Consider the following 42293-nt stretch of genomic DNA (forward strand, 5'->3'; position numbering starts at 1 on the left):
TCCGTCGCCGCGCGCTGCCCCGCCACCCGCTTACCGCGGCCCCACCCGCCCGTATCGGCCCCGCCCACCCCCGCTCCTACAAAGGGCAATTCCGCGTGTGGGCGCATAACGCGCCAGCGTTATCTGCCCTACGCAAGGCGCAGCGTCAACCGCGCTCGGCGACCACCGGGGCAGCTTCGGCGGCGCTCTGGCCACGGCGCTGGTTGCGGTCTTCGCGCGGGGTCACGCCGAAGAAGTTGCGGTACGCGCTGGAGAAGTGCGGGCCGCTGGAGAAGCCGCAGGACAGGCCGATCTGGATGATCGACTTGCTGGTCTGCATGAGCATCTGCCGCGCGCGGTTCAGGCGCAGTTCCAGGTAGTACTGGCTGGGCACGCGGGTCAGGTACTGCTTGAAGATACGCTCCAGCTGGCGACGCGAAACGCACACATGCTGGGCGATCTCGTCGGTGGTCAGCGGCTCCTCGATGTTCGCCTCCATCAGCAGCACCGCCTGGGTGAGCTTCGGGTGGCTGGAGCCGAGGCGGTTCTTCAGCGGGATGCGCTGGCGCTCGGAGCCTTCGCGGATGCGCTCCACCACCAGCTCTTCGGACACCGCGCCCGCCAGCTCTGCGCCATGGTCGCGGGACAGCACGGCCAGCAGCAGGTCGAGCACCGCCATGCCGCCGCAGGCGCTCAGGCGATCACGGTCCCACTCGAACAGGTGGTTGGTGGCGATGACCTTGGGATAGCGCTCGGTGAAGTCGTCATGCCAGCGCCAATGCACGGCAGCGCGGTAGCCGTCGAGCAGCCCCAGCTGCGCCAGCGGATAGATACCAGCGGACAACGCACCGATGCTGACGCCGCTGCGCGAGAGCTGCTTGAGCGTGCCGGCCAGCGGCGCGGAGACCGACTGCGGAACCTCGTCGGCCACCAGGAAGATACGCTGGCACTGCTCCAGCACGCCATTCCACGCCTGCCCCGGCAGACGCCAGCCCTCCGCCTCGGCCACTGTCTCGGCGCTCATGAACACCGGTTCGTAAAGCGCTTCGGGATGCAGCCGGCGGGCGACCCGCAGGGCCTCCTCGGCCAGCGCAAGGGTCAGCGCCCGCGTGTGCGGCCAGAGGAGGAATCCGATGCGTTGTGCGGTCATTCGGCTAGATCACCAGGCGACGGTAACAGACAGCTTACTTCAAGCTGCCGGAAAGGAACTGCTTGAGGCGGTCCGATTGCGGATTGGCCAGGACTTCCTTCGGGCAGCCCGCCTCTTCCACCAGCCCCTTGTGCAGGAACACCAACTGATTGGAAACCTCGCGGGCGAAGCCCATCTCGTGGGTCACCACCACCATGGTACGGCCTTCCTGGGCCAGGTCCTGCATCACGCGCAGGACTTCGCCGACCAGCTCGGGGTCGAGCGCCGAAGTCGGTTCATCGAACAGCATCACTTCCGGCTCGACCGCCAGGGCACGGGCGATCGCCACGCGCTGCTGCTCGCCGCCGGACATGTGGGCCGGGTAGGCATCCTTGCGGTGCGCCACGCCGACTTTCGCCAGGTAGTGCTCGGCCTTCTCCAGCGCTTCTTTCTTCGACACACCCAGTACGTGGACCGGCGCTTCGATGACGTTCTCCAGGGCGCTCATGTGCGACCACAGGTTGAAGTGCTGGAACACCATCGACAGACGCGAGCGCATGCGCTGCAGTTGCTTGGCGTCGGCGGCCTTGAGCGCGCCGTCCTTGTTCGGCACGAGCTTGAGCTCCTCGCCGTTGAGCAGGATCCTGCCGGCATGGGGCTGCTCCAGCAGGTTGATGCAGCGCAGGAAGGTGCTCTTGCCCGAGCCGGAGGAGCCGATGATGCTGATCACGTCGCCCGCTTTCGCCGCCAGGGAGACGCCCTTGAGCACCTCGTGGGTGCCGTAGCGCTTGTGCAGGTCCTGGATTTCCAGTTTGTACATGGTGTCGGTTCTCGAATTCAGTCGTTGATCAGCCGGCCCTTGCGGAACGGCTCACGCCCGGCCACCTTGGCCAGCCAAAGCCCCGGCTGGGCGTAGCGCCCACGCTCGATGGCGAACAGCACGCCGGAAGTCCCGGCACGAACGGTGCTGACCTGGTCGTTCAGCGGGTCGACCACTTCGAACAGCGCGTCGCCCTTCTCCACCCACTCCCCCGCCCGGCGCAGGAAACTGACCACGCCGGCATGAGGTGCGTAGAGGTATTCGGTGCCTTCGAAGGGCATGCCTTCGCAGCATTCGGCCGGTGCCGCCGGCCAGTCGCCGGCGATCAGGCCCTGCTCGGCGAGGAAGCCGAGGATGGCTTCGGCGTTGGCCTGCCCCTGGTCGACGCGGGTATCGCCCACACCGCCCAGCTCGACGGTGGTCGCCAGGCACGCCAGCGGAATCGCCGCCTGCGGGAAAGCCTGCGCCAAACGCAGCCAGGGCAGCGAGCAGGACTCGTCGAAGGAGCTGCCGCCGGAATCTTCGGCAAGCAGCGCCACGCCGGCCTTGAGGCGCGCGGCGAGGGATTTCCAGCGCGGCCAGTGCTGCGGGAGCGCATAGACGTGGATGGCGGCGTCGAAGTCGCAGTGCAGGTCGAGCACCACTTCGGCATCACAGGCGTGGCGCAGCAGGATGCGCTGCAGGCCCTGCAGCTCGGACGAGGCCGGCGGCAGTGCGTCCAGGCCATCACGCATGGCCTGGCGGATCAACTCGACGTTGGCGGTTTCATCGGCGCCCAGTCGGTCACCGACACGCTCGGCGACCAGGGCGGAGAGCTCGACGAAATCGCGGTTGAAGTTCTTCCCGCTGCCGAATTCGAAACGCCCCAGGTGACTGGCCTGCAGGGTCTGGCTCAGGCCGATGGGGTTGGCCACCGGCACCAGTTCGACGACGCAGTTCAGTTGCCCGCGCGACTCCAGGTCGGCCAGGCGCTGCTTGAGTTCCCAGGCGGTGCGCATGCCCGGCAGTTCGTCGGCGTGCAGGCTGGACTGGATGTAGACCTTGCGCGAGCCCTTGCCGTAGCGGAACACGCTCAGGCGGCGCTCGCTACCCAGGCTGCTCCACGGCAACAGATGATCGATACGTTCCACGGTCATTTCCTCAGTGCTTGCGCGGCGCGAGATAGGCCAGCCAGCGGCGCTCGGCCAGCTTGAACAGGCGCACCAGGGTGAAGGTCATGATCAGGTAGAAGATGCCGGCGGTGATGAACGCCTCGAACGGCAGGTAGTACTGCGAGTACACGGTGCGCGCGGCGCCGGTGATGTCCACCAGGGTCACGATGGACGCAAGGCTGGTGGTCTGCAGCATCATGATCACTTCGTTGCTGTATTGCGGCAGCGCGCGGCGCAGGGCCGAGGGCAGCAGGATGCGGCGGTACATCTTGATCCGCGACATGCCCATGGCCTTGGCGGCTTCGATCTCGCCGTGCGGGGTCGCGCGGATGCTGCCGGCGAGGATCTCGGCGGTGTAGGCGCTGGTGTTGATGGCGAACGCCGCGCAGGCGCAGAAGGTGGCGTTGGACAGCAACGGCCACATGGCGCTTTCACGCACGAATTCGAACTGCGCCAGGCCGTAGTAGATGAGGAACAGCTGCACCAGCATCGGGGTGCCGCGGATCACGTAGGTGTAGAGCCAGGCCGGCAGGTTCACCGCCGGGTTCTTCGAGCAGCGCATCAGCGCCAGCGGCACCGCCGCCAGCAGGCCGAAGAACAGCGAGATCGCCAGCAGCTTGAGGGTCACCAGCAGGCCGCTGAAGTAGAGCGGCAGGCTGTCCCAGATGACGGAGAAGTCGAAAATCATGATCAGGCTCCCGGTCTCAAAGCTCGGCGACTTTCACGCCGACCGAATAGCGGCGTTCGAGCATGCGCAGCAGTACCAGGGAGACGGTGGTGACCACCAGGTACAGCGCCGCCACGGCGAGGAAGTAGGTGAAGGGTTCGCGGGTGGCGTCCGAGGCCTGCTTGGCCTTGAACATCATGTCCTGCAGGCCGACCACGGAGATCAGCGCGGTGGCCTTGACCAGCACCAGCCAGTTGTTGGTGAAACCGGGGATGGCCAGGCGGATCATCTGCGGCACCTGGATGCGGAAGAACACCTGCAGCGGGCTCATGCCATAGGCGAAGCCGGCCTCGCCCTGCCCTTTCGGAATGGCCATGAAGGCGCCACGGAAGGTCTCGGACAGGTAGGCGCCGAAGATGAAGCCCAGGGTGCCGACACCGGAGGCGAAGGGGTTGAGGTCGATGTAGTCGTCATAGCCGACCATCGGCGCGATCCAGTTCACCGCGGCCTGGCCGCCGTAGAAGATCAGCAGGATCAGTACGAGGTCCGGTACGCCACGGATCACGGTGGAATAGAGGTCGCCGCACCAGGCCAGCCATTTCACCGGCGACAGGCGGATGGCCGCACCGAGCAGGCCCAGCGCGATTGCCAGGGCCATCGACAGCAACGACAGCTGAAGCGTCAGCCAGGCACCATCGACGATGGTGGCTCCGTAGCCATTGAGCATAATTTCGTACCTCGTGAAACCGGACGCCGCCCGCAACGACACGGACGCTCAGGGCGAGCACGACTGCAGGCTCACCCCCAATAAAAAAGTGGCACAAACTTCAGGAACAGGCCTGGGTTTGCGCCACTTCTGGACGTGGATCAGTTCTCGCCGTAGACGTCGAACTTGAAGTACTTATCCTGCACCTGCTTGTACTTGCCGTTGGCACGGATGCCGGCGATGGCCGCGTTGAATTTCTCGGCCAGGGCGGTATCGCCCTTGCGCACGGCGATGCCGGCGCCACCACCGAAGTACTTCGGATCGTTGTATTCCGGGCCTACGAAGGCGTAGCCCTTGCCGGCGTCGGTTTTCAGGAAGCCGTCGTCGAGGTTGACCGAGTCGGCCATGGTCGCGTCGATGCGGCCGGAGACCAGGTCCATGTTGGCTTCGTTCTGCGAGTTGTAGCGCACGACTTCGATGCCGGCCGGGGCCAGGACGTCGGTGGCGTAGCGGTCATGGGTGGAGGCGCGCAGCACACCGACCTTCTTGCCCTTCAGGTCCGCCAGCGGATCGTTCAGGGTCACGCCTTCCTTCATCACGAAGCGCGCGGGGGTGTGGTAGTACTTGTTGGTGAAGTCGACGGATTTCTTGCGCTCATCGGTGATGGTCATGGACGAGAGGATGGCGTCGATCTTGCGGACCTTCAGCGCCGGGATCAGGCCGTCGAATTCCTGCTCGACCCAGGTGCACTTGACCTTCATCTCTTCGCACAGGGCGTTGCCGATATCCACGTCGAAACCGGCGAGCTTGCCGTCGGGAGTCTTGAAGGAGAAAGGCGGATAGCCGGCTTCGATGCCGATGCGGACCGGCTTGTCATCAGCGTGGGCAACCAGGGAAAGCGCGGACAGGGCCAGCGCACCGAGAAGTGCAAACTTCTTCATCAGTAACTCCTTCGAGGGTAGGACTTCGATTGGCAGGAGAAAGGGGTTGGCCCAGGCTGCCCGTGCAGAAGTGAAGGTTATTGTTCGTCTGCGCATTGCCGGCGCGATTCTTTTGAAAAGCGCGCCTACCGGGGTGAGCGGCATTCTAGCGACAGCCCCTGAGCGGTTATTTCTTCAATGCGACAAGTAATTATAGAAGCGCTGGGGACGGAGCCCCGACGGCTTGACGGCGCGGAGTTTACGTGATCCGAAAGCGGGTAGTAAAACCCATTTTACTTGCAGTAATTGGGCCACAAATATCGGACCCCAGTCCCTGCGCGGGGTGCGCGATATTGACTGATTCCGTGCGGAGAGAAAAGACGCACCGAAGCTGTGCGAAATGTTTCCTGGCGCCTCACTTTGTCGCGGGGAAATGTTACCGGTGGGCAGGAAGCACACTGTAGGAACAGACCTTGTCCGTGAAGTCCTCCGCGGCGGAATTCTTCGCTACACCAGCGTGCAGTGCGCGGGGGGGAAACGCTGACGCGCTATCCGCTCTACGGTCGGCTTGCTCGCGAACCGCATTCCAGCGTGGCCGGGACTGATGGGTATCGCTGCGCTCCACGCCATCCTACGTTCGTGCTTCGCGAAGGCTTCGGCGTAAACAAAAGAGCAGAAATGAAAACGCCCCGGCAAGCGGGGCGTTTTTCATCGGGCGGCGGATCAGGCCGCGCGCATGGCCTGGTGCGTGTCGATCAGGTGCTGCACCACCCCCGGATCGGCCAGGGTGGAGATGTCACCCAGGGTGTCGTATTCGGCCGTGGCGATCTTGCGCAGGATGCGGCGCATGATCTTGCCCGAGCGGGTCTTCGGCAGGCCGGGCGCCCACTGGATCACGTCCGGGGTGGCGATCGGGCCGATCTCCTTGCGCACCCAGGCACGCAGTTCCTGGCGCAGCTGCTCGCTGGATTCCTCGCCGGCATTCAGGGTGACGTAGACATAGATGCCCTGCCCCTTGATGTCGTGCGGTACGCCAACCACTGCGGCTTCGGCCACTTTCGGATGAGCGACCAGGGCGCTCTCGATCTCGGCGGTGCCCATGCGGTGGCCGGAGACGTTCAGCACGTCGTCCACGCGGCCGGTGATCCAGTAGTAGCCGTCCTCGTCGCGACGGGCGCCGTCACCGGTGAAGTACATGCCCTTGAAGGTCTTGAAGTAGGTGTCCACGTAGCGGTCGTGGTCGCCGTACAGGGTGCGCGCCTGGCCCGGCCAGGAATCGAGGATCACCAGGTTGCCCTCGGTGGCCCCTTCCAGGATGTTGCCCAGGTTGTCCACCAGCGCCGGCACCACGCCGAAGAACGGCTTGGCGGCGGAACCCGGCTTCAGGCCGTGGGCGCCCGGCAGCGGGGTCATCAGGCAGGCACCGGTTTCGGTCTGCCACCAGGTGTCGACGATCGGGCAGCGCGACTGGCCGACGGTCTCGTAGTACCACTGCCAGGCTTCCGGGTTGATCGGCTCGCCGACCGACCCCAGCAGGCGCAGGCTGGAACCGTCGGCGCCTTCGACCGCGGCCTTGCCCTCGGCCATCATGGCGCGGATGGCGGTCGGTGCGGTGTAGAGGATGTTGACCTTGTGCTTGTCGACGATCTTCGCAACGCGGGAGATGTCCGGGTAGTTCGGCACGCCCTCGAACAGCACGGTGGTCGCGCCATTGGCCAGCGGGCCGTAGACGACGTAGGTGTGGCCGGTGACCCAGCCGATGTCGGCGGTGCACCAGAAGACTTCGCCCGGACGGTAGTCGAACACGCGCTCATGGGTCAGCGAGGCGTAGACCAGGTAGCCACCGGTGGTGTGCAGCACACCCTTGGGTTTACCGGTGGAGCCGGAGGTGTAGAGGATGAACAGCGGGTCCTCGGCGCCCATTTCCTTCGGCGCGCAGGTGGAGCCGGCAACCTTCATCAGGTCCTCGAACCACACGTCGCGGTGCTGGTTCCACTTGATCGGGGAGCCGGTGCGCTTGCAGACGATGATCTTCTGCACGCTGTTGGTTTCCGGGTTGGTCAGGGCGTCATCGACGTTGGCCTTCAGCGGGGTCTTCTTGCCGCCGCGCAGACCTTCGTCGGCGGTGATCACCACCTTGGAGCGGCAGTCGATGATGCGGCCGGCCAGCGCTTCGGGAGAGAAGCCGCCGAACACCACGGAGTGGATCGCGCCGATGCGGGCGCAGGCCAGCATGGCGACCACGGCTTCCGGGATCATCGGCATGTAGATGGTCACCACGTCGCCACGGTGCACGTCCTGGCCGCGCAGGGCGTTGGCGAACTTGCAGACCTGCTCGTGCAGCTCGCGGTAAGTGATTTCCTTGTGCTCGGAAGGATCGTCGCCTTCCCAGATGATGGCGAGCTGGTCGCCGCGCTCGGCCAGGTGGCGGTCGAGGCAGTTGTAGGAGAGGTTCAGGGTGCCGTCGGCGAACCACTTGATGTCGACGTGGTGATCGTCGAAGGAGGTCTGCTTGACCTTGGTGAACGGCTTGATCCAGTCGATGCGCTGGGCCTGTTCGCGCCAGAAGCCGTCGGGGTTGACCACCGACTGCTGGTACAGCTTCTTGTAGGTGGCCTCGTCGGTCAGAGTGGTCGCGGCCACTTCGGGACGCACGGGGTACACGGATGCCGCTGTCATGGCGTTTTACCTCGGTGAAGAGTGTTGTTTTTGTTGCCATCAGTTGTAACGGCGACACCCTCCCCCGAACCATACGACCATGGTCTTACCAATCCTTAGTCGTAGTGATGGGCCCCATAAGCCGTTGTTTTGGCAACGGACTCACGGGGCCGCGACAACCTGTCACATACCAAGGGCGTGGGGCAGCGCCAGCGAGATATAGGGCACGTAGGTCACCAGGATCAGGAACAGCAGCAGGATCATCAGCCACGGCAGCGCCGCGCGGATGGTCGAGCCCAGCGGCAGGCCGGTGACCGCCGAGGTGACGAACAGGTTCAGCCCCACCGGTGGATGCACCAGGCCGATCTCCATGTTCACCACCATGACGATGCCCAGATGGATCGGGTCGATCCCCAGGCGCATGGCGATGGGGAAGAAGATCGGCGCGAGGATCAGCACGATGGCCGAGGGCTCCATGAAGCTGCCGGCCACCAGCAGCACCACGTTGACCATCAGCAGGAAGCCGATCGGCGTCAGCCCTTCCTGCATCACCCATTCGGTGATCTGCTGGGGGATCTGCTCGGTGGTCAGCACGTGGGCGAAGAGCATGGCGTTGGCGATGATGAACATCAGCATGATGCTCAGCCGGCCGGACTCCACCAGCACCTTCGGGCAATCGCGCAGGCGCATGTCCTTGTAGACGAACAGCGCAACGAAGGCCGAGTACACCGCCGCCACCGCCGCCGCCTCGGTGGGAGTGAACAGCCCGGAATAGATACCGCCGAGGATGATCACCAGCAGGAGCAGCCCCCAGATCGCCCGGCGCGCGGCGGACAGCCATTCACGCAGACTGGCGCGCGGTTGCGCCGGCAGCTTCTTCACCCGCGCGACGATGTAGATCACCACCATCAGGATCACGCCCAGCAGCAGGCCCGGCACCACGCCGGCGACGAACAGCTTGCCGACCGAGGTTTCGGTGGCCGCCGAGTAGACCACCATGACGATCGACGGCGGGATCAGGATGCCCAGGGTGCCGGCGTTGCAGATGATCCCGGCGCCGAACTCGCGCGGGTAGCCCGAACGCACCATGCCGGCCACGGCGATGGAACCCACGGCCGCCACGGTCGCAGGCGAGGAGCCGGACAGCGCGGCGAACAGCATGCACGCCAGCACCGCCGCAATCGCCAGGCCGCCACGGATATGGCCGACGCAGGCATTGGCGAAGTCGATCAGCCGCCGCGCCACGCCGCCGGTGGTCATGAAGGCGCCGGAGAGCAGGAAGAACGGGATCGCCAGCAGCGTGTAGGCCTCGGAGGTCTCGAACAGCTTGATCGCCAGCGAGCGCACCGAGTCCGGGCTGAACAGCAGGATCGTCAGCGCACCGGAAAGCCCGAGGGAAATGGCGATGGGCACGCCGATGAACATGAAGACGAACAGCAGGAGGAACAGGATCATCACGGTCATGGACGGCTCTCCGCGGCTTCTTCGCCGGCCAGCTTGGAGGCTTCCGCGGCCTCGTCGGCCAGCCCCAGGCCGAGCTGGCGACCGCGCAACAGGTTGACGAGGATTTCCAGGTAACGCAGGACCACCAGGCCGAAGCCGATGGGCACTATCACCGCGATGTAGGCCTGGAGGATGCCGAAGTGGTCGAGGTCTTCCGCGCCGATGCCGGCGACGAACAGGGTCTTCACCCAATCGAAGCTGGCGACCATGAACAGCCCGGCGTAGCCCAGGCAGCAGAGGCAGGCGAGCACGCCGATGCAGCGCTGTACCGGGCGCGGCGCCAGCCGCACCAGCGCGTCCACGCCCAGGTGGCCGGCGGTGCGCACGCCATAGGCGATACCGAAGAAGATCAACCAGCCGAACAGCGCCTTGGTCAGCGCGTTGCTCCAGGACATGTCCTGGGCGACACCGAGGATCGCATCGCCGATGGCGTAGAACGGCCCCTGCATGGAAGGCAGGCGGTCGCCCAGGTCGTAGAACAGGGTGAAGACGTTGGTCATCACCACGTAGACGAAAGTCACCAGCGTCATGGCCGCCAGCAGGAAGGCAATCGCGCCCTCCTCGAAGTGGTTCCAGACACGCACGAGTCGGTTCATGGGAAAGGCTCCAGAAAGCCCCGCCACCCGGCGGGGCCGGACGGATCAATGGGGACGGTTGGAGGCCTCGGCGGCCTGGAGGAAATCGGCGCCGACGTTGTCGCGGAATTTCTGCCACACCGGCTGCATCGCCTCGCGCCAGTCGGCGCGCTGCTGCGCGGTGAGCGGATGGATCTCGCTGGTGCCGCTGGCGAGGATGCGCTGGCGGGCGTCGCGGTTCAGCCGCTCGGCCTCGGCGTTCACCTTCACCGTAACCTCGGCCATGATCTGTTCCAGCTCGCCGCGCAGGTCCGGCGGCAGGCCGTTCCAGAACTTCGCGTTGGTGATCACCATGTAGTCCACCAGCCCATGGTTGGACTCGGTGAAGTACTTCTGCACCTCGTTGACCTTCTGGCTCTCGTAGTTGGACCAGGTGTTCTCGGTGCCGTTGACCACGCCGGTCTGCAGGCCCTGGTAGACCTCGGCGAAGGACATCTTGCGGGAGATCGCGCGCAGCTGGCGGAACTGCTCGTTGAGCACGTCGGAAGCCTGCACGCGAAACTTCAGCCCACGCGCATCTCCCGGCTCGAGCAGCAGGCGGTTCGCCGACAATTGCTTCATCCCGTTGTGCCAGTAGGCCAGGCCGAGGATGCCCTTGCCCTGCATGCTGGTCAGCAGGCTCTGGCCCTGCGGGCTGCGCTGGAAGTTGTCGACGGCGTCGATGTCGTCGAAGAGGAACGGCAGGTCGAAGATCTGCACCTTCTTCGTGTACTGCTCGAACTTCGCCAGGGACGGCGCAAGCATCTGCACGTCGCCCAGCAGCAGCGCCTCCATCTCCTTGCCATCGCCGAACAGCGAGGAGTTCGGGTAGACCTCCACGCGCACCCGGCCGGGCAGGCGCTCCTCGGCCAGGCGCTTGAACATCAGCGCACCCTGCCCCTTGGGCGTGTTCTCCGCGACCACGTGGGCGAACTTGATCACAATCGGTTCGCTGGAAGCTCGCGGTTCATTGGCAGTCCGCGGTTCATCGGCAGCCTGAATGGCAGTAGCGCAGGCCAACGCCAGGACGGCGAGCAACGCCCGCCCCATCATTCCAAACATCGCGTCACCCTCAATTTGTTCTTGTGCTTGCGAGGTGAGCCCGGTGGCAGGCTCGGGAGGAGACTGACGCAAATGCTGGCGTTCGGAGAATTCGTCTTTTCCCAAAGCAGCGTTAGCAGGAGCGGAACGCCAGCCACCAAAAAATACGCCCGGCAATGGCCGGGCGCTTGGGGTTTCAGCTGAGCGACGCTGCGCTTCGACGCCTCAGGCAGGCGCGCGCGTGCGATGCTCGAGCATCATCCGCTCATGCTCTTCGAGCATGCCGGGCACGCAGTCGCGGAGGAACTCCACCCAGGTGCGGATCTTCGCATCGAGGTACTGGCGCGACGGATACAGCGCATAGACGTTGAGGTGGAACAGGCTGTAGTCGGGCAGCACGCGCACCAGGCTGCCGTCCTTCAGGCCCTGCACGGCGGAGTACACCGGCAGCGCGCCGATGCCCATGCCGGCACGCACCGCCTCGGTCATGGCGTCGGCGGTATTCACCTGGAAATGGCTGTGGTTGATGCCGACCATCTCCTGCCCGTCGGGGCCGTCGAACAGCCACTTGTCCAGGGACATCACCGAGTTCACCAGGCGCAGGCAGCGGTGCTCGGTCAGTTCGCCAAGCTGCCTGGGCATGCCGTGGCGCGCCACGTATTCGGGCGATGCGCAGAGCACGCTGTAGGTCTTGCCGATGCGCTTGGACACGAAGCCCGAGTCCGGCAGTTCCTGGGCGATGACCACGGAGATGTCGTAGCCCTCGTCGAGGATGTCGGTGATGCGGTTGGCCAGGGTCAGGTCGAAGGTGACCTCCGGGTAGATCTCGCAGTACTGCGAGATCGCACGGATCAGGTAGTGCTGGCCGATGCCGGTCATGGCATGCACCTTCACCTTGCCGTGGGGCCGGGCGTGGGCGTCGCCCGCCTCGGCCTCGGCCTCCTCGATGTAGCCGAGGATCTGCTGGCAGCGCTGCAGATAGCGCTGGCCGGCCTCGGTGAGGGCAATGCGGCGGGTGGTACGGTGCAGCAGGCGGGTGCGCAGGTGCGCTTCGAGTTTGGCCACCGTGCGCGAGACGTAGGCGGTGGTGAGGTCCATGCGCTGGGCGGCGGCGGTGAAGCTGCCGGTCTCGGCGACACAGACGAAAGCACGCATGTTGTGCAGCAGGTCCATCATTTCTCCAGAAGAGCCTGTCCACGCCACGGCGGGCGGCCTCTGCAACGGTGCACGGGCGAGCAACGCCTTGTTACAGATTCATGACAGGCGGCGAATTGTCGCACAGGTGCCGCGCCGGGATTATTGTACTTTCAGGTAACAATAATTCGCCCATCCGTCAGCTTATCCTGCCCCCGGCGCACTTCTAGAATCGCCCTCCCCAACGCGGTATCCCGCCACGCCCCAGGACAAGCAGCCGTGCTCCGCCTTTTGTGCAACGTGCTTCCACCCCCTCGCTCCGCCTTCCTGCCACAGGGTCACCAGAACCCGACCCAGCCCGACCAACGCCTGCCGAGATAAGCCCGATGAGCAGTCTGTCCGTGCGCCTGCCCAAGGCCGCCGCGGTGCGTTTCGCCCTGTCCGACTGGGCGCACACCGACGGCGTCACCTGGATGTTCATCCTCAAGACACTGATCACCGCCTTCACCGCCCTTTGGCTGGCCTACCGCCTGGAGCTGCCGCAGCCCAACACCGTGCTGGTGAGTGCCTTCATCGTGCTGCAGCCGCAGAGCGGCCAGGTGCTGGCGAAGAGTTTCTACCGCATCCTCGGCACGCTGGCCGGGCTCACGGTGATGGTCACCTTCATCGCCCTGTTCGCCCAGGAGCGCGTACTGTTCCTGCTCTGCGTGGCGATCTGGGTCGGCCTGTGCACCGCAGGCGCGGCACGCTACCGGGATTTCCGCGCCTATGCCTGCCTGCTCGCCGGCTACACCGCAGTGATGATCGGCATCCCCGCCACCCTGCACCCCGAGGGTGCCTTCATGCAGGCGTTGTGGCGGGTGATCGAGATCACCCTGGGGATTCTCTGCACCGGCGTGGTCAGCGCCGTGGTCCTGCCGCAGACCAGTACCGCAGCGTTGCGCAACGCGCTGAACACCCGCTTCGGCGATTTCGCCGGCCTCGCCAGCGCGGGCCTCAACGGCACGCTGGAGCGCGAGCGCTTCGAGCAGGCCAGTGCACGCATCGCCGCCGAGGTGGTGGGCCTGGAAAGCCTGCGCAACGTCACCGCCTTCGAAGACCCGCACATGCGCCTGCGCAGCGGCCGGCTGGCGCGCCTGAACAGCGAGTTCATGCAGCTGACCACGCGTTTCCATGCCCTGCAGCGCCTGCTCGATCGCCTGCGCGAACGCCAGGCCAGCAACGTGCTGGAAGTGCTGATGCCGTGCCTGATCGACGTCAGCGAGCTGCTCGCCAGCTGGCACGGCCGACCGCTCGGCGAAGCGGACGCCGAGCGCCTGAGCGTGCAGCTGGAACTGTGCAAGCACCACCTCATGCCGCGCATCCGCGAAGCCCGCGCCAACCTCGGCCACACCTGCCCGCGAGAAGCCGACCAGCTGGATTTCGAGACCGCCGCCGAGCTGCTCTACCGCTTCGCCGACGATATGCACAACTACGCCCAGACCCACGCCTCGCTGGCGGCGCACAAGCACGAGCGCGAGCAGTGGAAGGAGCGCTTCACGCCCAAGGCCAATGCCCTCGCCGCTGCCGTCGCCGGCTTTCGTTGTGCGTTGCTGGTGATAGTCGGCGGGGTGTTCTGGATCGAGACTTCCTGGCTCAGCGGCGCCACCTTCGCGCTGACCTCGGTGCTGATCGCCGCGCTCTCCTCCGCCTCGCCCAACCCCAAGCGCCTGTCGTTGCAGCTGACCCTCGGCACGCTGCTCGGCGCCACGCTCGGCTTCATCCTCACCTTCCGCGTACTGCCGCATATCGACGGCTTCCCGCTGCTGTGCTTCGTGCTCGCACCGGTGTTCGCCTTCGGCGCCTTCCTGATCACCCGGCCGCAATGGAGCGGCTACGGCGTCGGCCTGCTGGTGTGGTTCTGCATCGCCTCGCTGCCGGCCAACATGGCGCGCTACGACGCCTACACCTTCATCAACGAATACCTGGCGATGCTGCTGTCGATGGCCATGGCCGTGGTCGCGGCCATCGTCATCCTGCCGCCGAACCGGCCGTGGCTGTGGGAGCGCCTGGAAGCCGAGCTGCGCCTGCGCGTGGTGCGGGTGATCAGCGATCCGCTGAAGGGTCTGTCATCGAACTTCGAAAGCGGCACCCGCGACCTGCTGAACCAGGCCTACGGGTTATCCACAGGCCGCCCGGACGTGCAGCGGCGGCTGCTGCGCTGGACCTTCCAGGTGCAGGAGATCGGCCTGTCGATCATCGAACTGCGCCGCGAGCAGGAGGCCCTGCCGAAGGAGCCCTGGTATGCCGAACGCATGCCCTGGCGCCGGGCGATCCGCGCGCTGGGCCGGGCGCTGATCCGCCTGTTCATCCAGCCCAGCGAGAGCAACCGCCAGCGTGCCCTGGCGGCGGTGGAACACGCCATCCATGCCACGCGCACCACGGATGACCGGCGTCCGCCGCACTTCGATTCCTCTCCCCTGCGGCGGGTGTGCAGCTACCTGCACTTCATCCGCACCTCGCTGCTCGATCCGCAATCGCCGCTGCGCGACTGAGATCGCCGAGGTTCGCGAGCAAGCTCGCTCCTACAGGTAAGCACCGGCTCGCTCTTCGTAGGAGCGAGCTTGCTCGCGAACCGCACGGGCGGCGCCGCTCCTATTTGAAATATCGCGCCGGGACGCCCTCTCCCCCGCCCTCTCCCTTCAGGGAGAGGGTTAGGGAGAGGGAGCCACCGACACGGACTCTCAGAGAAAGACAGTTGCTCCCACGCTAAGCGGCAACTCCGCCGCAAATCCGTGCAATCTGCGACACCCCGCCGCCACACCACCCCAGCAACCCGCGTCACGCCTGGATTGTTGCCTCTGAGTACGAAGTCTTGTTGGCGCCTGGATATATGACTTGAGTCAGGCAAATCCTATTATTTCCGTGCTGTTACAGCGCGCGCCGCAACACACCCAAGAGCCATCATCATTCCCCAACGCTTCCCGATGCAGCCATGAGCTGAACGTCACGGACCCGTCACGTCCGGACACCGGGAACAAGGCAGGTAAATTCATGAAAGCTGTAGTCATCCTGGCCATGCTGGGCTTCTCTTCGCTCGCCCTGGCCGAGCAGGCGAACGCCGCCGACCAGGCACCAAGCGCGGCCGTGGAGCAGTACACCTACGACATGAAACTGGACGTCGCCCAGGTCATCTCGACCACCGACGTATCCAACGAATGCGGCATCGTGCCGGCGCGCATGACCTACGAAGATTCTCAGGGTCAGCGCCACACCGTCGAATACCAGGTGTGGGGCAACGGCTGCTCCGGCGGCTAAGCGAATTGCGCACTCCCGCCGCGGCCCACGCAGCCCCGGCGGGAATGCCAACCCCTCTTTACGGCTGCAGGGCCGCCTTCGCGATGTTGCGACTGTGCGCGCCGAAGTGCCGGATCAACTGCACGATCTGCTCATCCAGCGCCTCATCGTGACGGAACGGCTCCGGTGAGTTCCCCGCGCTGAAATCCCCCGCCGGCGCTTTCTCGTTCTCCAGCCAATGGCCGATCGCCGCATCGAACGCTGCCGCATGGGCATGCGACTCGCTCGCCACCACCTCGCGCAGATATTCCGTCGAATACGGTGGATAACTGCCATCCGTGCTCACATCCGCATAGGCCGCCAGCAACGGCGACTGCCCGCCCTGGCGCAACGTCTCGCGCAGCCAGTCCACCTCGTAGCGCTCCACGCCGGTATGCCGGTCCGCCACGCGCTGGATCGCCGCCTGCTTGTCGGCATCGAAACCGGCCATGGATTTGCCCGCCGTCCACAGCATGCTGGCGGTGGTCTCGCCCGGCAGCGGCGTCGAGTGGTAGGGCTGGGTCATGTCCTGGATGTAGTGCATCGCCCAGCCGAGGAAGCGGTAACCCCAGTAAGGATGCCCCTTCTCGAAGGCGAAACGCGCCAGGCCGTAGAACTGGTAGGCGCGCCACTCCGGCCAGTTGCGCTCAAGGTACGGCGCGCCGGTGAAGATGATCGCGTCCTCGTGGTAGAAGCCCATGTGGAAAGGCGCCTGGGAGCTGAACTCGTAGCGCGGGTCGCCGAACGGCTGGGGGCCGAAGCCGTAGCGCTGGCCGGCTTCGCCGGGGTTGTCGCTGAACAGGTTGATGTCGTGGCCGAAGTCCGGCTCGTCGGCGGCACTGGCCAGCACGTCCAGCGCGGCAATCTTCTCGCCGGCCTGCAACTGCACGAAGCGCCACTGGTTCCAGCCGGACAGGTTGCGGAACACCAGCACGTCCGCCGGCTGCAACGCCACATGCTTCTGCAGTTCATCGCCCGGCAGCTCGCCTCCCGGCGGCGGCTGCACGGCGGTGGCCAGCTTGATCTCGGGGTTCAGGCGCAGCGCCATGAGGAAGGCCTTGCGCAGGTCGTCGCGGCCCTCTTCGGTCAGGCGCAGGTCGTCCGGGCGTGGCGGGTACTGGCGGAAGTGCTCGCGGGCATAGGCCTCCTGCTCGTCCAGCAATTGCACCAGGCCGGCGCGCTGCTGGCTGACAAAGCTTTCCAGCGGCTCGACCTCGACTTCCGGCGCCTGGGCGACCGCCGGCAATTGCTGCAGGGCGATGTAACTGCCCAGGGTGTGGTTGGACCAGGCCCAGAGGCTTTGCGGCAGGGCCAGCAGGCAGGCCAGCAGGCAGGTGGGCAGGCTGAGGGAAAGTCGCTTCATCGGCTCTTCGCTCTTATTGGCAATGCAAGACGGAAAATTCCGACGCAGCCTAACAATCCGAAGCCCCGCCAGCACTGTCGAAGTCTGCCAGCGCGAGTCACCGATAACGCCACGGCTGACCATCATCAATGGCGCATACGGTCCCAGCCACTACACTTGCCCGGCATGGAAAGGCACCGGCTACACGTGCGTGCCGGCCACTCGAAATAAGGGCGTCCCCATGCTGCAGTCCGTTTCACCCAAGCAAGACCTCCCTCTCAACCCCGATCCAGCAGAACCCCGCAGCGGCGTCCTCGCCCCTTTCAGCATCGCCGCGTTCCGCATCATCTGGATCTGCAACCTGTTCGCCAACCTGGGTACCTGGGCGCAGTCGGTCGCCGCAGCCTGGGTAGTCACCGAGGCCCACGCCAGCCCGCTGATGGTGGCGATGATCCAGGTCGCCTCGGCACTGCCGCTGGTGCTGCTGTCGATCATGTCCGGCGTGCTGGCCGACAACCACGACCGGCGCAAGATCATGCTGGTGGGCCTGACGGTGGAGCTCTCCGGCGCCGCGCTGGTGACGGTGCTGGCGTTCCTGGGCTACCTCGACCCGCTGATGCTGATCGTGTCGATCCTCTGGCTGTCGCTGGGCAGTTCGATCACCATTCCCGCCTGGCAGGCCGCGGTGAACGAGCAGGTGCCGCCGCGCATGCTCGGCGATGCGGTGCTGCTCAACAGCGTCAACTACAACGTCGCCCGCGCCGTAGGCCCGGCCATCGGCGGCCTGCTGCTGTCGGCTACCGGGGCTTCCTGGGTCTTCCTGTTCAACTGCCTCTGCTACGCCGCGCTGATCTGGGCGATCTGGCAATGGCGCCGCGACGTGCCCAAGCGCACCCTGCCGCCGGAGCACATCTTCGAAGGGGTGATCGCCGCGCTGCGCTTCACCCAGTACTCCAGCGTCACCCGCCTGGTGATGCTGCGTTCGGCGGTATTCGGCCTTTCCGCCAGCGCCGTGTGGGCGCTGCTGCCGCTGCTGGCGCACCGCAATCCGGACGGCAGCGCCTCGGTGTACGGCTACATGCTCGGTGCGCTGGGCCTGGGCGCCATAGTCGCCAGCACCATGGTGGGCAAGGCGCGGCAGTGGCTGGGCAGCAGCCGGCTGATCAGCTTCGCCGCTGCCACCCTGGCGCTGGTCATGCTGACCCTGGGCTGGGTCGACAACCTCTGGGTGATCTTCCCGGCACTGGTGCTGGGCGGCGCCTGCTGGATCGCGGCGGTGGCCACGTACAACTCCGCCGTGCAGATCCTCGTGCCCGACTGGGTCAAGGCCCGGGCCCTGGCGCTGTACCAGACCGCGATCTACGGCGGCCTGGCCGCGGGCTCATTCCTCTGGGGGCACTTCGCCGAAACCATGGGCGTGCAGGGCGCACTGATCGCCGCCGGATGCCTGCTGCTGGTCTCGGTGGCGCTGCTCTACAACTCGCGCCTGCCGGAGCTGGATTCGACCAGCATCGCCCGCGCACCGGGCGGCGTGCCGGGGCAGCCGACCTTCGTGTTCAACCCCGAGCGCGGCTCGGTGCTGGTATCCATCGAGTACCGGATTCCCGCCGAGCGCACCCGCGACTTCGTCCGCTCGGCCAAGCCGCTGCGCCGCCTGCGCCTGCGCAATGGCGCGGAACGCTGGGCGCTGTACCGCGACGTGAGCAACCCGGAGATCTGGCAGGAACTGTTCCTGGTGGACAACTGGATCGGCCACCTGCGCATGCTCGACCGCCTGACCATCGAGGACAAGACCATCATCGACAACGTCACCAGCCTGCATGCGGGCGACGCCCCGCCGGTGATCCGTCACGGCGTCAGCTACGAATCCGGCAGCTACGAACCGCCACCGGAGACGCTGGGGTAACGGCGCACAAACAAAAACGCCTCCGGTCAGGGAGGCGTTTCAAGTAACGCGAACGCTTATTCAGCCGCCGGCTTCTTGCGCTTGAGCGGCGCCAGGCCATCCTGGCTCACGATCTTCGACGGGCCGGACTTCGGCCTGGCGGCGGGCTTCTTCTTCGCCGGCGACTTGCTGCCGGTCTTCTTCGCATCGTCCTTTTTCTTCTTGGTGCCGGCAGCCTTGCCCGACGCCTTGACCTTCTTCGGCCCCTTGTAGGTGCCTTTGAGCTCCTTGATGGTCCGCAGCTCGAAACGCAGCTTGAGGTAGCGCTCGATGCTCGACATCAGGTTCCAGTCGCCATGGCCCACCAGCGAGATCGCGGTGCCCGCGGCACCTGCACGCCCGGTGCGGCCGATGCGATGCACGTACTCGTCGCCACGGCGCGGGATATCGAAGTTGATGACCAGGTCCAGGCCGTCGACGTCCAGGCCGCGTGCGGCCACGTCGGTGGCGACGAGGATCTTCACCGCGCCCTGCTTCAGCCGCTCGATGGCCAGCTTGCGGTCCTTCTGGTCCTTCTCGCCGTGCAGCACGAAGACCTTGTGGCCGGCGGCGATCAGGCGACCGGTCAGGCGGTCGGCGGCGACACGGGTGTTGGTGAAGACGATGGCCTTCTCGTAGGTCTCGTTGGTCAGCAGCCACTGCAGCAGCTCTTCCTTGTGGCCGACGTGGTCGGTCAGGATCACCTGCTGGCTGACGTCCTCGTTCAGTTCGCTGACGCGGTTGAGCTGCAGGACCTCGGGCTCGCGCAGGACCTTCTCGACCATCTCGTGCAGGCCGCTGCCGCTGGTGGCGGAGAACAGCAGGGTCTGGCGCGCGGCGGGGCACTGCGCGGCGAGCTTGAGCACATCTTCGGAGAAGCCCATGTCGAGCATGCGGTCGGCTTCGTCGAGGATCAGCACCTCTACGTCACCCAATGGCAGGTTGCCGGCGTTGAACTGCTCGTTCAGGCGCCCCGGGGTGCCGATGATGATTTCCGGGTTCTTGCGCAGGCGCGCGCCCTGCACCTTGAAGTCTTCGCCGCCGGTGATCAGGCAGGCCTTGATGTAGGTGAACTGGGCGAAGCGCTCGACTTCCTTGAGGGTCTGCTGGGCCAGCTCGCGGGTCGGCAGCAGGATCAGCGCACGGGCGCCGCTCCTGGGCTTCTCCTCGGCGAGCAGGCGATGCAGCAGCGGCAGCACGAAGGCCGCCGTCTTGCCGCTGCCGGTCTGCGCCGTCACCCGCAGGTCGCGTCCCTCCAGGGCCTTCGGAATGGCCGCGGCCTGGACCGGGGTCGGCTCGGTGAAGGACAACGAATCGAGCGCCTTGAGCAGGCGTTCGTGGAGGGCGAATTGGGAGAACAAGGCAGACCTCGATATCACGTAAAGACCAAATAGCTGCATAGCTTAATGTTTGCCGAGCCGGCGCGCTGGAATTATTGCCGGTGAAGTCGCCTACGATCCTGCGCGTCAATAACCCGACAAACGTACCGGCGCGTCGCGGGAGCCGATGCCATGCTCTGATGGGCCTGACAAAAAGGAGAATCCAGGTGCCATCGACTCTCATTTATTACGTGGCCGCCAGCCTCGACGGCTACATCGCCCGCCCCGACGGCAGCGTGGACTGGCTCGAAGGCTACGGCAGCGAGGCCGACGACCACGGCTACAACGCCTTCTACGCCGGTATCGACGGGCTGCTCATGGGCCGCGCCACCTACCTGTTCTGCCTGAACCAGGGGCGGTGGCCCTATCCGGACAAACCCGCGCTGGTGATGACCCGCTCCAACCACCTGCCCAGGGCCGCGTCCCAGGTGCAGCTCGAGCATTACACCCCGATGGAAGCCCTCGCCTCGCTGGAGGCACGTGGCTGCGAGCGTATCTGGCTGGTGGGCGGCGGCAGCCTGGCAGGTAATTTCCTCGCTGCGGGCTTGCTCGACGAGGTGATCGTCAGCATCATTCCGCACCTGCTCGGCGCCGGCATTCCGCTGTTCAGCATCGGGCTCGAGCAACGCCTGCAGCTGCTGGAGCAGCGCAGCTTCCCCAGCGGCATCGTGCAGATGCGCTATCAGGTTCTGAAGGAAACGCCCTCGCCATGACCGCCACCATTCGTATCGCCGCCGCCTGCCTGCTGGATGAAACCGGCCGCCTGCTGCTGGTACGAAAGCGCGGCACCCGGGCATTCATGCTCCCCGGTGGCAAGCACGAACCCGGCGAGACCTCGGTCCAGGCCCTGCTGCGAGAACTGGGCGAAGAACTCGACCTGCACCTGGCGAGCTCTGCGTTGATCCCACTCGGCCATTTCCAGGCCGAGACCGCCAACGAGTCCGACATGCGGGTGGACGCGCACGTCTACGTGGCCGCCCTGCCCCACACGGTCCAGCCCGCTGCCGAGCTGGAAGAGCTCGCCTGGCTGGATCCCGGCACTGACCTTCTCCCGCCGAATCTCGCCCCGCTGCTGCGCGAGCAGGTTCTTCCCGCTCTGCTTGCCCATCTGGGCTGATTCGTTCAGCTCAAATACCTGCATTTCGTCGGGTTTTTCCTTAAGAACTCTTAAGCGACTGGCTTCTGGCTAGTACTCCGCCAGTTTTCCGCCGGCCGGCCGGAAGCCCCGTTTTATAGGGCTTCCGGATATAAGGTCAGCCCGTGACTGATGCGTCTGAGCACATGTCACCCAACGTCCTGCAAGTCACAGGGGAGAAGTCAGAATCGACAGACGGTACGAACTGTCATGAAAAGTCGTTCAGAATGCGTGGAATTTTTGAGCGGACCAAGGGAAACCACGCCGACAACAATGGCGATCCAGCGGAGCCTGGGCGATATCAACCAGCAAGAAGACATGCCGAATGCGAAGTACCCTTTTGACATGCCTTTCCATAGGCTTGGCGACCCTCTTGGTCGCCACCGAGGCCACCGCCTCTTCCAAGATCACGCGCACCTATCAACCCGCCCCGGTTGATCTCCGCGTCCCGGTCCAGGGCAGCGCCCTGCTGACTTTCAACGCCAAGCCGGTCAAGCAGACCAAGAGCGAGGCGCACCAGGTGACCCTGCGTGCCTACAGCATGATTGGCACGCCCTACCGCTGGGGCGGCACGTCGCCCAAGCGCGGCTTCGATTGCAGCGGCCTGGTGAACTACGTATTCCAGAACGTCGATGAAGTCGACCTGCCGCGCACCGCGCAGCAGATGTACAGCATGCGCGGCAACTCGAAGGTCTCCCGCGGCGACCTGCAGCCCGGCGACCTGGTGTTCTTCCGCATCCACAATCGCCGCAATGTCGACCACGTCGGCATCTATGTTGGCGACAACCAGTTCGTCCACGCCCCGCGTCGCGGTCAGAAAGTCCGCGTGTCGGACCTCGGTGGCGACTACTGGAAGAAGCATTACACCGCGGCCCGCCGCATCCTGCCGGAAACCCTGGCCAAGGCCGACGTCGGTCGTCGCTTCGACTGATGTCCTGCGCTGCGCTCTCCCCTGCGGGAGAGCGCTCGCCCGCCCCTCGCCTACAGCCCGCGACGCGCCTGCCGGCGCAGCAATCGCGCGCTATCCCAACCAGTCAGCAGCACGGCGATCCAGATCGGCCCGTAGGTCCAGATCTGCGCCGGGTTGAACGCCTCGCCCAGGAACAGCACGGCGATGGCGAACAGCAGCACCGGCTCGACGTAGCTCAGAATCCCGAACAGCCCCATGGGCAGCAGCCGGCTGGCCGCCATCATGGCGCCGAACGCCAGCGCGCTGATCAGGCCCAGCAGCGGCAGCAACGCCCACAGGCGCGGCACCTCCTCCAGCACCTTGCCGCTATCGGTTATCCACAGGGTCGCCAGGGCGAACGGCAACAGCACCAGCATCTCGAAGACGAAGCCCGACAGCGAATCCACCGCCATCCTGCGGCGCAGCATGAAGTAAGGCGGATAGCCCAGCGCGGTGATCAAGGTGAACCAGGAGAATGCGCGGGTCAGCCAAAGCTCGTGCAGCACGCCCGCCAGCGCGAAGGCCACCGCGATCGCCTGCAGCGTGGTCAGGCGCTCGCCGTAGAACACCCGGCCGCAGAGCACCATGGTCAGCGGCAGCAGGAAGTAGCCCAGCGATAGCTCCAGCGTGCGCCCGACCATGGGCGCCCAGATGAACACGCCCCACTGGATCAGCATCATCGCGGCCGTCAGCGGGAAGCACGCCAGCAACCACGGCTCGCGCAGCAGGCGCCGCCCCGCGTCGCGCAGCACGCCGCCCTGGCGGGTGAACAGCACCAGCAGCAGGACCATGGGGATCGACCAGACCACCCGGTGCGCGATCACCTGGATGCTGGTGAGCGGCTCCAGCGAGTGGATGTAACCCGGCAGGGTCACGAACAGCACGGAAGACGCCAGGGACAGCGCTACGCCACGTCCGGAGATGTTCATGCGAAGCGCTCCTGGCGGCGGCGCAGGCCGAAGCGATTGACGCCCAGCGACGCGACGATCACCGCCCCGCCCAGCGCCAGGCGCGGCAGGTCGGCGGCCTCGTTCCAGATCAGCAGGTTGATCAGCAGGCCGACCGGCACGTGCAGGTTGTTCATCACCGCCAGGGTGCCGGCATCCACCAGCGTGCCGCCCTTGTTCCACCAGAACTGCCCCAGCGCGGTAGCCAGCAGGCCCATCCACACCAGCACGCCCCATTGAAGGTGGGTCGTCGGCAGCTTCTCGGGATTGCCGAACAGCAGCCAACCCGGCAGCGCGATCAGCAGCGCGCCGACGAAGAAGTAGCCGAAGCGGCGGTATTGCGGGATATCCGAGGGGTAACGCTGGACCAGATGCTTGTAGAACACCTGCCCCGCCGCGAAGGTCGCATTGGCCAGTTGCAGCAGCAGGAAACCCTGGACGTAGTCGCCGCTGACGCCGTCATAACGGATGATCCCCGCCCCCAGCACCGCCACGGCAGCAGCCAGCAGCGCCCAGGTGTTGAAGCGGCGGTTCAGCGCGTCATCGATCAGCGCCACGTGCAGCGGCGTCAGCACAGTGAACAGCAGCACTTCCGGCACCGTCAGCACGCGGAAGCTCTGGTAGAGGCAGACGTAGGTAATGCCGAACTGCAGCGCACCCGCCAGCATCACGCCAGCGATGAAGCGCGGCTCGACGCCGCGCCAGCGGGTCAGCGGCAGGAACACCAGGCCGGCCAGCACCACGCGGGTGAGCACGGCGAAATAGCTGTCGACCTGCCCGGCGAGGTATTCGCCAATCAGGCTGAAGGAAAACGCCCAGAGGACGGTGACGAAAAGCAGATAAGGCATGGAAAGGACGACCGGAACGGGGCAGGCAACATAGCGTCAGTCTCAGCGTAGGAAAAGCACTGCGCGCCCGCGCCCTGCGAAAGGCAGAAACGAAAAAGGGCGACCGAAGTCGCCCTTTTCCTTGGATGGTGAATCAGGGATCAGCCCTGGTTCTCCATCTGGGCACGGATCAGATCACCGATGGTGGTCGGACCAGTGTTTTCTACGTCTTGCTTGGTGCGCAGTTCTTTCATCGCATCTTTCTCGTCATCAACGTCTTTCGACTTGATGGAGAGGGAGATGACGCGGCTCTTACGGTCGATGCTGATGATCTTGGCTTCGACTTCTTCGCCTTCTTTCAGAACGTTGCGAGCATCTTCAACGCGGTCACGGCTGATTTCGGAGGCTTTCAGAACGCCTTCGATTTCGCCGCCCAGGCTGATGACAGCGCCTTTGGCGTCAACTTCCTTCACGGTACCGCGAACGATGGTGCCTTTCTCGTTGAGCGAGGCGTAGTTGGAGAACGGATCGTCTTCCAGCTGCTTGATGCCCAGGGAGATGCGCTCACGCTCCGGATCAACGGAGAGGATGACGGTTTCCAGCTCGTCGCCCTTCTTGAAGCGGCGAACGGCTTCTTCGCCAACTTCGTTCCAAGAGATGTCGGACAGGTGAACCAGACCGTCGATGCCGCCTTCCAGGCCGATGAAGATACCGAAATCGGTGATCGACTTGATGGTGCCGGAGATCTTGTCGCCCTTGTTGAAGCGGCCGGAGAAGTCTTCCCACGGGTTGGACTTGCACTGCTTGATGCCCAGGGAGATACGACGACGCTCTTCGTCGATGTCCAGAACCTGAACTTCCACTTCGTCGCCAACCTGAACGACTTTCGACGGGTGGATGTTCTTGTTGGTCCAGTCCATTTCGGAGACGTGTACCAGGCCTTCCACGCCCTCTTCCAGCTCGGCGAAGCAGCCGTAGTCGGTGAGGTTGGTGACGCGCGCGGTAACGCGGGTGCCTTCCGGGTAACGGGCTTTGATGGCAACCCATGGGTCTTCGCCCAGTTGCTTCAGGCCCAGGGATACGCGGTTGCGCTCGCGGTCGAACTTCAGAACCTTGACATCGATCTCGTCGCCAACGTTGACGATTTCCGACGGATGCTTGATACGCTTCCAGGCCATGTCGGTGATGTGCAGCAGACCATCGACGCCGCCCAGGTCAACGAACGCACCGTAGTCGGTGAGGTTCTTGACGATACCTTTGACCTGCTGGCCTTCCTGCAGCGATTCCAGCAGAGCTTCGCGCTCGGCGCTGTTTTCGGCTTCCAGGACGCTGCGACGGGAAACGACAACGTTGTTGCGCTTCTGGTCCAGCTTGATGACCTTGAACTCGAGCTCTTTGCCTTCCAGGTGAGTGGTGTCACGCACCGGACGCACGTCGACCAGCGAACCCGGCAGGAACGCGCGGATGCCGTTGACGTCGACGGTGAAGCCACCCTTGACCTTGCCGTTGATAACGCCTTTGACCACTTCGTCGGCAGAGAAAGCAGCTTCCAGAACGATCCAGCTCTCGGCACGCTTGGCTTTTTCGCGGGACAGCTTGGTTTCACCAAAGCCATCTTCTACCGCGTCCAGCGCAACGTGGACTTCGTCACCCACATTGATGGTCAGCTCGCCCTGTTCGTTGTAGAACTGCTCGACCGGGATGACGCCCTCGGATTTCAGACCGGCATGGACGGTGACCCAGTCACCATCGATGTCGACCACGATGCCGGTGATGATCGCACCCGGCTGCATGTCGAGGGATTTCAGACTTTCTTCAAAGAGTTCTGCGAAGCTTTCGCTCATGTCTATACCTGTAGTCAAAGGCTTGTAAGCCCGATTCCGCGCCACCAGCGAACACGGTCAAGTGATGAAAAAGAAGCCAGCGGGATCAAGACTGGTATCCCGCCGGCCCCCTGTTGCACCCGCCGAAACGGGCACTCCACATTCAGATTTTAAGGGAACGCTTCGCTCAATATGGGCGAAACCCTCCCGATACAAGGTCTGGAATGGTAGCAATGGATGCGCTTTGCGTCAATCGGCGGCCCCGGCGTCCAATGTCCTGCCCGACTCCAGCCTCTTCCTTTCATTTTCGTCCAGCTTCGGAAGACGGGCGCACCGCCTGTCAGATCCATCTCGCGCAAGCGCACCCCGCCAGAAGAAAAATCCCCGGCATGACCGGGGATTTTCACTGGATCACTGCTGTGTCAGTCAGCCAGGCCCAGGCGCGAAACCTCGGCGAGGATACTGTCCACCACTTCGTCGATGCTCATCGAGGTGGAGTCCACCAGGATGGCGCCCTCGGCGGGTTTGAGCGGAGCGACGGCACGCTGGCTGTCGCGCTCGTCGCGGGCGCTGATTTCCTCGGCCAGCTTTGCCTGGTCACTGTCGATGCCCTTGCCCTTGAGCTGCAGGTAGCGGCGACGGGCGCGCTCCTCGGCCGAAGCGGTGAGGAAGATCTTCAGCGGGGCGCTGGGGAAGACCACGGTGCCCATGTCCCGACCGTCGGCCACCAGGCCAGGCGCTTCGAGGAAGGCGCGCTGGCGTTGCAGCAGCGCATCGCGGACTGCCGGCAGCGCGGCGACTTGCGAGGCGCCGGCGCCGACCTGCTCGGTGCGGATGGTGTCGGTGACGTCTTCGCCTTCGAGGATGATGTGCTGGCCCTGCCCGCCCTTGGCGTGGGTGAACTGCACGTCCAGGTGTGCGGCCAGGACCTTGAGGGCTTCCTCGTTGGTCAGGTCGATGCCGTGGTTACCGGCGGCGAACGCCAGCAGGCGGTACAGCGCACCGGAATCCAGCAGGTTCCAGCCCAGGCGCTTGGCCAGCAGGCCGGCGACGGTGCCCTTGCCCGAGCCGCTGGGGCCGTCGATGGCGAGGACCGGCCATTCGCCGTTCATCAGTTCTTCTCCTCGGCGACACGGATGCCCGCGCCGGATGCCAGCCCGAGGAAGTTCGGGAAGGAAGTCGCGACGTTGGCGCAGTCGTGGATACGGATCGGCGCGCCGGCACGCAGGGAGGCCACGCTGAAGGACATGGCGATACGGTGGTCGCCGTGGCTCCAGACTTCGCCGCCGCCGTAGCTGCCGCCGTCGATGATGATGCCGTCCGGGGTCGGCTCGCACTTCACGCCCAGGGCCAGCAGGCCATCGGCCATGACCTGGATGCGGTCGGACTCCTTCACCCGCAGCTCTTCCGCGCCGCGCAGGACGGTGCGGCCTTGCGCGTTGGCGGCAGCGACGAAGAGGACCGGGAATTCGTCGATGGCCAGCGGCACGAGGTCTTCGGGGATGTCGATGCCTTTCAGCTGGGCCGAGCGAACGCGGATGTCGGCAACCGGCTCGCCGCCTACTTCACGCTGGTTTTCCAGGGTGATGTCGGCGCCCATCAGCTTGAGGATATCGATGACGCCGGTACGCGTCGGGTTGATGCCGACGTGCTCCAGGGTAAGGTCGGAACCTTCGGCGATGCTCGCGGCGACCAGGAAGAATGCCGCCGAGGAGATGTCGGCAGGGACTTCGATGGAGGTGGCGGTGAGCTTGTGGCCGGACTCGACGCGGGCGGTGGCGCCTTCGACGTCTACCGGGTAGCCGAAGCCGCGCAGCATGCGCTCGGTATGGTCACGGGTCGGAGCCGGCTCGGTGGTGGAGGTTTCACCCGCGGCGTACAGGCCGGCGAGCAGCAGGCAGGACTTCACCTGGGCGCTGGCCATGGGCATGTCGTAATGCATGCCGGTCAGCTTCTGGCCACCACGGATGGTCAGCGGCGGGCGACCTTCGGGACCGGTCTCGATCACTGCGCCCATTTCGCGCAGCGGTTTGGCGACGCGGTTCATCGGCCGCTTGGACAGCGAGGCATCGCCGGTCAGGGTGGTGTCGAACGGCTGGGCGGCGAGCAGGCCGCTGAGCAGGCGCATGGAGGTGCCGGAGTTACCCAGGTAGATCGGGCCGGGCGGAGTCTTCAGGCCGTGCAGGCCGACGCCGTGAACGGTCACGCGACCGTGGTGCGGGCCTTCGATGACCACGCCCATGTCGCGGAACGCCTGGATGGTGGCGAGGGCGTCTTCACCTTCGAGGAAGCCCTGCACCTCGGTCGTGCCTTCGGCCAGCGAGCCGAGCATGATCGAGCGGTGGGAAATGGACTTGTCGCCCGGTACGCGAACACGTCCGGAGAGGCGGCCACCCGGCTGGGCCAGGAAAATCAGGTCATTGTTGTGCATGGCGTCCACATAGGCCCGGCGGGCCAGGATTTTGCTGAAATGCTCGCGGGCAACCCGGGCGCGGGTGAAGACGCCCATCAGTTGTTGCCCGTCCCCTTTATCGACGGCCTCGCGCAGATCGTCGAGGTCGTCACGGAATACGTCGAGGATGCGCAGTACCGCCTCGCGGTTGGCGAGGAAGATGTCGTGCCACATCACCGGGTCGCTGCCGGCGATCCGCGTGAAATCACGGAAGCCACCAGCGGCATAGCGGAAGATTTCCAGATTTTCGCTGCGTTTGGCCAGCGAGTCGACCAGCGTGAAGGCCAGCAGGTGCGGCAGATGGCTGGTGGCGGCGAGGACTTCGTCGTGGTGTTCGACGGCCATCTGCTCGACATCCGCGCCCAGCTCGCGCCAGAGGCTCTCGACGCACTGGATGGCGTCCGCGTCGGCATTATTCAGCGGCGTGAGGATGACTTTATGACGGCGGAACAGTTTCGCATTGGCCGCTTCCACCCCGCTCTGCTCGGAGCCGGCGATGGGATGACCGGGCACGAAGCGCGCCGGCATGCCGCCGAATACCGCTTTCGCGGCGCGCACCACGTTGCCCTTGGCGCTGCCCACGTCGGTGAGGATGGCGTTGCCGATGTCGAGGGTGGCGAGTTCGCCGAGGACCTTCTCCATGGCCAGGATCGGCACGGCGAGCTGGATCACGTCGGCGTCACGGCAACCGGCTGCGAGGCTTTCCTCACAGCGGTCGACCACGCCCAGCTCCACTGCGAGGCGGCGGGTCTGCGGGTCGCGGTCGATGCCGACCACTTCCTCGAACAGGCCCTTCTCGCGGATACCCTTGGCGAAGGAGCCGCCGATCAGGCCGAGCCCCACTACCACCAGGCGACGCAGCTTGTGCGGCTGGACATCAGGCACGGGCGAGCACCTTGGCCAGCGCTTCGAGGAAGCGGGCGTTCTCGGCCGGCAGGCCGATGGAGATGCGCAGGTGCTGTGGCATGCCGTAGCCGCTTACCGGGCGGACGATCACGCCTTCGGCGAGCAGGGCCTGGTAGACCGGGCCGGCATCGCGCTTGAGGTCCACGGCGATGAAGTTGCCCTTGGAGGGAATCCATTGCAGGTCCAGAGCGCGCAGGCCGCTCTCCAGCTGGGCCATGCCCTCGTCGTTGATGCGCTTGCCTTCGGCCAGGTACTGCGCGTCATCCAGCGCGGCGCAGGCGGCGGCCAGGGCCAGACTGTTGACGTTGAACGGCTGGCGCACGCGGTTGAGCACATCGGCGACCTGCGCCGAGGAGATCGCGTAGCCGACGCGCAGCGACGCCAGGCCATAAGCCTTGGAGAAGGTGCGCGAGACCAGCAGGTTCGGATAGCGGGCCAGGTACTTCAGGCCGTCCGGCAGTTCTTCGCCCTCGGCGTACTCGATATAGGCCTCGTCGAGCACCACCAGGACGTTCTCCGGAACCTGCGAGAGGAAGCGCTCCAGCGCGTCCGGGCCGAACCAGGTGCCGGTGGGGTTGTTCGGGTTGGCGATGAAGACCACGCGGGTGCTGGCGTCGATAGCTGCCAGCATGGCTTCGAGGTCATGGCCCCAGTCTTTCGCCGGCACGACCTTGCCCTGGGCGCCGACGGCCTGGGTGGAGATCGGGTAGACGGCGAAGGCGAACTGGCTGAACACCGCATTCAGGCCGGGCGCGAGGTAAGCGCGGGCCACCAGGTCGAGGATGTCGTTGGAGCCGTTGCCGAGGGTGACCTGCGCGGTATCGACGCCGCAACGGGCAGCCAGGCGGCTCTTCAGCTCGAAGCCATTGCCATCGGGGTAGCGGGTCAGTTCGGCCAGCTCGGCGCGAATCGCTTCGAGGACCTTCGGACTCGGGCCCAGCGGGTTCTCGTTGCTGGCGAGCTTGACGATGCCGGCGGGATCGAGCTTCAGCTCGCGGGCCAGTTCATCGACCGGCTTGCCCGGCACGTAGGGGGAAAGCTTCTGCACGCCCGGCTGGGCCAGGGCAAGGAAATCACAAGACATATAGCTACAAGCCTCAAGCGGTAAGCCGCAAGCTAAAAGCTCAATGCCGTGCTACTTGCAGCTTGAGGCTTGGCGCTTGCGGCTGCGGTTCAGAGAACCGCTTTCGGATACGAGCCCAGCACCTTCAGGGCAACGGCTTCGCTGTTGATCTTTTCCAGCACGTCCTTGATCAGCGGGTCCTTGTGGTGACCGACGAAGTCGATGAAGAACACGTAGGTCCACTTGCCGCTGCGCGACGGGCGGGTCTCGATGCGGGTCAGGTCGATGCCGTTGTTGTGGAACGGCACCAGCAGCTCGTGCAGCGCGCCCGGCTTGTTGCGCATGGAGACAATGATGGAGGTCTTGTCGTCGCCGGTGGGCGGCACTTCCTGGTTGCCGATCATGAGGAAGCGCGTGGAGTTGTCCGGGCGGTCCTCGATCTTCTCGTGCAGCTTGTCCAGGCCATACAGGCTGGCGGCCATGTCGCCGGCGATGGCGGCGCTGTTCCACTCGCTCTTCACCCGCTTGGCGGCGTCGGCGTTGCTGGAGACCGCCACGCGCTCGACGTTCGGGTAGTGCGCGTCCAGCCACTTGCGGCACTGGGCCAGCGATTGGGCGTGGGAATAGATGCGGGTGATGTTGCTGGTCTTGGTGTTCTCGCCCACCAGCAGGTGGTGGTGGATGCGCAGCTCGACCTCGCCGCAGATCACCATGTCGTGCTCGAGGAAACTGTCGAGGGTGTGGTTCACCGCGCCCTCGGTGGAGTTTTCCACCGGCACCACGCCGAAATTCACCGCACCGGCGGCGACTTCGCGGAAGACTTCGTCGATGGCGGCCATCGGCGTGCTGATCACCGCGTGGCCGAAGTGCTTGAGCGCCGCAGCCTGGGTGAAAGTGCCTTCCGGACCGAGGTAGGCCACTTTCAGCGGCTGCTCCAGGGCGAGGCAGGAGGACATGATCTCGCGGAACAGTCGAGCGACTTCCTCGTTGTCCAGCGGGCCCTTGTTCAGCTCCATGATGTGCTTGAGCACCCACGCCTCGCGCTCGGGCCGGTAGAACACCGGCTTCTCGCCTTCGGGCAGGGCGGCCATCTTCACGCGTGCCACGTCGGTGGCGCAGCGGGCGCGTTCGCTGATCAGCTCGAGGATCTTCTCGTCGAGGCTGTCGATGCGTACGCGCAAAGCCTTGAGCTGGTCAGCGTCGCTCATCAGCCGTGCTCCTTCTCGAACTCGGCCATGTAGCCAACCAGGGCTTCGATGGCGTCCAGGCCCAGGGCGTTATAGATGGAGGCACGCATGCCGCCCACCGAACGGTGGCCCTTCAGGTTGAGCAGGCCGCGCGCGTCGGCGCCTTCGAGGAAGGCCTTGTCGAGCTTCTCGTCGGCCAGGCGGAACGGCACGTTCATCCAGGAACGGGCGCTGGGCTGGATCGGGTTGGTGTAGAAGTCGCTGCTGTCGATGAAGCCGTACAGCATGTCCTTCTTGGCGCGGTTGCGCTGCTCCATGGCGTCGACGCCGCCCTGCTCCTTCAGCCACTCGAAGACCAGGCCGGAGAGGTACCAGGAGTAGGTAGCCGGGGTGTTGTACATGGAGCCGTTATCGGCGGCGACCTTGTAGTTGAGCATGGTCGGGCAGATGCTGCGGGCGCGGCCCAGCAGGTCTTCGCGGACGATGACGACGACCAGGCCGCTTGGCCCGATGTTCTTCTGCGCGCCGGCGTAGATCAGGCCGAACTTCGACACGTCGGTCGGGCGGGAGAGGATGTCCGAGGACATGTCCACCACCAGCGGGACGTCGCCGACCTGCGGAATCCAGTCGAATTCCAGGCCGCCGATGGTCTCGTTGGACGCGTAGTGCAGGTAGGCGGCGTCCTTGGACAGGTTCCACTCGTTCTGGCCGGGGATGGCGAAGTAGTCGTACTTGGATGCGCTGGCAACCACGTTGACGTTGCCGTAACGACGAGCTTCCTCGATGGCCTTCTTCGACCAGATGCCGGTTTCCACGTAGTCCGCCACGCCGTCTTCGGGCAGCAGGTTCAGCGGGATCTCGGCGAACTGCTGGCTGGCGCCGCCCTGCAGGAACAGCACCTTGTAGTTCGACGGCACGCCCATCAGGTCGCGCAGGTCCTGCTCGGCCTTCTCGGCGATGGCCACGTAGTCGTCGCTACGGTGGCTCATCTCCATGACCGACAGGCCCTTGCCCTGCCAATCCAGCAGCTCGGCGCGGGCGCGCTCCAGCACCTCGGTGGGAAGCGCCGCGGGACCGGCGCAGAAGTTAAAGGCTCGCTTGCTCACATCCACTCTCGCTATCAGTCTTCGCTGGCCTGCGGGGCTTCTTCAGCCGCAGCTTCGCCTGCTTCTGGGTTCTCGTCCGACACTTCGCCCTCGACGATCTCGCCGTCGATCACGTCGTCTTCGCCTTCCACCACGGTCGGCTCCTGCACCCGCTCCAGGCCCACGACGGTCTCGTCGGCGGCCAGCTTGATGAGGATCACGCCCTGGGTGTTACGGCCGGCGCCGCGGACTTCGTCGACACGGGTACGCACCAGGGTGCCCTGGTCGGAAATCAGCATGATTTCCTCGCCGTCCAGCACCTGCACGGCGCCCACCAGGTTGCCGTTACGCTCGTTGATCACCATGGCGATCACGCCCTGGCCACCGCGACCGCGGCGCGGGTAGTCTGCCAGCGGGGTGCGCTTGCCGTAACCGCGCTCGGAAGCGGTGAGGATCTGCGCCTCGCGGCACTCGGGGATCAGCATGGAGATGATGCGCTGGTCTTCGGCCAGGCGCATGCCGCGCACACCGCGGGCGTTACGGCCCATGATGCGCACCTTGCTTTCCTTGAAGCGGATCACCTTGCCGGCGTTGGAGAACATCATCACGTCCTTCGAGCCGTCGGTGATGGCGGCGGCGATCAGCGAGTCGCCCTCTTCCAGCTTCAGGGCGATCAGGCCGTTGGAGCGCGGCTTGGTGAACTGGATCAGCGGGGTCTTCTTCACGGTGCCTTTCATGGTAGCCATGAAGATGTACGCGCCGGTCGGCTCGTCCTGGCTGAAGTCGGCGTCGTCGCCTTCCTCGCCCTCTTCGGCTTCCACCACTTCGGCGACCTGCTCGGCGACCACGTCGTCGTCATCGCCGTCGTCACCGGCGAACTGGGCGCGCACGGCTTCCAGGTCGATCTGCAGCATCGCGGTGATGCGCTCGCCTTCGTCCAGCGGCAGCAGGTTCACCAGCGGACGGCCGCGGGCGGTACGCGAGGCTTCCGGGATTTCGAAGGTGCGCAGCCAGTAGACCTTGCCCTTGCTGGAAAACAGCAGCAGGGTGGCGTGGCTGTTGGCGACCAGCAGGTGTTCGATGTAGTCCTCGTCCTTCACGCCGCTGGCGGACTTGCCCTTGCCGCCGCGACGCTGCGCCTCGTAGGCGGCCAGCGGCTGGGACTTGGCGTAGCCGCCGTGGGAGATGGTCACCACGCGCTCTTCTTCGGTGATCAGGTCGGCGATGGTCAGGTCCATCTGCGACGCGACGATCTCGGTGCGGCGGGCATCGCCGAACTCGGCCTTGACCTTCTCCAGCTCTTCGCGGATGACTTCCATCAGGCGCTCGGGGCTGGTCAGGATACGGATCAGCTCGCCGATCAGGGTGAGGATTTCCTGGTACTCGGAGAGGAGCTTCTCGTGCTCCAGGCCGGTCAGGCGGTGCAGGCGCAGTTCCAGGATGGCCTGGGCCTGCTCCGGCGACAGGAAGTACTTGCCGTCACGCAGGCCGTACTGCGGGTCCAGGTCTTCCGGACGGCAGGCATCGGCGCCGGCGCGCTCGACCATGGCTTCCACGGCGCTGGATTCCCAGCCGGTGGCGATCAGGCGTTCCTTGGCTTCGGCCGGGGTCGGCGAAGTCTTGATCAGCTCGATCACCGGGTCGATGTTCGACAGGGCGACGGCCTGGCCTTCGAGGATGTGGCCGCGCTCGCGGGCCTTGCGCAGCTCGTAGACGGTCCGGCGGGTCACCACTTCACGGCGGTGACGGATGAACACCTCGAGCATTTCCTTGAGGTTCATCGTGCGCGGCTGGCCGTCGACCAGGGCCACCACGTTGATGCCGAAGACGCTCTGCAGCTGGGTCTGGGCGTAGAGGTTGTTCAGCACCACCTCGCCCACTTCGCCGCGGCGCAGCTCGATGACCACGCGCATGCCGTCCTTGTCGGACTCGTCGCGCAGCTCGGTGATGCCTTCGATCTTCTTCTCTTTCACCAGCTCGGCGATCTTCTCGATCAGGCGGGCCTTGTTCAGCTGGTAGGGCAGCTCGGTGATGATGATCTGCTGGCGGTTGCCGCCCTTCTCCATGTCCTCGATGGTGGCGCGGGCACGGATATAGACGCGGCCACGACCGGTGCGATAGGCCTCGATGATGCCCGCACGGCCGTTGATGATGCCCGCGGTCGGGAAGTCCGGGCCGGGGATGTACTGCATCAGGTCGTCGATGGACAGCTCGGGGTTGTCCATCAGCGCCAGGCAGCCGTCGATCACCTCGGTGAGGTTGTGCGGCGGGATGTTGGTCGCCATGCCCACGGCAATACCGCTGGAACCGTTGACCAGCAGGTTCGGGATCTTGGTCGGCATGACCGCCGGGATCTGCTCGGTGCCGTCGTAGTTGGGCACCCAGTCGACGGTTTCCTTGTCCAGGTCCGCCAGCAGCTCATGGGCGAGCTTGGCCATGCGCACTTCGGTGTATCGCATGGCCGCGGCGTTGTCGCCGTCCACCGAACCGAAGTTGCCCTGGCCGTCGACCAGCATGTAGCGCAGCGAGAAGGGCTGGGCCATGCGGACGATGGTGTCGTACACCGCGGTGTCGCCGTGCGGGTGGTACTTACCGATCACGTCGCCGACCACACGGGCGGACTTCTTGTAGGGCTTGTTCCAGTCGTTGCCCAGTTCGCTCATGGCGTACAGGACGCGGCGATGCACGGGCTTCAAGCCGTCGCGGGCATCGGGCAGGGCACGACCGACGATCACGCTCATGGCGTAATCGAGGTAGGACTGTCGGAGTTCGTCTTCGATGTTGACCGGGAGGATTTCTTTGGCCAGTTCGCCCATGAGAAGCCTGGTTCCTTTTTCAAATGGGACTCCGCCACGCCCATCCTGAGCCCGGCGGAGCGCGGTGCGCCATCAAAGCGCCACCGACTCTCTACAAATCAACGACTTGGCCGCTGATCCGCGATGCTGTGGGGGGCGGAAAAATGCCCCATCAAGAACCGTCGGAGCTTACCACAAGCCAGGGTCAAACCCTACCCTCGCCCAAGCCCCGCGATGAATTGCTGCAGGCCCCGTCAGTGCAGGCGCTTGCGGCTCATCAGCTGGGCCATCCGCTCGGCGTCCGGACGCTCGACGACACCGCGCTCGGTCACGATGGCGTCGATCAGGTCGGCCGGAGTCACATCGAATACCGGATTGAAGGCATCCACGTCGGCCGCGACACGTTTGCCGCCGATTTCCAGGAGTTCGCGACCGTCACGCTCCTCGATCGGGATGTCCTCGCCGCTTTCCAGGCCCATGTCGATGGTCGAACTGGGCGCCACCACCATGAAGCGCACCCCGTGGTGCATGGCGGTGACCGCCAGCTGATAGGTGCCGATCTTGTTGGCGACATCGCCGTTGGCGGTAATGCGGTCGGCGCCGACTATCACCCAGGTGATGCTTTCGGTCTTCATCAGGTGCGCGGCCGCGGCGTCCACGTTCAGGGTGACCGGCACGCCTTCGTTGGCCAGCTCCCAGGCGGTCAGGCGCGCACCCTGCAGCCAGGGACGGGTCTCGTCGGCGTAGACCCGCTCGACCAGCCCTTCCAGGTGCGCCGCGCGCAGCACGCCCAGCGCGGTGCCGAAGCCGCCGGTGGCCAGGGCGCCGGTGTTGCAGTGGGTGAGGATCTTCTGCGGGCCGCCGTGGTGCTTGCGGATCAGGTCCACGCCCAGCTGGGCCATGGTCAGGTTCGCCTCGCGGTCGCTTTCGTGGATCGCCACGGCCTCGGCCTCCAGCAGCGGCAGCGGATCTTCGCCCGGCTTCAGGCGTTCCAGGCGATCGCGCATGCGGTTCAGCGCCCAGAACAGGTTGACCGCAGTCGGACGCGACTCGGCCAGCACGGTGAAATCTTCCTCCAGCGCCGCGCGCCAGTCGCCACCGGCAGCCACGCGGGCGCGCAGGCCCAGTACCAGGCCATAGGCGGCGGCGATGCCGATGGCCGGCGCGCCGCGCACGACCATCTGGCGGATGGCGTCGGCTACGCCAGCGGCGGTTTCATAGGACAGCCAGGTTTCCTCCAGCGGCAGCAGGCGCTGGTCCAGCAGACGGAGTGTGCCCTTGCGCCAATCAATGGCCGTGACCCGTTCGGCCGCCAACAGTCGCTCACGCATGGAACACCTCTTCATTTCAATGGAATCGCGGGCCGCTCCGGCGCCACGGAAATCGCCCGGAAACTCCGGGAAACGGCGGAGTATACCGAGCCTGAAGCCCTGGCGCTCGGCTATACTCGGCGCCTTTATCCACGCGCCCAGGATGCGCTTCATGCCGACCGAAAAAGTCCCGCTCGACCTGCTGCTCTTCCCCACCTGGATCGTCCCCGTGGAGCCCGCCGGCGTCGTCCTTCGCGATCATGGCCTGGGCATCCGTGACGGGCGCATCGCCCTGCTCGCCCCGCGCGCCGAAGCGCTGCGCCACCCGGCCACGGAAACCCGCGAGCTGCCGGGCATGCTGCTCTCCCCCGGCCTGATCAACGCCCACGGCCACGCCGCGATGAGCCTGTTCCGCGGCATGGCGGACGATCTCGCGCTCATGACCTGGCTGCAGGAGCACATCTGGCCAGCCGAGGCCAAATGGGTGGACGAGGCGTTCGTCCGCGACGGCAGCGAATTGGCCATCGCCGAGCAGATCAAGGGCGGCATCACCTGCTTCGCCGACAAGTACTTTTATCCGCAGATCACCTGCGAAGCTGTGCACAAGGCCGGCGTACGCGCGCAGATCGCCGTACCGGTGCTGGACTTCCCGGTGCCCGGCGCCCGCGATGCCGACGACGCGATCCGCCAGGGCCTGGCGCTGCGCGACGATCTCAAGCACCACCCGCGCATCAAGGTCGCCTTCGGCCCGCACGCGCCCTACACGGTCAGCAACGACAAGCTGGAAAAGATCCTGATGCTCGCCGAGGAACTGGACGCCGGCATCCATATGCACGTCCATGAGACCGCCTTCGAAGTCCAGCAGGCGCTGGAGAAGGATGGCGAACGTCCACTGGCCCGCCTGCATCGTCTCGGCCTGCTCGGCCCGCGCTTCCAGGCCGTGCACATGACCCAGGTGAATGACGAGGACCTGGCCATGCTGGTGGAAACCAACAGTTCGGTGGTGCACTGCCCGGAATCCAACCTCAAGCTGGCCAGCGGCTTCTGCCCGGTGGAGCGGTTGTGGCAGGCGGGCGTCAACGTCGCCATCGGCACCGACGGCGCGGCCAGTAACAATGATCTAGACCTGCTAGGCGAGACCCGCACCGCCGCCCTGCTGGCCAAGGCCGTGGCCGGCCAGGCCACCGCGCTGGACGCCCACCGCGCCCTGCGCATGGCCACCCTGAACGGCGCCCGCGCGCTGGGCATGGAACAGGAAACCGGCAGCCTGGAGCTGGGCAAGTCGGCCGACCTGACCGCCTTCGACCTTTCCGGACTGGCGCAGCAGCCGGTGTACGAGCCGGTTTCCCAACTGATCTACGCCAGCGGCCGCGACTGCGTGCGCCACGTCTGGGTCGGCGGCAAACAGTTGCTGGAGGACGGCAGGCTCACTCGGCTGGATGAGGAGCGACTGATTGCGGTGGCGGGCGAATGGGGCAGAAAGATTGCCGGGGCCTGATAGCCTGCCGAGCCTGAAAGCGCCCTCTCCCTAGCCCTCTCCCTGAAGGGAGAGGGGACTGGATCGGAGCGATAGGAAAGCCCGGAGGGCACTTGATGCCTGGGTGATCGGGAGCACCAGCCCCTCAAGCCGCTCGGGAAACTCCCTCTCCCTTCAGGGAGAGGGCTGGGGAGAGGGAAACGCCCAGCGCCAGTGCCCCAAGCTAAGGACAGTCGCATCAAACTCACGACCGACCAAAGGCCCCGAGCCTCCAATTGACGAACCACCCCTGCGACAATCCGTCATGCCGCGCCCCATCCATTCCCCGAAGCTGGCATCATAGTCAGCCTTCGTTTCCAGCTTTTCGATCAATAGGGACACCATGAGCAACGTCGACCACGCCGAGATCGCCAAATTCGAGGCCCTCGCCCACCGCTGGTGGGACCGCGAAAGCGAGTTCAAGCCCCTGCACGACATCAACCCGCTGCGGGTCAACTGGATCGACGAGCGCGTCAGCCTCGCCGGCAAGAAGGTGCTCGACGTCGGCTGCGGCGGCGGCATCCTCAGCGAAGCCATGGCCCAGCGCGGCGCCACCGTCACCGGTATCGACATGGGCGAAGCGCCCCTGGCGGTCGCCCAGCTGCACCAGCTGGAATCCGGCGTGCCGGTGGAATACCGCCGCATCACCGCCGAAGAGCTGGCCGAAGAGATGCCCGAGCAGTTCGACGTGGTGACCTGCCTGGAGATGCTCGAACACGTGCCGGACCCGGCATCGGTCATCCGCGCCTGCCACAGGATGGTCAAGCCCGGCGGCCAGGTGTTCTTCTCCACCATCAACCGCAACCCGAAGGCCTACCTGTTCGCCATCGTCGGGGCGGAATACGTGATGCGCCTGCTGCCGCGCGGCACCCACGACTTCAAGAAGTTCATCCGCCCCTCCGAGCTGGGCGCCTGGTCGCGCGACGCCGGCCTTGCGGTCAAGGACATCATCGGCCTGACCTACAACCCGCTGACCAAGCACTACAAGCTGGCCGACGACGTCGACGTCAACTACATGATCCAGACCCTGCGCGAGGAGTGAGGCGCATGCTCAGAGCGGTTCTCTTCGACATGGACGGCACGCTGCTGGACACCGCGCCGGACTTCATCGCCGTGTGCCAGGCGATGCTCGAGGCCCATGGCCGTGCGCCGGTCGACGACCAGCGCATCCAGGACGTGGTCTCCGGTGGCGCCCGCGCCATGGTCGCCGCGGCCTTCGACATGGACCCGGAAGCGCCCGGCTTCGAGGCCCTGCGCCAGGAGTTCCTCGACCGCTACCAGGAGCATTGCGCCGTCTTCACCCGCCCGTACGACGGCATGGCCGAACTGCTGGAGAGCATCGAGCAGTCGCGCCTGATCTGGGGCGTGGTGACCAACAAGCCGGTGCGCTTCGCCGCGCCGATCATGGAGCAACTGGGCCTGGCCGAACGTTCCGCCGTGCTGGTCTGCCCGGACCATGTGAAGAACAGCAAGCCGGACCCGGAAATGCTCCTGCTGGCCTGCAGCCAGCTGAAGGTCGACCCGTCCGAAGTGCTGTTCATCGGCGACGACCTGCGCGACATCGAGTCGGGCCGCGCCGCCGGGACCAAGACCGCAGCCGTGCGCTACGGCTACATCCACCCGGACGACAACCCCGCGCACTGGGGCGCCGATGTCATCGTCGACGCTCCCCGCGACCTGCTCGCCGTCCTCGACCGCGCCCTCTGTAGCTGCTGACGCAGCAGCCCCAAGCCATAAGCTGCAAGCCTCAAGCCCAAAGCCGCACTTTGCCGCTTGCAGCTTGCAGCTTGGAGCTTGCCGCTCTCCGAAGGAGCCCCCATGTTCGACTATTCCGCTCGCCCCGACCTGCTCAAGGGCCGCGTGATCCTGGTGACCGGCGCCGGCCGCGGTATCGGCCGGGCCGCCTCGCTGGCCTTCGCTGCCCACGGCGCCACCGTGCTGCTGCTGGGCAAGACCGAGGACTACCTCAACGAGGTCTATGACCTGATCGTCGCCGCCGGCCATCCGGAACCGGTGGTGATTCCGCTGAACCTGGAAACCACCCTGCCGCACCAGTACGACGAGCTGGCGGCCATGATCGAGAAGGAGTTCGGCAAGCTCGACGGCCTGCTGCACAACGCTTCGATCCTCGGCCTGCGTTCGCCCATCGAGCAGATTTCCACCGACAACTTCACCCGCGTCATGCAGGTGAACGTCAACGCCATGTTCAGCCTCACCCACACCCTGCTGCCGCTGCTCAAGCTCTCCGAAGATGCCTCGGTGGTCTTCACCTCCAGCAGCGTCGGCCGCAAGGGCCGCGCCTACTGGGGCGCCTACGCGGTGTCGAAGTTCGCCACCGAAGGCCTGATGCAGGTGCTGGCGGACGAGTGCGAGGACATCACCCGCGTGCGCGCCAACAGCGTCAACCCCGGCGCCACCCGCACCGCCATGCGCGCCCACGCCTATCCGGGCGAGAACGCCTACAACAACCCGGCACCCGAAGAAATCATGCCGGTCTACCTGTACCTCATGGGCCCGGACAGCCAGGGCGTGAACGGCCAGGCCTTCAACGCCCAGGACTGATATCCCCCCGAAGACCCGGCACTGACGTGCCAGCGGCGTCGGCCTGCAGCCCAGCAACGACGCCGCCTCCCGCCAATTTTCCGGCTCCGCCCCCCCAGCCATCCGGCAAAGTGCCACTATTTCGCCAGACTTCTGGCGAATCCTTTCGCCTTGGGGAACCCCGACCACCATCGGTCGGTCAATACGGCGTCTTTTCGGGCCTTTCCGCGCCCTGGCACGGAAATCGCTCTATCCCTGCAAACGCCGTAAAAATGGTCACCGCCATGGTTCCTCCCAAGCAGTCCAATACCATCGATTTCGATGCTGCCAAGCTCCAGCGCGCCGCCAGCCAGGACACCCGCACCCCTTCGCGGCGTCCGCTGGACCTGCTGGAGCTGCGCCAGCAGCTGAACCTGCAATTGCAGGTGAGCCTGGAAGCGGACCGCATCCTGGCGGTGTTCTTCCGCGAGATCCAGCAGATGCTGCCGGTGGAGTACCTGGCCTATTACCATGCCGGCGCCGACCTGCGCCTGGAGTTCGGCGAAGCGGCCAAGCACTGCGCCGACTATCGCCTGACCCATGCCAGCGAGTACCTCGGCGAGATCAGCTTCCGCCGCGCCCAGCGCTTCTCCGAGGCCGAGCTGGCGCAGCTGGAGTCGCTGATGGCCTGCCTGCTCTACCCGCTGCGCAACGCCCTGCTCTATCGCGCCGCCGTGCAGTCGGCGCTGCGCGATGCGCTGACCGGCACCGGCAACCGCATCGCCATGGACCAGACCCTGAGCCGCGAGGTCGAGGTGGCGCGCCGCCACCTGCTGCCGCTGTCGATCCTCATGCTCGACCTGGACCACTTCAAGCAGATCAACGACGAGCATGGACACAGCGTCGGCGACGATGCCCTGCGCGCCGTGGCGACGGCACTGAAGAACAGCCTGCGCAACGTCGACATGGTGTTCCGCTTCGGCGGCGAGGAATTCCTCGTGCTGCTCTCCAACACCCCCGGCGTCGCCGCCGTGCAGGTGGGCGAACGGCTTCGCGCTGCCGTGGAGGAGCTGGACCTGGCCGCCAACGGCAAGCGCTTGCCGCTGTCCATCAGCCTGGGCTGCGCGACGCTCAATGGCGGCGAATCGGTGGACGACCTGCTGCGCCGGGCGGATGCGGCTCTCTACGAAGCCAAGCGCGACGGGCGCAATCGGCTGGCCTGCGCCAGCTGATTCAGCGGAACCTCCCCTGTAGGAGCGAGCTTGCTCGCGAACGAGTTTCCCGACGGCTCCGGCACCAAGCGGGTTCGCGAGCAAGCTCGCTCCTACGAAAGCTCCCCCAATCGCAGGCAATAAAAAAGGGCTCCTAGGAGCCCTTTTTCATTGCCGCTATCGCTTAGCGCTTGAAGCCCGGACGCATGCCGTCACCGGCCGCCTGCGGGCGGCGCTTGGCAATTGGCTTGCGCGCCGGCTTGCCCGGACGCTCGGCCAGCGGGG

General features: G+C 65.4%; 34 protein-coding genes. 11 read left to right on the top strand and 23 right to left on the bottom strand.

What is annotated here, in order from left to right:
• Window positions 1–145 precede the first annotated feature (145 nt).
• The 11 genes from argR to ACCC94_RS07925 all read right to left on the bottom strand — a co-directional run bounded on the left by argR (window position 146) and on the right by ACCC94_RS07925 (window position 12361).
• Complete coding sequence (gene argR, locus ACCC94_RS07875) at window positions 146–1129, bottom strand: transcriptional regulator ArgR (RefSeq protein WP_413348755.1); 984 nt, start codon at window positions 1127–1129, stop codon at window positions 146–148.
• Window positions 1130–1163: 34 nt separating this feature from the next.
• Window positions 1164–1928, bottom strand: coding sequence for an arginine/ornithine transport ATP-binding protein AotP (gene aotP / locus ACCC94_RS07880; RefSeq protein ID WP_316860555.1), 765 nt, complete (start codon window positions 1926–1928; stop codon window positions 1164–1166).
• Between the two features lie 17 nt (window positions 1929–1945).
• Window positions 1946–3058, bottom strand: a complete 1113-nt coding sequence (locus ACCC94_RS07885; RefSeq protein ID WP_413348756.1) for a succinylglutamate desuccinylase/aspartoacylase family protein — start codon at window positions 3056–3058, stop codon at window positions 1946–1948.
• Window positions 3059–3068: 10 nt separating this feature from the next.
• On the bottom strand, window positions 3069–3767 hold the full coding sequence (locus ACCC94_RS07890) for an ABC transporter permease (RefSeq protein WP_413348757.1): 699 nt from the start codon (window positions 3765–3767) through the stop codon (window positions 3069–3071).
• Between the two features lie 16 nt (window positions 3768–3783).
• Window positions 3784–4473, bottom strand: coding sequence for an ABC transporter permease (locus ACCC94_RS07895; protein WP_413348758.1), 690 nt, complete (start codon window positions 4471–4473; stop codon window positions 3784–3786).
• 140 nt (window positions 4474–4613) lie between these two features.
• Entirely contained in the window at window positions 4614–5393 is a 780-nt protein-coding gene (locus ACCC94_RS07900; RefSeq protein WP_413348759.1) for an ABC transporter substrate-binding protein, read from the bottom strand.
• 702 nt (window positions 5394–6095) lie between these two features.
• A complete protein-coding gene (gene acs, locus ACCC94_RS07905; protein WP_413348760.1) occupies window positions 6096–8051 on the bottom strand; it encodes an acetate--CoA ligase in 1956 nt (651 codons plus the stop codon).
• 162 nt (window positions 8052–8213) lie between these two features.
• Window positions 8214–9494: a C4-dicarboxylate TRAP transporter large permease protein DctM gene (gene dctM / locus ACCC94_RS07910; protein WP_151186375.1), complete on the bottom strand. Its 1281-nt coding sequence runs from the start codon at window positions 9492–9494 to the stop codon at window positions 8214–8216.
• Window positions 9491–10129 (bottom strand): TRAP transporter small permease, encoded by a 639-nt coding sequence (locus ACCC94_RS07915; protein WP_413348761.1) that lies wholly within the window; start codon window positions 10127–10129, stop codon window positions 9491–9493. Before ACCC94_RS07915 ends, dctM begins: the two co-directional genes overlap by 4 nt.
• A 45-nt stretch (window positions 10130–10174) precedes the next feature.
• Window positions 10175–11209: a TRAP transporter substrate-binding protein gene (locus ACCC94_RS07920; protein ID WP_413348762.1), complete on the bottom strand. Its 1035-nt coding sequence runs from the start codon at window positions 11207–11209 to the stop codon at window positions 10175–10177.
• A 204-nt stretch (window positions 11210–11413) separates the two neighbouring features.
• Complete coding sequence (locus ACCC94_RS07925; RefSeq protein ID WP_413348763.1) at window positions 11414–12361, bottom strand: LysR family transcriptional regulator; 948 nt, start codon at window positions 12359–12361, stop codon at window positions 11414–11416.
• 347 nt (window positions 12362–12708) lie between these two features.
• Between ACCC94_RS07925 and ACCC94_RS07930 the strand changes: the two genes are divergently transcribed.
• On the top strand, window positions 12709–14856 hold the full coding sequence (locus ACCC94_RS07930; RefSeq protein WP_413348764.1) for an FUSC family protein: 2148 nt from the start codon (window positions 12709–12711) through the stop codon (window positions 14854–14856).
• 499 nt (window positions 14857–15355) lie between these two features.
• Window positions 15356–15619 carry a DUF2790 domain-containing protein gene (locus ACCC94_RS07935; RefSeq protein WP_413348765.1) on the top strand — a complete coding sequence of 88 codons (264 nt, stop codon included), beginning with the start codon at window positions 15356–15358 and terminating at the stop codon, window positions 15617–15619.
• A 58-nt stretch (window positions 15620–15677) separates the two neighbouring features.
• Here the strand turns inward: ACCC94_RS07935 and ACCC94_RS07940 are convergent, their stop codons facing one another.
• Window positions 15678–17000 (bottom strand): phospholipase, encoded by a 1323-nt coding sequence (locus tag ACCC94_RS07940; RefSeq protein WP_413348766.1) that lies wholly within the window; start codon window positions 16998–17000, stop codon window positions 15678–15680.
• A gap of 220 nt (window positions 17001–17220) precedes the next feature.
• On the opposite strand from ACCC94_RS07940, the gene ACCC94_RS07945 reads away from it, so the two are divergent.
• On the top strand, window positions 17221–18885 hold the full coding sequence (locus tag ACCC94_RS07945) for an MFS transporter (protein WP_413348767.1): 1665 nt from the start codon (window positions 17221–17223) through the stop codon (window positions 18883–18885).
• A 56-nt stretch (window positions 18886–18941) separates the two neighbouring features.
• Here ACCC94_RS07945 and ACCC94_RS07950 read toward each other — a convergent pair whose 3' ends face one another.
• Entirely contained in the window at window positions 18942–20279 is a 1338-nt protein-coding gene (locus tag ACCC94_RS07950; RefSeq protein ID WP_413348783.1) for a DEAD/DEAH box helicase, read from the bottom strand.
• A 143-nt stretch (window positions 20280–20422) separates the two neighbouring features.
• Here ACCC94_RS07950 and ACCC94_RS07955 point away from each other — a divergent pair, with 143 nt between their 5' ends.
• The 3 genes from ACCC94_RS07955 (at window position 20423) to ACCC94_RS07965 (ending at window position 22348) form a co-directional block, all read left to right on the top strand.
• Window positions 20423–20995, top strand: a complete 573-nt coding sequence (locus tag ACCC94_RS07955) for a dihydrofolate reductase family protein (protein WP_413348768.1) — start codon at window positions 20423–20425, stop codon at window positions 20993–20995.
• Window positions 20992–21399, top strand: a complete 408-nt coding sequence (locus ACCC94_RS07960; RefSeq protein WP_413348769.1) for an NUDIX hydrolase — start codon at window positions 20992–20994, stop codon at window positions 21397–21399. Before ACCC94_RS07955 ends, ACCC94_RS07960 begins: the two co-directional genes overlap by 4 nt.
• A gap of 391 nt (window positions 21400–21790) precedes the next feature.
• Window positions 21791–22348, top strand: a complete 558-nt coding sequence (locus tag ACCC94_RS07965; protein ID WP_413348770.1) for a C40 family peptidase — start codon at window positions 21791–21793, stop codon at window positions 22346–22348.
• 50 nt (window positions 22349–22398) lie between these two features.
• Here ACCC94_RS07965 and rarD read toward each other — a convergent pair whose 3' ends face one another.
• The 10 genes from rarD to mtnA form a co-directional block, all read right to left on the bottom strand.
• On the bottom strand, window positions 22399–23295 hold the full coding sequence (gene rarD, locus ACCC94_RS07970) for an EamA family transporter RarD (protein ID WP_413348771.1): 897 nt from the start codon (window positions 23293–23295) through the stop codon (window positions 22399–22401).
• Window positions 23292–24161 (bottom strand): carboxylate/amino acid/amine transporter, encoded by an 870-nt coding sequence (locus tag ACCC94_RS07975; protein WP_413348772.1) that lies wholly within the window; start codon window positions 24159–24161, stop codon window positions 23292–23294. Before ACCC94_RS07975 ends, rarD begins: the two co-directional genes overlap by 4 nt.
• A 140-nt stretch (window positions 24162–24301) precedes the next feature.
• The gene (rpsA, locus tag ACCC94_RS07980; RefSeq protein WP_017517968.1) at window positions 24302–25984 is read right to left on the bottom strand and encodes a 30S ribosomal protein S1; all 1683 of its coding nucleotides are present in this window, start codon (window positions 25982–25984) and stop codon (window positions 24302–24304) included.
• A gap of 401 nt (window positions 25985–26385) precedes the next feature.
• Window positions 26386–27075: a (d)CMP kinase gene (gene cmk, locus ACCC94_RS07985; RefSeq protein WP_413348773.1), complete on the bottom strand. Its 690-nt coding sequence runs from the start codon at window positions 27073–27075 to the stop codon at window positions 26386–26388.
• The gene (locus tag ACCC94_RS07990; protein WP_413348774.1) at window positions 27075–29300 is read right to left on the bottom strand and encodes a bifunctional prephenate dehydrogenase/3-phosphoshikimate 1-carboxyvinyltransferase; all 2226 of its coding nucleotides are present in this window, start codon (window positions 29298–29300) and stop codon (window positions 27075–27077) included. The genes cmk and ACCC94_RS07990 overlap by 1 nt, the downstream gene beginning before the upstream one ends.
• A complete protein-coding gene (gene hisC / locus ACCC94_RS07995; RefSeq protein WP_413348775.1) occupies window positions 29293–30405 on the bottom strand; it encodes a histidinol-phosphate transaminase in 1113 nt (370 codons plus the stop codon). The genes ACCC94_RS07990 and hisC overlap by 8 nt, the downstream gene beginning before the upstream one ends.
• An 89-nt stretch (window positions 30406–30494) precedes the next feature.
• Window positions 30495–31592 (bottom strand): prephenate dehydratase, encoded by a 1098-nt coding sequence (pheA, locus tag ACCC94_RS08000; protein WP_015478144.1) that lies wholly within the window; start codon window positions 31590–31592, stop codon window positions 30495–30497.
• Window positions 31592–32677: a 3-phosphoserine/phosphohydroxythreonine transaminase gene (gene serC, locus ACCC94_RS08005; protein ID WP_413348776.1), complete on the bottom strand. Its 1086-nt coding sequence runs from the start codon at window positions 32675–32677 to the stop codon at window positions 31592–31594. Before serC ends, pheA begins: the two co-directional genes overlap by 1 nt.
• 14 nt (window positions 32678–32691) lie before the next feature.
• Complete coding sequence (gene gyrA, locus ACCC94_RS08010) at window positions 32692–35472, bottom strand: DNA gyrase subunit A (RefSeq protein WP_413348777.1); 2781 nt, start codon at window positions 35470–35472, stop codon at window positions 32692–32694.
• Between the two features lie 233 nt (window positions 35473–35705).
• On the bottom strand, window positions 35706–36782 hold the full coding sequence (mtnA, locus tag ACCC94_RS08015) for an S-methyl-5-thioribose-1-phosphate isomerase (protein ID WP_413348778.1): 1077 nt from the start codon (window positions 36780–36782) through the stop codon (window positions 35706–35708).
• Window positions 36783–36933: 151 nt separating this feature from the next.
• On the opposite strand from mtnA, the gene ACCC94_RS08020 reads away from it, so the two are divergent.
• From ACCC94_RS08020 to ACCC94_RS08040, 5 genes are all read left to right on the top strand, one after another.
• Complete coding sequence (locus tag ACCC94_RS08020; protein WP_413348779.1) at window positions 36934–38259, top strand: TRZ/ATZ family hydrolase; 1326 nt, start codon at window positions 36934–36936, stop codon at window positions 38257–38259.
• A 361-nt stretch (window positions 38260–38620) separates the two neighbouring features.
• Window positions 38621–39319 (top strand): bifunctional 2-polyprenyl-6-hydroxyphenol methylase/3-demethylubiquinol 3-O-methyltransferase UbiG, encoded by a 699-nt coding sequence (ubiG, locus tag ACCC94_RS08025; RefSeq protein WP_413348780.1) that lies wholly within the window; start codon window positions 38621–38623, stop codon window positions 39317–39319.
• Complete coding sequence (gene mupP / locus ACCC94_RS08030; protein ID WP_413348781.1) at window positions 39316–39993, top strand: N-acetylmuramic acid 6-phosphate phosphatase MupP; 678 nt, start codon at window positions 39316–39318, stop codon at window positions 39991–39993. Before ubiG ends, mupP begins: the two co-directional genes overlap by 4 nt.
• 102 nt (window positions 39994–40095) lie before the next feature.
• Window positions 40096–40839, top strand: coding sequence for a YciK family oxidoreductase (locus tag ACCC94_RS08035; RefSeq protein ID WP_138215154.1), 744 nt, complete (start codon window positions 40096–40098; stop codon window positions 40837–40839).
• Between the two features lie 263 nt (window positions 40840–41102).
• Complete coding sequence (locus ACCC94_RS08040; protein ID WP_413348782.1) at window positions 41103–42029, top strand: GGDEF domain-containing protein; 927 nt, start codon at window positions 41103–41105, stop codon at window positions 42027–42029.
• The last annotated feature ends 264 nt before the right edge of the window (window positions 42030–42293 follow it).

The organism is Pseudomonas sp. Pseusp97 (genome assembly GCF_047304025.1).
In the GTDB taxonomy this organism is placed as follows: domain Bacteria; phylum Pseudomonadota; class Gammaproteobacteria; order Pseudomonadales; family Pseudomonadaceae; genus Pseudomonas.

Bases quoted from the DNA above. Each gene is read 5' to 3' on its own strand.
- argR (WP_413348755.1), bottom strand. From the start codon at position 1,129: ATGACCGCACAACGCATCGGATTCCTCCTCTGGCCGCACACGCGGGCG.
- aotP (WP_316860555.1), bottom strand. From the start codon at position 1,928: ATGTACAAACTGGAAATCCAGGACCTGCACAAGCGCTACGGCACCCAC.
- ACCC94_RS07890 (WP_413348757.1), bottom strand. From the start codon at position 3,767: ATGATTTTCGACTTCTCCGTCATCTGGGACAGCCTGCCGCTCTACTTC.
- ACCC94_RS07895 (WP_413348758.1), bottom strand. From the start codon at position 4,473: ATGCTCAATGGCTACGGAGCCACCATCGTCGATGGTGCCTGGCTGACG.
- ACCC94_RS07900 (WP_413348759.1), bottom strand. From the start codon at position 5,393: ATGAAGAAGTTTGCACTTCTCGGTGCGCTGGCCCTGTCCGCGCTTTCC.
- acs (WP_413348760.1), bottom strand. From the start codon at position 8,051: ATGACAGCGGCATCCGTGTACCCCGTGCGTCCCGAAGTGGCCGCGACC.
- dctM (WP_151186375.1), bottom strand. From the start codon at position 9,494: ATGACCGTGATGATCCTGTTCCTCCTGCTGTTCGTCTTCATGTTCATC.
- ACCC94_RS07915 (WP_413348761.1), bottom strand. From the start codon at position 10,129: ATGAACCGACTCGTGCGTGTCTGGAACCACTTCGAGGAGGGCGCGATT.
- ACCC94_RS07920 (WP_413348762.1), bottom strand. From the start codon at position 11,209: ATGTTTGGAATGATGGGGCGGGCGTTGCTCGCCGTCCTGGCGTTGGCC.
- ACCC94_RS07925 (WP_413348763.1), bottom strand. From the start codon at position 12,361: ATGGACCTGCTGCACAACATGCGTGCTTTCGTCTGTGTCGCCGAGACC.
- ACCC94_RS07930 (WP_413348764.1), top strand. From the start codon at position 12,709: ATGAGCAGTCTGTCCGTGCGCCTGCCCAAGGCCGCCGCGGTGCGTTTC.
- ACCC94_RS07935 (WP_413348765.1), top strand. From the start codon at position 15,356: ATGAAAGCTGTAGTCATCCTGGCCATGCTGGGCTTCTCTTCGCTCGCC.
- ACCC94_RS07940 (WP_413348766.1), bottom strand. From the start codon at position 17,000: ATGAAGCGACTTTCCCTCAGCCTGCCCACCTGCCTGCTGGCCTGCCTG.
- ACCC94_RS07945 (WP_413348767.1), top strand. From the start codon at position 17,221: ATGCTGCAGTCCGTTTCACCCAAGCAAGACCTCCCTCTCAACCCCGAT.
- ACCC94_RS07955 (WP_413348768.1), top strand. From the start codon at position 20,423: ATGGGCCTGACAAAAAGGAGAATCCAGGTGCCATCGACTCTCATTTAT.
- ACCC94_RS07960 (WP_413348769.1), top strand. From the start codon at position 20,992: ATGACCGCCACCATTCGTATCGCCGCCGCCTGCCTGCTGGATGAAACC.
- rarD (WP_413348771.1), bottom strand. From the start codon at position 23,295: ATGAACATCTCCGGACGTGGCGTAGCGCTGTCCCTGGCGTCTTCCGTG.
- ACCC94_RS07975 (WP_413348772.1), bottom strand. From the start codon at position 24,161: ATGCCTTATCTGCTTTTCGTCACCGTCCTCTGGGCGTTTTCCTTCAGC.
- rpsA (WP_017517968.1), bottom strand. From the start codon at position 25,984: ATGAGCGAAAGCTTCGCAGAACTCTTTGAAGAAAGTCTGAAATCCCTC.
- cmk (WP_413348773.1), bottom strand. From the start codon at position 27,075: ATGAACGGCGAATGGCCGGTCCTCGCCATCGACGGCCCCAGCGGCTCG.
- hisC (WP_413348775.1), bottom strand. From the start codon at position 30,405: ATGTCTTGTGATTTCCTTGCCCTGGCCCAGCCGGGCGTGCAGAAGCTT.
- pheA (WP_015478144.1), bottom strand. From the start codon at position 31,592: ATGAGCGACGCTGACCAGCTCAAGGCTTTGCGCGTACGCATCGACAGC.
- gyrA (WP_413348777.1), bottom strand. From the start codon at position 35,472: ATGGGCGAACTGGCCAAAGAAATCCTCCCGGTCAACATCGAAGACGAA.
- mtnA (WP_413348778.1), bottom strand. From the start codon at position 36,782: ATGCGTGAGCGACTGTTGGCGGCCGAACGGGTCACGGCCATTGATTGG.
- ACCC94_RS08020 (WP_413348779.1), top strand. From the start codon at position 36,934: ATGCCGACCGAAAAAGTCCCGCTCGACCTGCTGCTCTTCCCCACCTGG.
- ubiG (WP_413348780.1), top strand. From the start codon at position 38,621: ATGAGCAACGTCGACCACGCCGAGATCGCCAAATTCGAGGCCCTCGCC.
- ACCC94_RS08035 (WP_138215154.1), top strand. From the start codon at position 40,096: ATGTTCGACTATTCCGCTCGCCCCGACCTGCTCAAGGGCCGCGTGATC.
- ACCC94_RS08040 (WP_413348782.1), top strand. From the start codon at position 41,103: ATGGTTCCTCCCAAGCAGTCCAATACCATCGATTTCGATGCTGCCAAG.